This window comes from Bradyrhizobium centrolobii (assembly GCF_001641635.1).
Lineage (GTDB): Bacteria > Pseudomonadota > Alphaproteobacteria > Rhizobiales > Xanthobacteraceae > Bradyrhizobium > Bradyrhizobium centrolobii.
The window spans coordinates 1-56,236 of the sequence record NZ_LUUB01000129.1 but is presented as its reverse complement, the minus strand read 5'-3'; the positions used below and the strand labels follow the sequence as shown (position 1 = coordinate 56,236).

Annotated in this window: 50 protein-coding genes, 1 tRNA gene and 1 riboswitch; of the genes, 23 read left to right on the top strand and 28 right to left on the bottom strand. The window is 63.8% G+C overall.

Annotation, left to right across the window (positions count from 1 at the left end; genetic code table 11):
- Positions 1–43 precede the first annotated feature (43 nt).
- Genes AYJ54_RS45750 through AYJ54_RS45740 form a run of 3 tightly spaced genes read right to left on the bottom strand, consistent with a single transcriptional unit; the run spans position 44 to position 4,277 of the window.
- Positions 44–1,453 (bottom strand): adenylate/guanylate cyclase domain-containing protein, encoded by a 1,410-nt coding sequence (locus tag AYJ54_RS45750; protein ID WP_063709084.1) that lies wholly within the window; start codon positions 1,451–1,453, stop codon positions 44–46.
- A 50-nt stretch (positions 1,454–1,503) separates the two neighbouring features.
- On the bottom strand, positions 1,504–2,871 hold the full coding sequence (locus AYJ54_RS45745; protein WP_063709082.1) for a cytochrome P450: 1,368 nt from the start codon (positions 2,869–2,871) through the stop codon (positions 1,504–1,506).
- 35 nt (positions 2,872–2,906) lie between these two features.
- Entirely contained in the window at positions 2,907–4,277 is a 1,371-nt protein-coding gene (locus AYJ54_RS45740) for a hypothetical protein (RefSeq protein ID WP_063709152.1), read from the bottom strand.
- Positions 4,278–4,415: 138 nt separating this feature from the next.
- Between AYJ54_RS45740 and AYJ54_RS45735 the strand changes: the two genes are divergently transcribed.
- Positions 4,416–6,104: an MFS transporter gene (locus tag AYJ54_RS45735; protein WP_063709080.1), complete on the top strand. Its 1,689-nt coding sequence runs from the start codon at positions 4,416–4,418 to the stop codon at positions 6,102–6,104.
- 213 nt (positions 6,105–6,317) lie between these two features.
- Here the strand turns inward: AYJ54_RS45735 and AYJ54_RS45730 are convergent, their stop codons facing one another.
- Both AYJ54_RS45730 and AYJ54_RS45725 read right to left on the bottom strand, forming a co-directional pair.
- Positions 6,318–6,533 (bottom strand): hypothetical protein, encoded by a 216-nt coding sequence (locus AYJ54_RS45730; RefSeq protein WP_063709078.1) that lies wholly within the window; start codon positions 6,531–6,533, stop codon positions 6,318–6,320.
- Positions 6,534–6,700: 167 nt separating this feature from the next.
- The gene (locus AYJ54_RS45725; protein WP_063709076.1) at positions 6,701–6,997 is read right to left on the bottom strand and encodes a hypothetical protein; all 297 of its coding nucleotides are present in this window, start codon (positions 6,995–6,997) and stop codon (positions 6,701–6,703) included.
- A gap of 251 nt (positions 6,998–7,248) precedes the next feature.
- Here AYJ54_RS45725 and AYJ54_RS45720 point away from each other — a divergent pair, with 251 nt between their 5' ends.
- A complete protein-coding gene (locus tag AYJ54_RS45720; RefSeq protein WP_063709074.1) occupies positions 7,249–8,304 on the top strand; it encodes a polysaccharide deacetylase family protein in 1,056 nt (351 codons plus the stop codon).
- Positions 8,305–8,384: 80 nt separating this feature from the next.
- On the opposite strand, the gene AYJ54_RS45715 is transcribed toward AYJ54_RS45720, so the two are convergent.
- Positions 8,385–8,723, bottom strand: coding sequence for a hypothetical protein (locus tag AYJ54_RS45715; protein WP_063709072.1), 339 nt, complete (start codon positions 8,721–8,723; stop codon positions 8,385–8,387).
- Positions 8,724–9,125: 402 nt separating this feature from the next.
- On the opposite strand from AYJ54_RS45715, the gene AYJ54_RS51660 reads away from it, so the two are divergent.
- From AYJ54_RS51660 to AYJ54_RS45700, 3 genes are all read left to right on the top strand, one after another.
- The gene (locus tag AYJ54_RS51660; RefSeq protein WP_063709070.1) at positions 9,126–9,539 is read left to right on the top strand and encodes a hypothetical protein; all 414 of its coding nucleotides are present in this window, start codon (positions 9,126–9,128) and stop codon (positions 9,537–9,539) included.
- Positions 9,540–10,310: 771 nt separating this feature from the next.
- Positions 10,311–11,393, top strand: coding sequence for a dsDNA nuclease domain-containing protein (locus AYJ54_RS45705; protein ID WP_063709069.1), 1,083 nt, complete (start codon positions 10,311–10,313; stop codon positions 11,391–11,393).
- A gap of 62 nt (positions 11,394–11,455) precedes the next feature.
- A complete protein-coding gene (locus AYJ54_RS45700; RefSeq protein ID WP_063709067.1) occupies positions 11,456–13,132 on the top strand; it encodes a hypothetical protein in 1,677 nt (558 codons plus the stop codon).
- Positions 13,133–13,185: 53 nt separating this feature from the next.
- On the opposite strand, the gene AYJ54_RS45695 is transcribed toward AYJ54_RS45700, so the two are convergent.
- A complete protein-coding gene (locus tag AYJ54_RS45695; RefSeq protein ID WP_063709150.1) occupies positions 13,186–13,449 on the bottom strand; it encodes a helix-turn-helix domain-containing protein in 264 nt (87 codons plus the stop codon).
- 229 nt (positions 13,450–13,678) lie between these two features.
- Between AYJ54_RS45695 and AYJ54_RS51655 the strand changes: the two genes are divergently transcribed.
- Positions 13,679–13,978 (top strand): hypothetical protein, encoded by a 300-nt coding sequence (locus AYJ54_RS51655; protein ID WP_063709065.1) that lies wholly within the window; start codon positions 13,679–13,681, stop codon positions 13,976–13,978.
- Here AYJ54_RS51655 and AYJ54_RS54235 read toward each other — a convergent pair.
- The 4 genes from AYJ54_RS54235 to AYJ54_RS45670 form a co-directional block, all read right to left on the bottom strand.
- Entirely contained in the window at positions 13,873–14,508 is a 636-nt protein-coding gene (locus AYJ54_RS54235) for a M48 family metallopeptidase (protein ID WP_430641475.1), read from the bottom strand. The genes AYJ54_RS51655 and AYJ54_RS54235 overlap by 106 nt on opposite strands.
- Positions 14,509–14,612: 104 nt before the next feature.
- The gene (locus AYJ54_RS45680) at positions 14,613–17,657 is read right to left on the bottom strand and encodes a type I restriction endonuclease subunit R (RefSeq protein ID WP_063709062.1); all 3,045 of its coding nucleotides are present in this window, start codon (positions 17,655–17,657) and stop codon (positions 14,613–14,615) included.
- Entirely contained in the window at positions 17,654–18,850 is a 1,197-nt protein-coding gene (locus AYJ54_RS45675) for a restriction endonuclease subunit S (RefSeq protein WP_063709061.1), read from the bottom strand. Before AYJ54_RS45675 ends, AYJ54_RS45680 begins: the two co-directional genes overlap by 4 nt.
- Positions 18,840–20,339 carry an N-6 DNA methylase gene (locus AYJ54_RS45670; RefSeq protein ID WP_136624392.1) on the bottom strand — a complete coding sequence of 500 codons (1,500 nt, stop codon included), beginning with the start codon at positions 20,337–20,339 and terminating at the stop codon, positions 18,840–18,842. Before AYJ54_RS45670 ends, AYJ54_RS45675 begins: the two co-directional genes overlap by 11 nt.
- A gap of 466 nt (positions 20,340–20,805) precedes the next feature.
- Here AYJ54_RS45670 and AYJ54_RS51000 point away from each other — a divergent pair, with 466 nt between their 5' ends.
- Together AYJ54_RS51000 and AYJ54_RS45655 are read left to right on the top strand one after the other, a co-directional pair.
- Complete coding sequence (locus tag AYJ54_RS51000; RefSeq protein ID WP_161491956.1) at positions 20,806–20,964, top strand: hypothetical protein; 159 nt, start codon at positions 20,806–20,808, stop codon at positions 20,962–20,964.
- Positions 20,965–21,423: 459 nt separating this feature from the next.
- Positions 21,424–21,783: a hypothetical protein gene (locus AYJ54_RS45655; RefSeq protein ID WP_063709054.1), complete on the top strand. Its 360-nt coding sequence runs from the start codon at positions 21,424–21,426 to the stop codon at positions 21,781–21,783.
- 399 nt (positions 21,784–22,182) lie between these two features.
- Here the strand turns inward: AYJ54_RS45655 and AYJ54_RS45645 are convergent, their stop codons facing one another.
- The 11 genes from AYJ54_RS45645 to AYJ54_RS45595 all read right to left on the bottom strand — a co-directional run bounded on the left by AYJ54_RS45645 (position 22,183) and on the right by AYJ54_RS45595 (position 31,165).
- Positions 22,183–22,674: a hypothetical protein gene (locus AYJ54_RS45645; protein ID WP_063709050.1), complete on the bottom strand. Its 492-nt coding sequence runs from the start codon at positions 22,672–22,674 to the stop codon at positions 22,183–22,185.
- Positions 22,674–23,762 (bottom strand): DUF1376 domain-containing protein, encoded by a 1,089-nt coding sequence (locus AYJ54_RS45640; protein WP_201724343.1) that lies wholly within the window; start codon positions 23,760–23,762, stop codon positions 22,674–22,676. The genes AYJ54_RS45645 and AYJ54_RS45640 overlap by 1 nt, the downstream gene beginning before the upstream one ends.
- Entirely contained in the window at positions 23,759–24,061 is a 303-nt protein-coding gene (locus tag AYJ54_RS45635; RefSeq protein ID WP_063709046.1) for a helix-turn-helix domain-containing protein, read from the bottom strand. Before AYJ54_RS45635 ends, AYJ54_RS45640 begins: the two co-directional genes overlap by 4 nt.
- Complete coding sequence (locus tag AYJ54_RS45630; protein ID WP_063709045.1) at positions 24,061–24,255, bottom strand: hypothetical protein; 195 nt, start codon at positions 24,253–24,255, stop codon at positions 24,061–24,063. Before AYJ54_RS45630 ends, AYJ54_RS45635 begins: the two co-directional genes overlap by 1 nt.
- 96 nt (positions 24,256–24,351) lie before the next feature.
- Entirely contained in the window at positions 24,352–24,564 is a 213-nt protein-coding gene (locus tag AYJ54_RS45625; RefSeq protein WP_245329338.1) for a helix-turn-helix domain-containing protein, read from the bottom strand.
- A gap of 262 nt (positions 24,565–24,826) precedes the next feature.
- A complete protein-coding gene (locus AYJ54_RS45620) occupies positions 24,827–25,738 on the bottom strand; it encodes a hypothetical protein (protein WP_063709042.1) in 912 nt (303 codons plus the stop codon).
- 10 nt (positions 25,739–25,748) lie between these two features.
- On the bottom strand, positions 25,749–27,005 hold the full coding sequence (locus AYJ54_RS45615) for a tyrosine-type recombinase/integrase (protein ID WP_063709040.1): 1,257 nt from the start codon (positions 27,003–27,005) through the stop codon (positions 25,749–25,751).
- A 189-nt stretch (positions 27,006–27,194) separates the two neighbouring features.
- Positions 27,195–27,270 (bottom strand) — tRNA-Thr (locus AYJ54_RS45610).
- A 99-nt stretch (positions 27,271–27,369) separates the two neighbouring features.
- Positions 27,370–29,103 carry a heme biosynthesis protein HemY gene (locus AYJ54_RS45605; protein ID WP_063709036.1) on the bottom strand — a complete coding sequence of 578 codons (1,734 nt, stop codon included), beginning with the start codon at positions 29,101–29,103 and terminating at the stop codon, positions 27,370–27,372.
- A 36-nt stretch (positions 29,104–29,139) separates the two neighbouring features.
- Complete coding sequence (locus tag AYJ54_RS45600) at positions 29,140–30,357, bottom strand: COG4223 family protein (RefSeq protein ID WP_063709035.1); 1,218 nt, start codon at positions 30,355–30,357, stop codon at positions 29,140–29,142.
- A gap of 61 nt (positions 30,358–30,418) precedes the next feature.
- Positions 30,419–31,165 carry a uroporphyrinogen-III synthase gene (locus AYJ54_RS45595; protein WP_063709033.1) on the bottom strand — a complete coding sequence of 249 codons (747 nt, stop codon included), beginning with the start codon at positions 31,163–31,165 and terminating at the stop codon, positions 30,419–30,421.
- Between the two features lie 144 nt (positions 31,166–31,309).
- Between AYJ54_RS45595 and tsaD the strand changes: the two genes are divergently transcribed.
- From tsaD to AYJ54_RS45580, 3 genes are all read left to right on the top strand, one after another.
- On the top strand, positions 31,310–32,383 hold the full coding sequence (gene tsaD, locus AYJ54_RS45590) for a tRNA (adenosine(37)-N6)-threonylcarbamoyltransferase complex transferase subunit TsaD (protein ID WP_063709031.1): 1,074 nt from the start codon (positions 31,310–31,312) through the stop codon (positions 32,381–32,383).
- A 197-nt stretch (positions 32,384–32,580) separates the two neighbouring features.
- Complete coding sequence (locus AYJ54_RS45585; RefSeq protein WP_063709030.1) at positions 32,581–33,561, top strand: NAD(P)H-dependent glycerol-3-phosphate dehydrogenase; 981 nt, start codon at positions 32,581–32,583, stop codon at positions 33,559–33,561.
- A gap of 2 nt (positions 33,562–33,563) precedes the next feature.
- On the top strand, positions 33,564–33,977 hold the full coding sequence (locus tag AYJ54_RS45580; protein WP_063709028.1) for an EVE domain-containing protein: 414 nt from the start codon (positions 33,564–33,566) through the stop codon (positions 33,975–33,977).
- 26 nt (positions 33,978–34,003) lie between these two features.
- Here the strand turns inward: AYJ54_RS45580 and AYJ54_RS45575 are convergent, their stop codons facing one another.
- Positions 34,004–35,092, bottom strand: coding sequence for an adenylate/guanylate cyclase domain-containing protein (locus AYJ54_RS45575; RefSeq protein WP_063709026.1), 1,089 nt, complete (start codon positions 35,090–35,092; stop codon positions 34,004–34,006).
- A gap of 101 nt (positions 35,093–35,193) precedes the next feature.
- Between AYJ54_RS45575 and AYJ54_RS45570 the strand changes: the two genes are divergently transcribed.
- Positions 35,194–35,652 carry an SRPBCC family protein gene (locus AYJ54_RS45570; protein WP_063709025.1) on the top strand — a complete coding sequence of 153 codons (459 nt, stop codon included), beginning with the start codon at positions 35,194–35,196 and terminating at the stop codon, positions 35,650–35,652.
- A gap of 22 nt (positions 35,653–35,674) precedes the next feature.
- On the opposite strand, the gene AYJ54_RS45565 is transcribed toward AYJ54_RS45570, so the two are convergent.
- Positions 35,675–36,844, bottom strand: coding sequence for a DNA topoisomerase IB (locus AYJ54_RS45565; protein WP_063709023.1), 1,170 nt, complete (start codon positions 36,842–36,844; stop codon positions 35,675–35,677).
- Positions 36,845–37,246: 402 nt separating this feature from the next.
- Between AYJ54_RS45565 and acs the strand changes: the two genes are divergently transcribed.
- Both acs and AYJ54_RS45555 read left to right on the top strand, forming a co-directional pair.
- Positions 37,247–39,193 carry an acetate--CoA ligase gene (acs, locus tag AYJ54_RS45560; protein ID WP_063709148.1) on the top strand — a complete coding sequence of 649 codons (1,947 nt, stop codon included), beginning with the start codon at positions 37,247–37,249 and terminating at the stop codon, positions 39,191–39,193.
- Between the two features lie 436 nt (positions 39,194–39,629).
- The gene (locus AYJ54_RS45555) at positions 39,630–40,145 is read left to right on the top strand and encodes a L,D-transpeptidase (RefSeq protein ID WP_063709021.1); all 516 of its coding nucleotides are present in this window, start codon (positions 39,630–39,632) and stop codon (positions 40,143–40,145) included.
- Between the two features lie 52 nt (positions 40,146–40,197).
- Here the strand turns inward: AYJ54_RS45555 and AYJ54_RS45550 are convergent, their stop codons facing one another.
- On the bottom strand, positions 40,198–40,791 hold the full coding sequence (locus AYJ54_RS45550; protein WP_063709019.1) for a thermonuclease family protein: 594 nt from the start codon (positions 40,789–40,791) through the stop codon (positions 40,198–40,200).
- Between the two features lie 43 nt (positions 40,792–40,834).
- Positions 40,835–41,032, bottom strand: coding sequence for a DUF1674 domain-containing protein (locus AYJ54_RS45545; RefSeq protein WP_063709017.1), 198 nt, complete (start codon positions 41,030–41,032; stop codon positions 40,835–40,837).
- Between the two features lie 188 nt (positions 41,033–41,220).
- Here AYJ54_RS45545 and AYJ54_RS45540 point away from each other — a divergent pair, with 188 nt between their 5' ends.
- From AYJ54_RS45540 to purH, 3 genes are all read left to right on the top strand, one after another.
- Positions 41,221–42,567, top strand: coding sequence for an RsmB/NOP family class I SAM-dependent RNA methyltransferase (locus AYJ54_RS45540; protein ID WP_063709015.1), 1,347 nt, complete (start codon positions 41,221–41,223; stop codon positions 42,565–42,567).
- Between the two features lie 158 nt (positions 42,568–42,725).
- Positions 42,726–44,444: a heparinase II/III family protein gene (locus tag AYJ54_RS45535; protein ID WP_063709014.1), complete on the top strand. Its 1,719-nt coding sequence runs from the start codon at positions 42,726–42,728 to the stop codon at positions 44,442–44,444.
- A 58-nt stretch (positions 44,445–44,502) separates the two neighbouring features.
- A riboswitch (ZMP/ZTP riboswitch) is annotated at positions 44,503–44,584 on the top strand.
- A gap of 24 nt (positions 44,585–44,608) precedes the next feature.
- The gene (gene purH, locus AYJ54_RS45530) at positions 44,609–46,207 is read left to right on the top strand and encodes a bifunctional phosphoribosylaminoimidazolecarboxamide formyltransferase/IMP cyclohydrolase (protein ID WP_063709012.1); all 1,599 of its coding nucleotides are present in this window, start codon (positions 44,609–44,611) and stop codon (positions 46,205–46,207) included.
- A 277-nt stretch (positions 46,208–46,484) separates the two neighbouring features.
- Here purH and AYJ54_RS45525 read toward each other — a convergent pair whose 3' ends face one another.
- The gene (locus AYJ54_RS45525; protein ID WP_063709146.1) at positions 46,485–47,870 is read right to left on the bottom strand and encodes an MFS transporter; all 1,386 of its coding nucleotides are present in this window, start codon (positions 47,868–47,870) and stop codon (positions 46,485–46,487) included.
- 103 nt (positions 47,871–47,973) lie between these two features.
- Here AYJ54_RS45525 and ggt point away from each other — a divergent pair, with 103 nt between their 5' ends.
- Together ggt and AYJ54_RS45515 are read left to right on the top strand one after the other, a co-directional pair.
- Positions 47,974–49,722 (top strand): gamma-glutamyltransferase, encoded by a 1,749-nt coding sequence (ggt, locus tag AYJ54_RS45520; protein ID WP_063709010.1) that lies wholly within the window; start codon positions 47,974–47,976, stop codon positions 49,720–49,722.
- A 134-nt stretch (positions 49,723–49,856) separates the two neighbouring features.
- Complete coding sequence (locus AYJ54_RS45515) at positions 49,857–51,152, top strand: MFS transporter (RefSeq protein WP_063709144.1); 1,296 nt, start codon at positions 49,857–49,859, stop codon at positions 51,150–51,152.
- A 129-nt stretch (positions 51,153–51,281) separates the two neighbouring features.
- Here the strand turns inward: AYJ54_RS45515 and AYJ54_RS45510 are convergent, their stop codons facing one another.
- Positions 51,282–51,947, bottom strand: coding sequence for a glutathione S-transferase family protein (locus AYJ54_RS45510; protein ID WP_063709009.1), 666 nt, complete (start codon positions 51,945–51,947; stop codon positions 51,282–51,284).
- 160 nt (positions 51,948–52,107) lie between these two features.
- Here AYJ54_RS45510 and AYJ54_RS45505 point away from each other — a divergent pair, with 160 nt between their 5' ends.
- The 4 genes from AYJ54_RS45505 to panE all read left to right on the top strand — a co-directional run bounded on the left by AYJ54_RS45505 (position 52,108) and on the right by panE (position 55,961).
- On the top strand, positions 52,108–52,689 hold the full coding sequence (locus AYJ54_RS45505) for a DUF2239 family protein (protein WP_063709007.1): 582 nt from the start codon (positions 52,108–52,110) through the stop codon (positions 52,687–52,689).
- 77 nt (positions 52,690–52,766) lie between these two features.
- Entirely contained in the window at positions 52,767–54,116 is a 1,350-nt protein-coding gene (locus AYJ54_RS45500) for an MATE family efflux transporter (RefSeq protein ID WP_430641474.1), read from the top strand.
- Positions 54,117–54,211: 95 nt separating this feature from the next.
- On the top strand, positions 54,212–54,820 hold the full coding sequence (locus tag AYJ54_RS45495) for a 2-hydroxychromene-2-carboxylate isomerase (protein WP_063709004.1): 609 nt from the start codon (positions 54,212–54,214) through the stop codon (positions 54,818–54,820).
- Positions 54,821–55,037: 217 nt separating this feature from the next.
- On the top strand, positions 55,038–55,961 hold the full coding sequence (panE, locus tag AYJ54_RS45490; protein ID WP_063709142.1) for a 2-dehydropantoate 2-reductase: 924 nt from the start codon (positions 55,038–55,040) through the stop codon (positions 55,959–55,961).
- Positions 55,962–56,236: the final 275 nt, after the last annotated feature.

Genomic DNA, 56,236 nt, shown 5'->3' with positions numbered 1-56,236 from the left:
CTCCGTTCGCGATGACGTCGATCACGGCGGCTTCGTCCAAACCTCACGGTATCTCGTACACCACCATCTTGTCGGCGATGCCGCGCAGGGCCGCCTCTTTTTGGATCGGCTTGATCGCGCGTTGTTCGAGAATTTCGGCGACCGCCGGCGCATCCAGCACCGGGCCGGTGATGTGGATCTCCTGCGCGGTCGACAGGCTCTGCACGCGCGCGGCAATGTTGACGGTCTGGCCGAAATAGTCCTGCCGCTCGTTGAGCATCACCGCAAGGCACGGCCCCTCATGGATGCCGATCTTGACGATGAGATCGGCAGTGCCGCGCTGCTCGTTGAGCTTGTCCATGGCCGCACGCATCCGCAGGCCCGCGACGATCGCGTGCTCGGGGCGGACGAAGGTCGCCATCACAGCGTCGCCGATAGTCTTCACCACCGCGCCCTTCTCCGAGGCGATGATCTCCAGCAGCGCATGGAAATGCGCACGCACGAGATCGAAGGCGGCGAGATCGCCGACGCGCGCGTAGAGCGCGGTCGAGCCCTTCAGGTCGGTGAACAGGAACGTCAGCGAGGTGATCTGGAGCCGCTGGTCGATGTTGAGATTATCGGCCTTGAATACGTCACGGAAGGTCTGGTTCGACAGCATGCGCTTGGCCGTCAGGAACGGCTTGCGCTTGCCGATGAGGTGATGAAGCGCCTCGGCCGCGATGAACACCGACGGCAGCACGCGCACGCCGGCCTGGTTCTCCAGCGACAGCCGCAACGGACCCGGCCGCATCGTCGCGGTTCCCGTCGGCGCCCGCACCTTGTTGTACATGATGGCGAGCTGCTGGCGATCCTTGGTCGGCTCACCCTGGACGTCGATGAACTGGGCTGCGTGCGTCACCGGTTCGAAGATGATGATGAAATCGTTCGGCAGCTGCAGCGACATGATCGCCTTCTCGCCGGCCGGCAATTCGAGTGTATCCAGCGTCACCTCGTTGGCCAGCGTCGAAAACGATTCCTTGTTGAAGTCGACACCGGAGCTCCAGAACACCTGCTTGAAGTACTCCCAAACCGGGAGCGAGTCGGGATCATGCGCGGCGATCTTCCGCACACGCGGGTTCACCGTGAAGGACACTTCGACCTGATCGTCGACGGACGCCTTGTAGCCGCAGGCACAGAGCGCGCAGTGATAATCGTCCGGCTTGAGCGCCTTCAGCGTCGAATGCGCCCCCAGCACCCCGCCGCATCCCGGGCACAGCACGTTCCAGCCGAGATCGAACAGTCCGAGCCGAGCCGAATGCAGGAAGGCGGAGATCACGCGCTCTTCGTCGAGACCATGCTGCCGGGAGAAATCGAGGACATTGACGCGGTTGAGCTCATGATCCTCGCCGTGGTCGATGAGGTGCGCAATCGCATCGACCACCTTCGCATCAGCAGTCTGCTTCAGAACGGAAAACTGGGCCTGTATGTCGCTCATGGCGGGGCTCTATCTAGGGTGGATCACGCCATCGGCCAGACGAGCGCCTGTCACCGACGCGTGATGCGGAACATGGGCGAGTGATCCGGCTGGGTCGTGACGACGCCAAGCGGAATGACGGGATTTGTATCAGTCAGTTCGACACGGAACGCGCCGATGAGCCGGGCCAGGGCCAGCACGGATTCCGCCTGGGCGAAGGGCGCGCCGACGCAAACGCGCGGACCCGCGCCGAACGGCAGGTAGGCAAAGCGGTCGGGCGCTTCAGTCGACATGAACCGCTTGGGAATGAACGCGTTCGGCTGATCCCACAGCTTTTCGTGCCGGTGCAGCAGCCACGGCGCGATCATGATGATATCGCCCTTGCCGATCGGAACCCCGGCGGCATTGTCCTTGTCGCGCGCCGCACGCGCGATCAGGAAGGCCGGCGGATAGAGCCGCATGGTTTCTTCGATGACGGCGCGGGTGAACTTCTGGCGATCGATGTCGGCCATGCTGTCGAGATGTTCGCCACGGGTCTCGGAGGCGACCTCCTCCTGCGTCTCCGGATCGAGCGCGAGCAGATAGAGCGCCCAGAACAGCGCGGTTGCTGTCGTCTCGTGACCCGCAAGGATCATGGTCGCGACCTCGTCGACGAGCTGCGCGTCGGAAAAGCCCTTGCCGGTCTCGGGATCGCGCGCCTCGTCCATGAGATCGAAGAGATCACGGGGCGGGGCGCCGTCCTTCTTGCCCACCGCACGCCGCTCGGCGATCAGCATGGCGACGAATTCGGTCCAGCGCTTGCGGAAGCGGGCGCGGGCGAAATCCATCGGGCTTGGCCAGGACACGGGCAGCACCATGTCGAGGAAATACGCCCGTCCCAGCCGCTCGGCATACTCCATGACGAAATTGCGCAAGGCCGGACCATGCCGGTCCATGCCGAACGAGAACATCGTGCGTCCGGCGATTTCGAGCGTCATGCGCTGCATCACCTCGCGCAGGTCGACGGCCTCGCCCACGCGCCCATCCAGCTTCGCGAGGGTCTCGTCGAGCACCGTTGTCATGTGCGGGACGAGGTTCGCGGTGGCGCGTGGCGTAAACGCCGGCGCAAGGGTGCGGCGTTGAAACGTCCAGGAATGACCTTCCGCGATCAGAAGACCGTCACCGAGCACGGGACGCAGCATGCGGATGCCCGCCGGCGTGCGCGTGTAGTTCTCGTAATTGCTGAGCAGGACATGCCGGATCGCGTCCGGGCGGTTCAGGATGAAACTGTTGCGGAAGACAAAGCGCCCCGGGATGATCTCTTCCTCGTAGGCACGCTGCCCCCAGGTCGCGATCATGTTTCGCCGGATCACCGCGAGCTTACCAAGGAACGACATGTCGTCCGGGGCACGCGGTGGGGTTGGAGGGATGATAGGCCGACGCACGCTGGCGATGTTCATGGCTCTCTCCCCGCGTATCCCGCGTGGCTAAATAGCTAATAAGTCAGTTCGGCAATCGCAATCCTGTTCTCGGCGGCAGGCCAGGCCCGCGCCACAATCCGTTCTTCGCCGAACTGGGCCACGATGTTACGGCCGACGTCGGCGGCCGGAAGGCGCAGTATTGCTGCCGAATCCGTGGGCACGCCTGGCTTGACGTCGGCCGGCTCCTTGCCGTCGAGCAGCACCACGTCCCGCGGCAGGCCGAAATAACCACGCGGACGCGACATGATCACGACCGCGCCGGCGTCCTTGTCCGCCGGCCCGAGCGGGCGCGCGGCGCGCAAGTCGACGACGTCGGACGAGCGCGGGAAGGGCGAGCGATAGATATGCGTCGTCGGCGCATCCGGCGAAGTCAGAACAAATTCGAGCGACCAGGCAGGATCGACCTGCGCCGGCCCCCAGCGGCCGTCGGCGGCGGTCTTCGAGCTATGCACCGCATTGCCCATGCGCTCGCCAGTTTCGGGATCGACGCGGAAGATCTCGACGGTTGCGCCCGCCACCGGACGATTTGTCGGCACGCCGCCCGGCGTGCCCGTGACCAGGCCGCTCAGCCTGACCCTCTGCTCCGGCGCAATCGCGATGCGCGCGGGCTCGCGGCCGGCGATGAATTTGTAGATTTCGCGGAACGCGCGCGGATGAAACGCCACCTCGCGATGATCGAGCGCACCGAGTACGAGGTTGGTGGCGCCCTTCAGCTCCGGCCCCTCTGCGGTTATGCCGGTCGGCACACCGGGCTTGCCGATGAAGCGACCGTCGGGTTGTGCATACTTATCCATACCGTCGCTGCGCAGCGTGAGGAAAGCCGGGCCCGGCGTCACCTCGCTCTCGCCTTCGTTCAGGCCGCGCAAGAACGGCCCGCGACCATTGAACTCGCTCCCGGGCTGATCGTCGGTCGCGAACACGCCGTGATTGGGCGTGCCGCACAAAACGGCGTGGCTGACATCATCAGCGCCGCCTTTCTTGATGACATTGCGGATGGCGTAGCCGCCGCGCGAGCTGCCGACCAGCGCCACGCGAGCCGCACCTGCGCGACGCTTCAGTTCAGCGATGGCCGCGGCCAGCTCGCGGCGCTGGTCCTCAGTCGAGGAGCGGTTGGCCTGCTCGACCTTGTCGTCGCTTCGCGCGAGAGGATCCGTGAAATTGATCGCCAGCATACGCTCGCGCGCGACGCCGTTGGATTCCATCCGCCACATAGTCGTCATCCAGAGTGCGTCGTAGTCGCCATTGCCATGGACGAACAGGATCGGCGGCACTTCGGGGGCCGCCGCCAGCGGCTCGGTCTCGGCCGATGCGTCGATCCCGAAGCTCGCGGCCGCGAAGGGCAGGGCGCCGACGCCTTGCAGGATCGTCCGTCGTGACAGCTTCATCATGTTCCTCCCGGGCAACCCATGCCTTTGCACCGCTTATAGACGTCTAAGCACTGGACAGCGAAGGACTTTCGCGGGCATCACTGAGTCCAATTGGAATCGCTGAGGCCACTTCTGCCAGCGCAAATGGAAGGGGATATGACCGAGCAGCCGAAACGTCAGAGAATTGCCGCCGACGGCATCACCGCACCGCTGCGGTACACGGTATTCCGGCGTATCTGGCTCGCCAGCCTGCTCTCCAATCTCGGCCTCCTGATCCAGGGCGTGGGCGCCGCCTGGGCGATGACGCAGATGGCGGCCTCGGCCGACAAGGTGGCGCTGGTGCAGACCGCACTCATGCTGCCGATCATGCTGATCTCGATGCCGGCCGGCGCCATCGCCGACATGTATGACCGCCGCATCGTCACCCTGGTGTCGCTCTCGATCGCTCTGATCGGCGCGAGCGCGCTCACCATCCTGGCGGGGCTCAAGCTCATTACCCCGGAAACGCTGCTCGCCTTCTGCTTCGTCGTGGGCAGCGGCAATGCGCTGTTCGGCCCGGCCTGGCAGTCCTCGGTCAGCGAGCAGGTGCCGCCTGACGCGCTGCCCTCGGCAGTCGCGCTGAACGGCATCAGCTACAACATCGCGCGCAGCTTCGGTCCCGCGGTCGGCGGCGTCATCGTCGCCGCGGCCGGCGCGGTGGCCGCCTTTGCCTGCAACGCCATCCTCTATCTGCCTCTGCTGGTGGTGCTGCTGCTCTGGCGGCGCACCAACGAACCCTCGCGCCTGCCGCGGGAAAAGCTCAACCGAGCCATGGTCTCCGGCGTGCGCTACATCACCAATTCGCCGCCGATCAAGATCGTGCTGTTGCGCACGCTGGTGATGGGCCTGATCGGCGGCGCCGTGATGGCGCTGATGCCGCTGGTTGCGCGCGACCTCTTGCACGGCGGCGCCCAGACCTACGGCATCATGCTCGGCGCCTTCGGCATGGGCGCTGTCGTGGGGGCGCTCAACATCCATGAGCTGCGCAAGCGCATGAGCGGCGAGGCGGCGATCCGCGCCTGCACGATCTCGATGGCGTTCGCGATGGCCGCCCTTGCCGTGAGCAGCGAACCGGTATTGACCGCGGCCGCGCTGGTGCTGGCCGGCGCGGTCTGGATGGCCGCCGTGGCGCTCTTCAATATCGGCGTGCAGCTCTCGGCGCCGCGCTGGGTGGCCGGACGATCGCTCGCGGCGTTCCAGGCCTCGATTTCGGGCGGCATTGCAATCGGCGCCTGGGGCTGGGGTCACCTCACCGACTATGCCGGTGTCGAGGTCGCACTATTGGTCGCGGCCGGGTTGATGCTGATCTCGCCGCTGCTTGGAATTTGGCTGGCGATGCCGCGCGTCGGCGCGCGCAACGAGGACGCCGAGGTGCTGGCCGATCCGGAAGTGAAGCTGTCGCTCACCGGGCGCAGCGGGCCGCTGGTGGTCGAGATCGAATACCGCGTGTCGCAGGAGAACGCGCGTGCCTTCCATAATGTGATGCAGGACGTGCAGCTCTCCAGGCAGCGCAACGGCGCCTATGGCTGGTCGATCGCGCGCGACATCGCCGACCCCGAATTGTGGACCGAGCGCTATCACTGCCCGACCTGGTTCGACTATTTGCGCCAGCGCAACCGGTCGACCCAATCCGAACGCGCGCTGCACCAGAGCGCGATCGATTTCCACATCGGCCCCGAGCCGGTGCGGATCCGCCGCATGCTGGAGCGTCCGTTCGGCTCGGTGCGCTGGAAGGAAGAGACGCCGGACCGCGCGAGTGCCGAAGTGCTGCCAGTGGTCGCGACCGCGGCGGGAAGCAGCACGTAGTTTGATTTCCGCAGCCGTAGCCCGCATGAGCGATAGCGACATGCGGGGCCAGGAATCCCGGATATCGTTGCGCTCACCCGGGCTACGGGAGTTTTACGCTCGTCATTCCGGGGCGCGAAGCGCGAACCCGGAATCCATCGAGCCGCACACGCCTGGAGGAATGGATTCCGGGCTCGCGCCGAGCGGCGCGCCCCGGAATGACGAAAGAACGTCCTACTGCCCGTGGTCGGTCAGCACCTTGTCACAGGCCTTGCTGAGGCGCGTGCGATTCTGTTTCAGGCAGGCGAGCACGGCTGAATCGCCATTGTTCATCACGGCGCGGCAGTGACGCGTGACATCGCGCGCGCAGGCGTCGTGGCCGGGCTGCTGCTGCGCCGACGCGCCCGATGCGCACAGGATCAAGGGAATAATGAAAAGAAATCTGGTCATCGCGTAATGCCTCTAACCCGGAAACATGAGCGGGCGAAGCTAGAGCGGTGATCCCGACCCCGCAACGGCTTTGTTGATCAGCCGCGCTGGCGCTGCCGCGTGCTTAACGCCAGAGCACATCGCGAGGGAGCTGGAGGACGCAACGATCGATTCGCTTGCGTGCTCTCTTATTGATTGTCCTGGGCGTCGGCGACCTTGCGCGACGCACCGCCCTTGGCGAGATCCTTGTCCATCACCGCGTGGCAGCCGACGCTCAGATCAGAGCGGTGCTTGATCATGCAGGCGGTGATCTTCGGAATGTTGGGGATTTCAGGCGAGCACAGGCGGAAGGCATCGCCGGTGCACATCTGCTGCGCCTCGGCCGAGAAGGCGAAGCTCGAGCCGGTCGACAGGATGGAGGCGATGGCGGCGAAGCTCAGCGCCAGGCTGGCATCGCGGACCTTGGAGGAGAAGGACGTGGTCATTTGAGGCTCCCATTGGCGCCGCGTGAGGCGGCGCGTTGTTAACGGGAGCTACGATGCTCTCGCAAAGTCGTTTCCGATGTGATGACGGTCACGGGCCGGGCCCCGACTGTGACATCGGTCACTTTGGCGCAGTCCCCTGAAATTCCTCCGCAACCGCCGTCGTGTTGGTGTCACGTTAACTGTTCCTTCGCATTATCGGCTCGGCGCGGAGAAAATCCGCTGGTTTGGTTGCGTAATTGGAAAGAGTAGCGATGCGTAATGCGTTGGGCCTGATGGTGGCCAGTGTGATTGCGGCGGTCGTGATCGCCGCCGGAGGTTGGTTCTTCTATTCCTCGCGCGCCGAACAGGCCGCGCCCAAGACAATTGCCGCCCGTGCCGCCGATCCGTTGTCGGCACCGGCGAAACTTTCCGCCAAGGATGACGTCGAGACCACCGCGGCGCTGTCCGGCAAGCCGGCAGCGCCTGCAGCTGCGCCGGCGCCCGCTCCTGCACCGGCCTTCCCGGTTCAGCAGAAGTCGATCTGCGCCAATCCGAACGCCCTCGGCGTCGCCCGCGTGGTCGAAATCGACACCACCGGCGGCCCAGGCTTCGGCTTCGAGCACTTCAAGCAGTTCGACTTCCTGACCGACAAGGAGGTCGTGCTGACCTTCGACGACGGTCCGTGGCCGAACAACACGCCGGCCGTGCTGAAGGCGCTGGCTGATGAATGCACCAAGGGCCTGTTCTTCGCGGTCGGCAAGCACGCGACCTATCATCCGGAGATCCTGCGCCAGGTGCTGGCCCAGGGCCACACGGTCGGCTCGCACACCTGGTCGCACGTCAATCTCAACAGCAAGAAGATGACGGAGCAACAGGCCAAGGACGAGGTCGAGAAGGGCTTTAGCGCGGTGAAGTTCGCGCTCGGCACCAACCCGGCGCCGTTCTTCCGCTTCCCGCAGCTTCAGCACAATCCGGCGATCGTGAGCTATTTCGGCACCCGCAACGTCGCGATGTTCTCGACCGACCTCGACTCCTTCGATTTCCGCAAAGAGAGCACGCCGGACAAGATCGTCAGCAACGTGATGACCAGGCTCGACAAGCTCGGCAAGGGCATCATCCTGATGCACGACTTCCAGAAGCACACCGCCGAAGCGCTGCCGACGCTGCTCGCGCGCCTGAAGGCCGGCGGCTACAAAGTCGTGCAGATCAAGGCCAAGACGACGTTCCAGACGCTGCCGGAATATGACGAGGCGCTGCTTAGGGATCTGAAGGTGCCAACTTCGAGCGCGCGTCCGATCTCGACCGTGGTGCAGACGGTCTCGCAGTAAGTACCCATCAGCTCGTCGACTGAATGCGCATGGCCGGGCTTGCCCCGGCCATTTGCATTTTGGGAGAGGCGAGCGGCGGCCTACCAATAGATGCCGTGGCGGTGCAGCTCGCTGATGATACGCTCCTCGGTCCACCCGCGGCTGCGCTTGGGCTTGTCGGCCTTCGCCGTGGTCTTCGACGCGAGCTTGGCGGGGGCGCATGTGGTCGACGGTTCTGCCGCCGGGGCCGCAGCGGCGGGGGTGGTGGAGACGGCAGAGGGCCGGTCGACATATTTCGGCGTCTCTGCGGGCGCTGGCGCGGACGTCGGAGCGGATGCCGCGGGATTGTCGGCGGAAGCCAGCGTCAGGCTGCGCGAACCCGCAGCCTGCGCGGAGGCCGAGGCCAGAACCATGACGGCAACCAGAATGATCTTGCGCATGTGAAGTCTCCCCGTGTTTGTGTGAGGAGACACTAGGAGAGACCAGCGCGACGTTATGTGACAAAGGTCACATCTAGACTCTGCGGCCTTGCGCCGATGGCAACGATCTGGACGCGAAGCTGCGGCCGCATCATTGCAACAAGGTGGGACTGGGAAAGGCGCTGGTGCGCAAGAGGGCATCCCACTTAAGGCGCATCATCTTGATGTTGTTCGCGATTCCTTGCGCGATTTTCGAAACGGACCACGAAAAGCACCACGGAGTTATGGGGCTACTCGGTCCTGCGTTCCAATAAAGCGTTATCGAGATGGATCTCGACCGCGCGCCGCGAAGCGGCGGGGGTACGGTATTTCCGGGGATCTAACGAGACACCAGCACAGGCGCCGAGTTCATCGACGCGCTCGATGCCGGGTTATGGCGAGGTCGACCCCGAGATCAGGCCCGCTCTCGAACTGATGCGCCGGCAGGACATCGATACGCCTACCGCGATCGAGAGGTTCGCGCAGGCGCACATTTCGAAGTTTATGATACCTTTGGGTACGAGGTCGATGATGAGATTTACTCGCGAGCAGCATCAGACTATGGCGAAAATCTTGCGCGCGACGGCTCAGAAAGCCACGGGCACGAAGAAGCTGCGTCTGGCGAGTCTCGCGCAAACGGGCCGCCTGCTCGCGCAGATGGCGGGGACCGGCGGGATGACGCCGGAAGCACAGAGCCCGACGCCGGAGTCGGGCAGTCCGGCCGAAACTCCGCCCGTGCAGCTGGAGAAGGCCGCGCCGAAGATGCCGCCGAAGCCGAGCGACCCCTCAGCAAGCTAGCCCCGATCGATCGCCGCAAGGCGATCGAGGCGGCGAGCCAATCGTCGAGACCTTCGCCGTATTCAAGACGCGAGCGGTCGCCACCCGGTAACGGCTATCAGTCGACACTGCTCGAGGCGATCGAACCCAGTCTCCCGAGCAGATCCAGCAAATCATCTCGAATGCTGTAGCCAAGATCGACCTCTCACCGATCGAACTGCCCGCAAGGCCGCCGAAGCGACGACTTATAGCCCACCCCGCCGGAGCCAGAGAAGCTGGCCTGGGTAAAGCCCGGCCGACTCGTTCAGCGATGAACGTCCGGTGATGGGGGAGGTTACCAGCTACCCGTTGCCAATGATCTTGCCCATCTCCTCGACCGTCGAATCGGGTTTGGGGTCACCTACAGCCGGTTTGATTCCGTTACCAATGATCTTGCCCATTTCGGCTCCTCCGATCCTGAACCCCAGCGCCAATTAGTGAGCGAGAGAAATGGCAGGGTTCGATGACAGGTACGTGAGCCCGAAGAAGGGCAAATCGAGCACGCTCAGATCGAACTGCACCTCGGCAGGAGCCTTTCAGGCAGCGACGGAAATATCGGCACCATGGGGCCAGCGATCCCTTGAACCGCGGTCAGCAACATTCGCAGGCCAGCTCGGCCAGCATCGGCCTATCTCTGGATGCTGCCGATCCTCGCTGGAACCTAAATCCAGCGCGTCTACCAGTTCCGCCAGCGTCCTATTGGTTGCAGAAACCCCAGACCTAGCGTCTAATGAATACAGGTTGGGGAAACCTATGACAGCACTGACGACTGCGCTCGTCACGGCGAAGCCGCGCGAGAAAGCGGGATCACGGACTGGCTCGCGCTATGCCTTTCAGGCACACGTCTCGCTGGCCAAGATGCTTGAGCTTCGGAGGTCAGGTGCCGACTTCCGCGCCATATTCGACCATTTCGATGACCTTGCCATCCTGACCCCTTCGAAATGCCCGGATCAAGTCGAGTTCTTCCAGATCAAGGGGAAACAACAAGGAAGTTGGACGGCAGCGAGTCTCTGTAAGGTGGACGATGAGGTGCCGAGAACTATCGTCGGCAAAATGTATCACCATACGCAGACGATCGGAGCATCCGTGGCAGGATGCGTTTTTCTCACAAACGCATCGTTCGGCCTAACGCTGGCCGACGGAACGAAAACCGGAATTGATCACACCAAAATTTTCTACGCGAGCTTGGGATCCGAAGATAAGACTCGCTTTGCCGCCGCCCTCGAAAATGACTTTCCGTCGCCCCGTTCTCCGGCAGAAGATGAAGTATTCAGCTTCGAACGAACCATCGTTCCAGTCACCGGATACGATCTTGTTCTAAAAGGATTGTTGGTCGATGCGGTCGAAAACAAGGAAGGCGTAGTTGTTGCAGCCCTCTATCGGACGCTGATTCAAGACATCACTTCACGCGCGAACGACACGACCGTTTGCTTGAATCTGTCGGACGTCTTCACCCACAAATCGCTAGGTTGCGAGGAAATGGATCAAATACTGGCGGCCGCTGAGAAGCGCCGAGGAATACTTGATGTTTGGAAGACCGTTGATGAAGAGTTGAAGGACGCTGGCCGAACTCCGATGGAGCGCATTAAAGGCCAAACGGCAGTTGTCAACTATCTACGCGACCGCTCTATGCGTAAGCGTCAAGCCGAGACTCTGGCGCAGGAGGTGTACGGGGCGTCTCAACTAATCTCGGCGCGCGTCCGCACTTGTGATAATTTGCTCGCCGCTGCCGATCTGATCAGAACTAGCTTGCCCTCTTCGCTGGTCTCCCAATACGAACAACTAACCATCGAAGCGGCGATACTGGTCGAGCTGTACGAGAGCTTCAATGGATGAACAGCGGGATTTTGGATTGCGGCGATTGCTGCTGAATCTTGGGGGGAAGCGGCGTGCGCACAATGAAGTTCAAAAGAATTTCTCTTCTATCGCAAGACGAGAAACGGGCGTTCACGATGGAGTTCCACAACGAGGCGACAGTCGTGAAGGCGGGCAACGGATTCGGCAAGTCGGCTCTTCTGAAGAGCCTCTATGACACGTTCGGCGCTGAGCCGCACCGGATCGACCAAGCTTGGCGAAGTGCGAATGTCATTTCGGCGGTAGACTTCGAGGTTAATGGGCGGCCGCAAACCATTATGAAATTTGCGGGCATCTACACTGTCTTTGATGAGGGAGGCAACAAGACCCTTCAAACGTCATCCGTCACCCAAGGTTTGGCTCCGTTCTTGGCGGACTTGCTCGACTTCCGCTTGCTTATGATCGACAAGCGAGAGCAAGTTCTCATTCCACCTCCTGCGTATGCCTTTGCGCCCTTTTACATGGATCAGGACCGGAGTTGGACTTCTGCTTGGGAGCCCTTCCGCAACATGTACTTGCCTCGCTCGGCTGCCACTCTAGCGGACTACCATTCTGGCCTGAAGCCAAACGAATATTACGCAGCTCAAGCTGAAAGGGATCGCTTGGCGACAGTGCTGCGGGAAGCAGAGCTGCGGAGGGACGGCGTTGTTGCTGCGGTCGAGGAGTTGCGGACCGTCGAGCCGGACACCGACGTACATTTCAATATTGATGATTTTCAAGCTGAGACTGCTGAGCTGCTCGCCGAGAGCACACGATTGCTCGATGAGCAAAATTCCTACCGGGCAAAGCTTTCAGAGTTGATCGACGCTCGCGCACTTTGGATTACTCAGGCTGAGATTACTCGCGCCGCGCTCGGCGAAACAGATGAGGTGTTCAAGAGTGCCTTTGGCCATCCCATCGACGTCGAATGCCCGACGTGTGGCGAGCACTATACAAATGACATTGCAGCTCGTTTCAAGATCGCTGCCGACGCTGAGGCGTTGATTGCGGTGTTGAACCACGCTCGCCAAGAGCAGCAGAAGCTTGATAAGCGGATCGAAATAGCTCGGCATGACATCGAAGCAATCGACATTGCTGCCTCAAGCGTCCGGGCCGTATTGGCGACGCGAAAGAATGATCTTACGTTTGGAGCGATAGTTGCCGCAGAAGGGCGAAACGCCGCAACCCGTGTTCTGCGCGAGCGAGTTAAGGAGGTGGACGCCGAGATCGGCGGACTCAACTCAAAAATTGAAGAAATCGCCGCAACCATGCGCGGACTGCTGGACCGTAAGCGATCTCGGACAATCAAGGACTTATTCGCCAGCCACTTTGTGAGTTTCGCTCAACAACTGGATGTCCGGATTGGGGATTTGCCGTCCAATCCAATGGCGTCAACGTCTCACGCGCGCGGAAGCGAAGGCCCGAGAGGTCTCGCCGCCTACAATTACGCATTCCTATATACCACCCAGCAATATGGCTCGATGGTATTCTGTCCCATCGTGGTTGATGCGCCGAACCAACAGGGTCAAGACGCGCAACACTTGCCTGCTATCATCTCATTTCTGGTCAAGAAACGGCCAAAGGGTGCTCAGCTCATCCTCGGAGTTGAGGAGGCGGTAGGAATAACAGAGAACGATGCAGACATCGTTAGTGTGGGAGTACGTAAAAACCAGCTTCTGAATGAAGCTGAGTTCGAAGCAGTAAGCACACAGCTTCGCCCATATATTGCGCAAGCTCTATAAGCTCTGAAAGCGTCCTGCCGCTTTTTGGCAGCGCTTTCACGCATTGCCGCACATTATCGCGAGCGGCGAGAGCCCTCGGTGCTCTTGGTCAACAAGTCAATCACCGAGACCTTAAGGGCATTGGCCAACACTTCGAGCGTGCTCAATGTAACGTTACGTTCCCCGCGTTCGACTGAGCCGACATAGGTCCTATGGAGGCCACAGACATCAGCGAATGCTTCTTGAGATAAGCCCTTCGCACATCGCAGGCGGACGACATTGCGCGCCAAGATCTGCCTAAGCGCGGGACTCGGCTTACGAAGCTGCGTAGAGGACATGCCGTCATCCACAAGAAGAATGAGGAGCATGCCTGTGGAGATGATGCCTTTGAATCTACAGACTATGAGTAGCTAAATGATGCGCGACTCGAGTCTCGAAAAAGCGCTCTACGATGCCGCTCACGCGTGAATCTGTTTTCTGTTTCTGGCGCAATGCACTCGCGACCTGATCTACCGCGACATTGAGACCGTCGCGCACAATGCTGGGCTTCATCGAAAGGCTTACTGCATGCCCGCCGATACTTACAATTCAAACCTTGGATTGATCCTCCAGGGCACTGGCAACAACAACAATTGGGGCGCGGTCATCAACAACTCGATGATCCCAACCGATCGAGCGATCGCGGGCGTCGCGACGCGCGGCAACACCGGAGGCACGCTCGACCTATCATCGCCGCGTCCCGGAGTACGTCTCCATCAAAATCAGCGCAAGTTGGCCTTCCGAAGAAAATCAGCGTTGAGCGAAGACTGGTGCACCTCAAGCCATGCCTTGGGCTTCTCGTACGACGGCATGATCGATCGCAAATAGGACCAGAAAGCCCTTCCGTGCGAGCGATGTTTTAGATGGGCCAGCTCATGCGCAACGACGTATTCTAGGACCGACCTTGGTGCAAAGATCAGGAGCCAGCTTACTGTGAGGCTACCGGAAGGACCGCAGGATCCCCATCCGCCCCTCATGTCTGCAACTCGGATGGACCGAGGCCTGAGGTCGAATTTCGTCTGATATACAGACGCGATCTCACGAACGTCTCGACGAACACGCTGCTTGAGCCAAACTGCAATTTCAGTGGCGATCGCAGAGTCTGTTCGGACCCAAGATGGAACATCGACGACCAACCCGCGGCGGTAGCTGATTTCGATGTGTGGCCCATCATGGCGACGTACGGTCAGACGAACCATTCGCCCTCTGTACGGGACCTTGGAGCCGGTTGCGAAGCGAGAAACGACGGGACGGGTGGCCGCCCTAGCTTCAAGTTCACGCACGGCGTTAAACAACCACCGGCGTTTCCGCCTCAGAAAAGCATCAATCTCCTCTTCGTCGTCAGTCGCCAGGGCCATGACTTCTACGTGGCCCGGCATGACCGTAATTCGTCGTTCCGATGTGGCGGCGGATCGCCGAAGCTCGTAGGCGACCTCGGTCTGACCGATGCGCAGGACGCCCATCAGCTGGCCTCGGCGTAGGCCTGTACGGCGTAATTCTCGATCTCGTCCCTAACGGCATTGACATCTTTGAGATCGAGCGGACGCAGCAGCCTGCGAACCTCGCGGCGAAGCTCCCTCTTGTAGCCGTCCATGAAAAACCATGACGGCTGACTGGCCTGCGCCTTGGCATAGAGATCACCAACCTCAACAGCCACCGCCCGAAGCGGCGCATGTTCTGTCACCGGCGCATGCGGCTCCATGATCCGCAGGATGGCGAAGGCCCGTTCATCCATTCCCAATTCGTCATGAGCGCGCGCCTCGACCGCAATGCCGTCGGTCAAGTCTTCGAAGTCTCGAAGACCTTCGACGGCGGCGATTTGGCCTTCCTCAAACCGGCGAATGATCTCTAGCACCCGCTCGGAGAAACGGCCGTATTGAGCCGGGTTCTTGTCGACCAGTTCCCGGGTTACGCGCTTCAGTTCGGCGGCCTTCCGCACGAACGCCGCGTACAGCTCCTCCTCCGACCTCCCCTCGGTCTGGAAGTCGTCCGTAAAATCCGGGTCAGTGATATTGCGGAGACGAACGGTCGTGGTGAGGCCGGTGGCGCGTACGTGTTCCTCCAGCATGTCCCTGATCTTGCCGGAATAGCTCAGATGGTCGAGGCTCTCGTCCTTGGTGATGGCCTGTTGGGCCAATCGCAGGAAGGTTGCGGTCCACTTCATGTCCTCGGTGAAATCAAGGATCGCCGGATCAGGCGACAAATCGCCATACGACCGCACGAAGTGACGGCCCAGCCGCTGAAGCTCGAACCAGTCGTCCTCACGACCATCCGAGACCAGCTTCTCAACGGCGTACGCGGCGGCCCTTTCGGTCATTCCATCGAGGTCCATTAGGCGCTTCTGGCGCATGAACCGGGCATAGGTCTCGCGCAGATCGCGGCGCAGCAGGTCGAGATCGCGAAGGGCGTTCTGAACGTCGTCAGCACGATAGGACGACAGGGCGTCTTCGAGGTTTTGAGTGACGCCAATGTAGTCCACGAGCCGGCCGTGTGGCTTATCGACGGTCGTTCCGTCCGGCCTCTTGATCGAGCAGGTTCGGTTGGTACGCGCGATGGCCTGCAGCAATCCGTGTTCGCGCAGTGGCTTGTCCAGATACATGACATGCTCGTTTGGCGCGTCGAAGCCGGTCAACAGCTTATCGCAGACGATCAAAAAACTCGGTTCGTCCGTGCTCCCCTTGAACGCCTTTTTGGCGGCTTTTTCTCCGTCGTCATCGAGGTAATGGGCCTCCAGTTCGGCACGCAACACAGCGATGTCCGCGTCTTCGCTTGGCTTGTTGTCCTCTTGGCTCTTGGAAAAAACGCAAGCGATCATGCGATCGGCCTTCGTCGTTGCTTCCGCTTCGGGCATTCCGCCCTTGGTCAGGTCGGCTGCGATCACCTCGGCTAGGGCGGCGCGATAGAGTACGACCGACTCGCGGTCGATGGCGACAATCTGAGCCTTGAAGCCATCAGGGCGGCACGTCTGCTTGAAGTGCTCCCAGATGTCGCGGGCAATGAGGCGGATGCGCTCGGGGTGCTTGGCGATCAGGGCGAGGCTGACACCTCTCTGCTTTAGCATCTCGCGCTTCTCGTCGGACAGATCGACGAACCAGCGGTCGAACAGGATGTCGATCTCGGCCTCGTTGATCGACCACTCGGTCTTCCGGCCCTCGTAGAGGATCGGGACGGTGGCACCGTCGCGCACCGCGTCGTCGATGCCATATTTGTCGAGATAGGTTTCGCCCGGCTCGCTGAAGCGAGCGTAGGTGTCCTTGTCGGCCTTCTTGATCGGTGTGCCGGTGAAGCCGAAGTAGCGGGCATTAGGCAGGGTCGCCTGAAGGAAGGCGCCGAGGTCTTTCTCCTGCGTGCGGTGGCATTCGTCCACCAGCACGATCCAGTCCTCCGAGTTCGGGATCGGCTCCTTGGAGCCTTGGAACTTGAAGATAGTCGAGAGCAGTATTTGGCCCGAGCCGCCCCGCGCGACGGCCTCGCGTAGTTCGCCGACCGACAGTGCCTGCTTCGGATTGGGCAGACCGCAGGCGACGAAAGTTTTGGAAATCTGATCGTCCAGATCGATCCGGTCGGTCAGCACGAGGATGTTCGGGTTCTGGAGCGTCGATGCATCAAGCGTCAGATGGGTCTTCAGCTTCAAGGTGAGGAAGACCATTGTCAGGCTCTTGCCCGAGCCTTGGGTGTGCCAAATCAAGCCCTTCTTATTTCCTTCGGCGACGCGGTTCACCGCCTTATTGACTGCTCGAAACTGCTGATAGCGGCAGATCTTTTTGATCCGCCGCCCGCTGTCGGGATCCGTCTCGAAGAGGATGAAGTGGGCCAATAGGTCCAGCAGCCGGGAAGGCTCCAGCAGACACCACAGTTCTTTGTTTAGGTCATCTGTAAACTCGTCGTATGAGCGCGGCCACGGGTCGGACCAAGGGGCATAGAACTTCGACGGTGCGCCGGTCGCGCCATAAAGCGTCGCCATTCCGTCCGTCACTATGTTGAAGGCATTGGAATAGAATAAGCGCGGGATGTCCCGCTCATACTGCTTGATCTGCTCGAACGCCTGGCCGGATCGATCGGCCGCCTTCAGCGGGCATTTCGCCTCGATCACGACCACCGGGATGCCGTTCACGAACACTACAAGGTCGGCGATCCGCGACCGCTGAGCCTCAACCTTGAACTGGCGCACGATGTGGTAGCGGTTCCTATCGGGCCGCTTGAAGTCGATCAAATTGACCGGCCTGTCCTTGGCTTCGCCCTTTAGTCGCCGGGAATAGGATCCGCGCAGGCGACGCTGCCATTCCTCGTTATCCGACAGGATGTTGAGGTCGGTATAGATCGCCTCTGCGTCCTCGACGCTTAAGCTCTCGTTTACAATCTGGAGAGCCTCGATCAAAATCGGCTTCAGCACGACGCGGTTGGCCTCCTGCCGCATCAGCATTGCCGGCTCGGGATGAAGTGCGCAGTAGCCTATTGCTACCAGGGCATCGAGTGCGGGCTTCTCGGCGAGGCGGTATTCGCTCATACGGGCACGGGTACCTTGACGCGGCCCGAGAGGAGGTCACCTGAAAGGAGGCCACGAAGCTTAATCAAGGCACTGCTTTGGGCTCTTGACGCAACGACGTCCGCCCAGATGGAGTCGCAGACCGCACCAATTTCGCTTTGATTGGCGAGTGATGGCACGTTGAACCGAAGTTTTCTGAAGGTCGTCTGTTTGATCCCCTTTGCTGTCGAACCCGTGGCGTGACGCTCGATGAGCGTTTGAGCATAAGGTGAGAGAAGGAGCCACTTAAGGTAACTGGAAGTCAACCGAACAGGATCGGGCCGCAAGGTTAGAGTCCGCTGGCCAAGCGCGGCTCGATAGTTCGGGAAGTCAGCAACATTTCCGAGGGGGGCCTCGGTCGTAAACATCACATCGCCAACGGCGGGAATGCCGCGACGCATCCAAGACTCGTAGTCGTCCTCTGCGATGAACTCCCTCGGCTCAGGATCGAGGTAGCCAAACCGCACATTCTTTGCGGTCAGCAGCGGGACACCACTGGGCGCTTTGGGCGGTGGAACTCCCCTATAGTCGATAATGCGGGAAAGCAGGTCGTCGAGGGCCACGCCAGTGCCATCCTGCGGAACGGCGTTCGCGAACGCTTCTGCAAAATACGCCGACAGCGTTCGTTCGCCTTGTTCTGCTTTGCGTTCGACGACTGAGAGAAGCTCATCTACCGACCGCAACACCTCGGCGATCCGTCGCTGCTCTTCGAGCGGGGGGATCAGAACCTCGATCTCATCGAAAGCCGACTGCGGCACTCGCTGACGTCCCGACGTGCCTTCCATCAAGCCGATGGCTTGGTCACGAACTTCAGACCAACCGGCGAGACAGCGAACATACTCAGGCAGTGTCAGTCCATCGCGTCCCGCCATGACGATGAACTCGGTAGAGCCTTGCGCCACCTGACCACCATTGATCGACTGAACGAAGCCGAGCTTTCCATTCTCGGCGCAAGGGGTGATCCGAGCGAAGAGCGTGTCGCCAGACTGAAATTTGGAGCCGCCGCTACTGATCTCGCGGGTAGTCAGGACCGACACGTCCGCGCCGTTGAGCGGCAAACTCGCCATGTCAAGGAAAGGCACCTGCCCTTCTCTTGGGAGCTGGCGCTTTGGATTGATCGCGACGGCCTCGGAAAAGAGCATGGCGCGCCACCCCGCCTGCGCCTCACCCGACATAGCCGAGTCTCTTGAGGTGCCCAAACATCACCGCCTCGGCCTCGTCGCGCTTGGCTATCAGGTCTTGGAGCTTGGCCGCTTCGGCGGCGACATCCATGGCCTCGGCGTCCGCGCCGGTCTGGACGTAGCGGCTAATGTTTAAGTTGAAGCCGTTCGCCTCGATCTCATCGACGGACACCGCGCGTGCCAGCCTCTCGACTTCAGCGAAGCCGCGGAAGGCGTCGGCCAGCGTCCGCACATTGGCGTCGGTAAGGTGGTTCTGCGCCTTGCCTGGCGTGAAGGTTGCGTCGCCGTTTACGACTAGCACTTTTCTCTTCCGCGCGGCTGGCTTGGCCTTTCGGATGATTAGGACCGCCGCCGGGATGCCCGCGCCGTAGAAAAGGTTGGGAGCTAGTCCGATCACCGCCTCGATGATATCGGCCTTCAGCATGGCCTCGCGAATGCGACCTTCGGCGCCGCCTCGGAACAGCACGCCGTGCGGTACGACCACGCCCAGCATGCCGTCGTCTTTCAGCGAAGCGATCATGTGCTGGACGAAAGCAAGGTCGCCATAACCCCTTGGCGGCGCACCATAGACGTCACGGCCGAACGGATCGCCGTTGGTCCAGACCTCGTGACCCCAGACCTTCTGTGAGAAGGGCGGATTGGCCATCACCCGATCATAGGCCCCGATGCCGGGCGTGAACTCCTGTGCGCGCGGATCGTATCGTTTAGGGTCGAGGATAGTGTCGCCCTTGGCGATGAAAGCGTCGTCGATGTCGTGAAGGAACAGGTTGATCTGGGCGATGGCCCAAGTGTCTAGCTCCTTCTCCTGCCCATAGAGCGAAAGACTGCGGGGGTCTTGGCCTCTGTTCTTGAGGTGTTGAACCGCTTCCAGCAGCATGCCGCCAGAGCCGCACGTCGGATCGTAGATCGACATTCCCGGCTGGGGATCAAGGCACTCGACGATCAGCTTCACAAGCTGCCGGGGTGTGTAGAACTCACCGCCCTTCTTGCCCGCGCCCTCCGCGAACTGTTCGATCAGATACATGTAGGCGTCGCCCAGGATGTCGGGCGGCACGTCACTGTTCCTGAGCCGGTGCTTTTCGAAGTGGGCGAGCAATCTCTCCAGGCGCGCGTCAGGGAAGCGTTCCTGATTGGCGAAGTCCACATCGCCGAAAACGCCGCGCAGACGCAGGTTGGCGTCTTCGATGGCCGCGAAAGCATTGTTCAGATGCTGGCCAATTTGGGTCGCGTGCTTCCTGACTGCATTCCAGTGATGCGGCGGCGGGATATGGAAGCGATGCTCATCAGGATCGGCTGCCTCCTCCCGGTCACCGGTCTTGGCGAGTAGAACCTCGAACTCCTCGTCCCACACGTCGCACAGCCGACGATAAAATAGGAGCGCAAAGATGTAGTCCTTGAACTTCCCCGCATCGACATGGCCGCGCAGGATGTCCGCCGCCTGCCAAAGATGCCGTTCGAGCTCTTCGAGTGACATCCAACGCACTGATTTATCTAACATTTCCCCCGCCAACACACTTCTTTGCAGCCCAACCAGTCTCGGCATCGCTTATCATGTCTCGATCTCGCCGAGCATACGGGCAATTACGGTGCCGGCAAATGGCCTTGCCAGTCGCGCTGGTAAAGCCTGCCTTTTCGAGTTCTGTCGAGATGTCGCTCAGAGATCGGCGGCCGCCCTCGGGGCGCTTCCGCCTTAGTCGCTTGACCAGAGCTATCATCCGGCCCGCATTGTCTCTTTGATCGATCTCAGCGTAGCTCTTTCGCCCCTTAACCGGTCGCGCCTTTCGAGTCGTCCCAATAAATTGTGGGACACCGGCTGGGACGGTGAGACTGTTTAGCTCAGCCTGATTCGTGCGAAGCCGGCTCCGGGTCCATCACCTGGGGCCGGCATTAATCTCCCTCCAGTCTGGCCATCACATACCGTGGGCGAGCCCAAGGTCGACGTCAGGGCGATGACCAAGGATAGGCAGCACGGCAACAGGGGCGGGATTCCCCCTGGGCTGAAGCCGGTGCGCACGCGCATCATCATCGAGACGGAGCTCGCCCGTATGGCCGACGGCATCGGATCGACAACCTCAGTCCCGGTGATCCTCGGATCGGTCAGGGACTAACCGGCAATCAGTTTCACCACGCGGCGGAGGGCGTCGGACGGGGGCACAACTCTGCGGCATATGACGCCCGTGCGCGGCTAGGCGCGCGCAGATCGGCGGTGAACTGCGGGCATTACGGGGACACAAACGCCAACTATCTTCGTAAGATCGCAGTTTTCTCGCTTCACTTTTTACCACGAATGATCTCCTGCCCGCGCCGGATGAGCTTTCATGAGCAAAGCCCTACCACCGAGTGTTCGCTTGCGCGCGCCATCCGTGGCGTCCAACGGGCTGGCCTGTTCGTAGTTGGAGTGAAATCCGACGGCACCCTGATAATCAGCGACCGGCCGATCGACACTCGTTCCCTCGTCCAGCCGGACGCTAACGATGATCCCGACTCCAAATGGAAGGATTAGGCAGGATGAACGCTCAACGTATAGATCGCGTCCAGCGAGGCCATACGCCGGGGGAGTGGTCCTGATGCCCCTTCGCCAGCGTCTCGAGATCGAGCAAGTCGCCAACGCCCTCCACGTCACCGTCCGCTGGCTGCAGGAGTGGCTGCGGGCCCATCCGGTGGATGCCGCCGGCGAGCCCTATTGCACACCCGTGGGCAGGAAGCGGATATTCCACCCGTCCGACATCACGCGGATCGAGAAGGCTCTCAGGGAGGATATCAAACGCCGATATACCTCCGGCCGCTGCGCGCCGGCAAAACGCCGCATTTTGAAATCCGAGGCTCCTAGCCAGGAGTCCATGTGGAGACGAGCAGCCGAACTCCTAAACGATCCGTCACTTATAGAAGCAGGCAAGAACTGGCGGACCAAGCATCGAGACCCGTGAGCGCGGCCTAGCCATCATTTGGCTTCTTGCCAATACCACCCGCAACAGCGGCTTCAGAACGATCCCCTTGCCGCTTGCCGTCCGGCACAGGACGGTCGCAGGCACGCCACTGCAATCAGGCCCTGGCGAGAACGGAGTGGATCGGATGCTCAGAGCTATTTGTGTGACCGTAGCGACAGTCTTGCTGGCGCTAAGCCTGTGGGAGAGCATGCCCGCGTCGCTTGCCAGCGACGCGGGCTGGATCGGAAGACCGACCTATCTGCTCAGTTGCGCGGGTGGTTTCGGCGTCGTCGCGGCCCTTTTGCGCGCAAGCTAAATTCCTCGGGAGGCTGCGCCACCGCGAATTGTGCCCGATCATCACTCCGCCGACCTGCGGCAGCAGGGCCAACAGGATGAGCCTCAGCATGGCGAAGTCTTCGGGGGACGGCCGCAATGCGCCGCGGAAGCTCCAGCTGACCAGCCTGATGGCTCCGCCAGTTTAGGGATCCGCAGATTGCGGACAAACGCCATTTCGGACTGGAGTGCCTGGCGGCGCTCCGCGACCGCCGCTTCGCACTTCCGGCAGAACCTGCCCACGCCCCCCTTGCACTCCCCGTCGCGGACCGACATGGCGTCCAACAACGCCGCTTGCGCGGTCGTGACGGCCGGCGTGACGCGCGACGCACGCGCCAGCGTCACGTCGCCGATGTTGGCGGCTGCAAAGCCAACCCGAAGCTCCGGTGGGGTCAAATACTCGGAGAATGAAGGTTCGCCCTCGGCGGAGGTGGCCAGCTTCGCCTGCTGCCTTTTACGCTGCCGGTAGGCCTTGGCGCGCGCGGCCGCCGTTTTGTCCTTCCTTTCACGCGGGACCTGATGAAGAGAAATAACGGAGGCGGAAGTGTCCTCAGCCATTACGCCGACACCTTCCGCGATGGAATGCGCCGTTCCCCCTTCTCGTTGATGCCGTGCTTGCGCAGGATCTCAACCGGGCACTTGCAGGCCGGCGACATCGGATCAGGCCCATGCTCGCGCGGCCATCTGCCGGTCTTCCCGTAGAGCTCGGCGGCCTTGTCCCAATCTGCAGGGCCGGGCACAAAGCGATCACCGGACCCCGGCATGCGGTTCAACTGCGCGCGCGGGGCCGCCTGCTTGTCGCGGTGCTCCTTCCAGCGCTTGCAGAACAGCTGGAAGGTGGAATCCCAGTTGTTCGAGAACGTGCCGCGCTGGGCATTGAGCGCGTGAAAAGCGGGAAGCTCGGCCTGGAGATCGGCGTCGGTCATGCCGAAGGTGGATTTGACCTCCTCGCAAAGCTGATCGTTCGGCGTCCAATCCGAGGGCAGGGGCTTGCCGATGAGCGATCCGGTCGAGACTGGTTTCCCTTCGGGGACCTCGCCTGCTTTCGCGGAGAGAGTTTCCGACGGCGGAGCCGGCGGCTCGTCGGCAGTAGTGGGCGTAACTCTCTCACTGGATTCGGTAGTAGTTTTGGTCAGGTTAGGTCCGGTCAGGTCCCCCTCGTTACGAGCACCGCGACGTTTCTTGTTGTGATTATCCCCACGTTTCCCATTGCGATATTCGATACGATCATCGTTACGGGCATCGTCACGTTTACCGCCACGTCGCGCCTCGGTGGCTTTCAGTGTTCGCTCCCTTTGCTTCTTGCGGTGATCGTCAGCCTCGAGCGCCTTCTCGGCCACTACCGGGTGGTACAGGCGGCCATCGGAGCACTCGACGAAGCCATGCAGTGCATCGTCACGGACCTTGGCCCAGCTCTCGACATCGCGGCCGTAGCCGGCAAGCTTGGCCAGGATCCGCTCGTCGTTAGGTATCGAGGCGGCTGGCATCTGGTGCCAGGAGGCGCACCAGAGCAGCACAGCGGCCCGGAAGGCTTCACCGCTCGCCAGCACGGTAAGATCGCTGTCGCGCAGCCGGACGACATCGAGCGGCATCCAGGAAAAATCACGCAGGTCGCAGTCAGGAGGGGTCAACGGGTCCGGCTTCACGAGGCACCCCCTTTGGCGCGCCAGCACGTCGCGCTCATGCCGGACTTGTTGGCGCGGCGCTCCCCGGTCGGCTCGATCAGGTCGCTACGGCGCAGCTCCGACACGCGCGGGCGCACTGTCAGGATGTTCTCGTCCAGGGCAGCAGCAATTTCGTCGGCGCTGAACGCGCCTGGATGGCGCTTTGTCAGGAATCCAAGCACGCGGCCGCGCACGGTCTTGGCGTGGCTGGTGATCTCCTGGGCGGCATCTTCGCTGGTGCCGGCTGCCTTCCAACCCGGATTGTCAGGGTACGACGGCATTAGTGGGCCTCCTGCTCGAAGCCGGCGAGAGCCGCGATCGTGTCAGCGAGACCGGGAGCGACGTGGTATCGGCGCGCAATGAAGCGACCTCCTACCGTGATCGGGCTCGGACGGCCGACGCCGATGCGCGAATCGAGGAAGGGAGGATTGGGAACGGATTGCGCGTGGAAGGCGCCTTCGGTATTGGTTTTCATGTTGAGTGACCTTTGGCCCGTGTCCACTTGCAGGTGGCGCGGGCCTTCTCGTTCCGAGAAGGCTCCAGCGAGGGCGACGATTGAGGGTTTTGGGAGCTAGGCAGCCGCAGTGGGCAGCGAGCGCAGCCAAGCTTCGGCATCGCTCATGAGGATCAGGGTCTTGGCACCGGTCTTCACGATGCGGAGGCGGCCGGCGCGGACCTCGCGATAAGCAGACGTTTTGCCGAGACGCGACCAGGCGCAAAACTCGCGGAGAGTCATCGCGGCCGGAGGCGGTCCCTTTTGGTCGGGGACAGGGATAGTTCGCATGCAGCACTTCCTTTCGGACGGTGAAGGCCGCGCTCTATCGAGCGTGACTTGCTGCAAGCATCACGGGACGTGGGCGGACAGTCATTTGACAAGTGCGGACTGTCCGCATTTGACCGGAATTGGCCGACTTCTACTCGCTCGAGCCGCGGCGTTTCAGGCGGTCGAGCTCGGTTGCCTGTGCGTGGGGCACTGCTTCCCCACCAGTGGGCGATGCCTTCCGCTTCAGTGCCCCCCAGGACCGGAAGCCGGATCATCCTCAGTCTTACTTTAGCGCGCGACTGATCGTTTTCTCGCTAGGTCCGCGCTGACCTTTTTCACGAAACCAGTCGTCGATAGCTGCGTTGCGCTCTTTTGTACTCGCCGGCATGTCGCCGGTCGGCCAAAGCTCTCTCACCGCCTGGCGTATCTTCAGGTGGTACGCGGGCGCCGTTGGCTCGTCCGATATGGATGGAGCGTCATCGTCGGAATCTGCAACGTGGATGGAGCTATAGAGCGCGCCTTGGATGTCGCGCGCCACTCCATGCTCCCAGTCCAAGACGTCGAGAAACGGCCAAATATCTGACGGTAGTTCTTGGAAGTCGTCGTTGGTCGAAGGCCAGCGGGCAAATAGCTTCACCCGACGCACCTTGACCGCGCGATCGAATGCCAGGAGCATGAACCTTCGCCAAACGAGGCCCGTCGCAAAACGCACACCTTCTGACTGTCCAGCTCCTTCCGCTGCTTCGTCCACGCCGATCTTGGCGAAGCCTGCGTACGGTGCTTCGTAGTCGCTGGCTAAACCTGAGTTGTTCAACAGCGCTTCAAGTCGCGGATTGAGCTCCAGCGATTCATCCGGCTCCCGCAGGATCGCCCAAGGTGGGCCGCCATGGCATGCTGCTCCTCCACCCGACAGCGTGAAGGCGAACAGAAACCGCCCCCCTTCTCGATCGATTTCGACTTTGGAAGCATCGGCACTCTTTCGAAGAAGTTCGGTGAGATACTCAACCGTCGACAGCTCGGGCTCGTACGCGACCTTTGAGACTCCATCGCAATCATTGGACTGTTCGAATGCCTCGATCGAAAATAGATCAGCACCGGCTGACGGCTCACTCGTTGCGGAGGCTTTGGTGCCGGCAATTCCAAATCGAAAGACCGCGCGTCCCAACGGAATCCAGCCGTCCTGGGGATTCTGCATCACTCCCCCTTTATCCGGCAGAATTTGCGGATTTTTTAAACGGCAATACGCGACCGCCTTGCCGCAGCGTGTCCAGATATTCGGCCCACCACTGCATCATCTTCACGCGCTCGTCCCAGAAATCGCTCCGCTGGTAGGCTCGACGCACCGCGTTTGGCTCGATATGCGCAAGCGCCGCCTCAATGGCGTCGACGCTCCACTTGCCGCTCGCGTTGGCCAGCGTCGAAAACGTCGAGCGGAAGCCGTGCGCGGTCGCCTCTTCCTGGGAAAACCCGATGCGCCGTAAAGCGCCGTTCATCGTGTTCTCGCTGATCGGCCGCTTCACGCTACGCAGGCCCGGGAACACCAGCCCGGCGGCGCCGTGTCCCGTGATGGGATGCAGCCCTTTCAGGATAGCCACGGCTTGCGCCGGCAGCGGAATGCGATGCGGCCGGCGCATCTTCATTCGCTTGGCGGGAATTTCCCAAGCGCAATGATCGAGATCGAACTCCGTCCAGCTCGCATGCCGCAATTCGCCGGGGCGACAAGCGAGCAGCGCCATGAGTTGCAGCGCGGCCTTCGTTGTTCGTTGCCCCATAAAGCCCTCGATAGCCCTCAAGAGGCCCCCGAACTCCTCCGGATTGGTAATCGCGGGACGGTGTTGGGGTTTCGGTGACGCGATCGCGCCACGCAGGGCTTGTGTCGGATCGTTCTCGGCGCGCGCGGTGGCGATAGCGTAGCGGAACACCGAACCGATGACCGCTCGCAGGCGCTTGGCCGTCTCGAGTTTGTCCGCCGATTCGAGCGGTCGAAGAACACGCAGGATCTCGACGGCTGAAATATCGGAGATCGGTAGCGCCCCCAGATCAGCCTTGGCGAGACCCAGCAGCCATTCCAACTTGCCTGCGGTCGCATCGGCGACGCCTTCTCGCTTCTTCTTATCGAGCAATTCGTCCGCCACCACCGCGAACGTGTTGGCATGCGCCTCCGCCCGCGCGGCCTTCACCTGCCGCTTCCGAGTGGCTGGGTCCACACCGTCCCGCACGAGGCCTGCCGCCTCATCCCTGCGCTTCCTGGCTGCTTCCAGCGGCACACCAGCCGGATCCTTGCCGTAGGGCCCGATCGCCAGCCGCTTGCGCTTGCCATTGAACCGATAGGCGTAATTCCAGAGCTTCCCGCCTGTCGGCGTCAGCCACAGTTGCAGGCCGCTGCCATCAGAAAGAATTGCGAGCCGCTCGCCTGGCTTCGCGTTCTTGATGGCCTTATCCGTGAGTTTCCCGCCCGCCATGTCCCCCGCTCCCGAAGTGTGGTCTTTTCGGAATCGCTCGTCGAACCGAGCACCACCAAAAGAACCACAGTTTCTGCGGCTGTCAACGAACGGGGATGAACTGGCGCGAGCGGGATGCTGTGAAAGAGCATCGATTTCAATGTCTTGAGCATTGAAAACGAACGGTGGAGAACGGCTGCGGAAGAGTAGTGGTGCCGCAAGAGGGACTCGAACCCCCGACCCCGTCATTACGAATGACGTGCTCTACCAACTGAGCTATTGCGGCGGACCCTGCCGGGACCAAGCCAAGCCGGTCCCGATACGCGCGCTCCTGATATCGGGCATGGCCCGAATTGGCAAGGACAAGCCGGGGGCGAAATGGGGCTCACGCGCCCCAGCGGGACCAGAATCCGCGCCAGCCGCCGGCCTGGGCCTTGGGCGTGCCGATTTGTTCCGTAAATTCATCGCTGGGACCCTCGTCATCGATTCCGGGATCATCGGGGGCGCGGACGATCGGGATAACGGCCGGAATCGGCGTCGAGGCGGGCTTGCCGAGATCAGCGCGGGCCCGGAACACCGGCGTCGCCGCCGGCGGCTCTGATTCGGCCGGCTCAGGGACCGGTTTGGCCGGCTCGGCAGGCGTTGCCTCGGACGCCTTCTCAGGCGTCTTGACCTCGGGGGGAGAATTGTCCTGCGCGGCTGCGACGGGGGCGGCTGGAGCCGGTTCCACCGGGCTTACGCTGGCCGTCACCTTCTTCGGCGCCGGGGCGGCAAGCATGGCTTCCTCGAAGGCCGAGGACTCGATCATCGTACCCTTGTCGGAGGGCAGGCTCGCGACCGGCGTCTGCCACTGGAATGCGTCGAGCCGGCCGGTGACGGGGGAGACCGGGCGCCAGCGGTTGCTGACATAGCCATCCGCGGTCCAGGCCGGATCGTGGCGGGCGCGCACGGCGCGCAACGTCCAGGCGCGGGCACGGCCGCCATCGCCATGCTCGCTGCGCTCGATCTCGGCCATCAACAGCGCCACGCGCTGAGTCGGATCGTTGACGTAGGGTGCGAGCGCCTCGCGCGCGCGGGCGAATTCGGTCGCATCGATCGCGGTGCGCGCGATCGCGAGCTGGCCCTCGATATGGCCGGGCTTGTCGGCGGGCGTCTTTGCCGCGAGCGTCTCGACCCGCTGCAAACGCTGCCGCGCGGAATCGCCAAGCTTCACATGCGCATAGGCGTCGGCGAGATCGGGGTGCGGATTGGCAAGCCAGGCCGCCTCCACCAGCTTCATGGCGCGGCGCACCTGATGCGCCTCGCTCTCGAACTTCGCGGCGAGCACCGCGGCGGGCACCAGCGTCGGCGCGAGCTTGACCGCCTCCATCACGCTCTCGCGCGCGACGTCGCGGTCCATGGTTTCCAGCTCCAGTGCGCGCGCCGTGAGCAGCACGCCGCGCTGCCTGCGATAGGTCGCCTTGTCGATCAGGCCCGCGGACAGATTCGAATCAAGGATCGCGAGCGCGCCGCTCCAGTCGCTGCGCGCGCAGCGGAAGCCGAGCACCGCATGCGAGGCCCAGGTCGATGACGGCGACAGCTTGATCGCTTCCTCCGCGATCATCACGGCGCCGACCGCATCATCGGCGCGCTGCGCTTCGATGAACAGGCCGCGCAGGCCCAGCAGCCGCGTATCGTCGCGCTCGGCCATGGCGCGGAAGACGCGCTGCGCCTCGTCGCGATTGCCCTCGAGCTGAGCCGACTGCGCATGCAACAGAAGCGCAAGCGGATCGTTCGGTGCGTGTCGCCGCGCCGCCTCGGCCTGCCGGCGTGCGAGCGCCATGTCGCCGTGGCCGATCGCGAGCAGGCCTTGGGTGATGGCGTGGCGGCCGCGCGCGTGGCGCTTTTCATGGCGGCGCCGGCGAAGCCGCGCCGGCGTGCGCCAGATCGTCGTCAAAATGCTCCAGACGATCACGGTCGCGACCGCGACGACGCCCAGCCCAAGGGCGAACACCGGAATGGTGGTGGCGATGCGCAAGCCGCCCCAGGTCAGCGTGACGTCACCGGTCTGGTCGGCAACCCAGGCCGCGCCGGCGCCGGCGAGTGCGATCAGAACAAGAAAGAGCACGATGCGAAGCATGGCGATCCCTATTACGCGCGAAGTGTTGCGCGAACCTTATTGAGCAGGCTTGGCGAGATCCGCCATGGCATCGTCGGCGAATTTGCGGGACGCCGCGAGCGCGACATCGCGGGCATCGGCCTTGTCGAGCCAGGCTTGCGCCGGGGCGCGATCGGCCTCGGCCAGGGTCTTCAGCTCGCGCCGCGCCTCCACGAAATCGTTGCGCAGCGCCGCGGCCGTCACCCGCGCGACGATCGCGCCGCGGTCGTTGCCGACCCCGTCGGTGCGCTCGATGCGGACGAGTTTTGACGCACCCGCCTGGAGCCGCTCGACGATGCCGGTGCTGCTGGTCTGCACCTCCGCCGGCGGCGACAGCTTTGGCACGATGTTCAGGAGCTCGCGGCTCAGCGCGACCGGCGTCGGAATGCCTGACGATGCGAACACGTTCAGCGGCTTCAGCACGTCGGGATTGGTCGCGAACGATCGCGCCGCTGCTAGCTGCGCCTCATAGGGATCGCCGTGGCGAACGGCGACATCGAGCAGCGCGGCCGCTACGACATGGCGCAGCGGCTTGTCATCGGCAGTCTTCGCATCGGCAATCTTCTCGCCCTGCTGCGCCAGCTCGGCGCGCTCGGTCTTGATGCCGCGCTCGAGCTGGGCGATGCGCTCGTTGATGGCGGCAAGATCGGGGGACGCGGCCGCATCGCGCGGCGCGGACTTCACATCGTTCAATGCGCTGGCGACCTTGTCGGACTGTGCGCGCAGATTGGCGATGTCGCTGCGCAAAGCGCTTGCAGATTTATCCAGCGCGTCGATCCGCGCAGCCATCGCCGGATCTGCGGCCGGCTTGCCGACCTTGGTCTCGACGGCTGCGACACGCCCGCTCAGCGCATCGACCGTGGCGCTGGTGACCTGCGACGCCGCCGGCGGCGCCTGCACGGCGGGCCAGCCCAGCATCCAGCCGACCGCGATCACGATCGCCGCCGCCACTGCGCCGGAGAACGGTGCGATGACCCAAGGTGAAATCGGCGACGCTGCGGCCGCAGCCTGCGCCTCGGCGCGCTCTGGCTCGGGCTCCGGCTCCATCCTGATCTCCTCGGACCGAGCCTCCTCAGGCTGTGCCTGCTCGGGCGTCGGCTGAGCCTCCGGCTCGCCCGCCATCTCTTGCGGCTCGGTGGAGACTTCGGTCGCCTCGAGGTCGATGGTGGGCGGGGTGCGCTTGGCACGGCCGGATTCCGGGGCCAATCCTGCGTCTTCAGGCTTGTCGTCGGCCATCGTGACGGTTCCTCAAACTTGCGTGCCTCGGGACCGATTTCGTCGGATTCGGCCCGTCCTCTTACGCTAAACGGGTGCGCAAAGCACGCTCCAAGGTTTCAAATAAGGCATTTTCGTCCGGCGTGGCGGCCACCAGGACCTGCGACGCACCGGCCTCGCGCAACACGGCCGCGACATTCTCGGACAGGCAGCATTGCGGTATCGCCAGCGCCGAGATTTCGACACCTTCGTCCCGCGCCGCCTCCAGGAAGGCCCGGGCGCTGCGCCGGGAGTAGTGCAGCACCGCTCCTATGCCATTGGCGGCAAAGCCCTCGCAGACCTCGCGCGGCAGATGCTTGACCGGCGCCATGCGATAGGTGGTCTGCGTGACCACGTTGAACCCCTCCGCACCAAGCTCGCCGCCGAGATCGCGCGACAGGTCCGCGCCGGCCAGATAGAGCAGCGTGCTTTTCTTCTTCAGCACCTTGTCGCGCGCGGCCTGCATCACCCTGTCGCGCAAGGCCGCGGCATCGCCGCCGGCGACGATGACCTCGGCAAAGCCAGCGGCGCGCGCGGCGGCCGCGGTGTGCTCGCCGACTGCAAACAATGGCAGCCTCAAGAGATCGAGATCCTTCAAGAGCGGCGCGACGGCGCGGATCGCATTGGCCGAGGTGACGATGATGGCGCTGTAGTCGGCCTCGCTTTCGTCATGGAACGGCACCGGCTCGAACTTGAGCGCCGGCGCAAGCAGCACCACATGACCCCGCGCGCGCAGACTTTCCGCGGTCGCTTCATTGTCAGCATGCGGCCGTGTGACGAGAATGGACATGGCTTGTGTTCCCAGGCGCCTTGAGCTTTCAAGAGGACGGCTGCGCACGGCAATTGCGCTGGGCGACCCCGGAATGCTACCGGACGTACCAGAACTCTGCTTTACGGATGAGCGCAAGGGCGCAAATTGGATAACAATTCGCCAATGCTGGTACTGGGCATCGAAACCACCTGCGACGAGACCGCCGCGGCGGTGATCGAGCGCGCGCCCGACGGTCACGGTAGGATCCTGTCCAACATCGTTCGGTCGCAGGTCGAGGAGCATGCCCGCTTCGGCGGCGTGGTGCCGGAGATCGCCGCGCGCGCGCATGTCGACGTGCTCGACGGCCTCATCGACCGCGCCATGCACGAGGCCGGCATCGATTTCGCCCAACTCGACGGTGTCGCAGCGGCCGCAGGTCCGGGTTTGATTGGCGGGGTGATCGTCGGGCTCACCACCGCGAAGGCAATCGCGATGGTCCACGACACGCCGCTGGTCGCGGTGAATCATCTCGAGGCGCATGCGTTGACGCCGCGCCTCACCGACGGAATCGAATTTCCCTATTGCCTGTTCCTCGCCTCCGGCGGCCACACCCAGATCGTCGCAGTCATCGGCGTCGGGCAATATGTGCGGCTCGGCACCACCGTCGACGATGCGATCGGCGAAGCCTTCGACAAAGTCGCGAAGATGCTGGGCCTGCCCTATCCGGGCGGACCGCAGGTTGAACGCGCCGCGGCAGACGGCGATGTCGCACGCTTTGCCTTGCCCCGGCCGATGCAGGGACGCCCCGATGCGAATTTTTCCCTGTCGGGACTGAAAACGGCGGTGCGCAACGAGGCGAGCCGGATCACGCCGCTCACGCCGCAGGACATCAGCGATCTCTGCGCGAGCTTCCAGGCCGCCGTGCTGGACTCGACGGCGGACCGGTTGAGTGTCGGCCTAAAACTCTTCCGCGAGCAGTTCGGCGCGCCGCGCGCGCTCGTGGCGGCTGGGGGCGTTGCCGCCAATCAGGCGATCCGCGGCGCGCTGCATGACGTTGCCAAGGAAGCGAACACGCAGCTGATCATGCCGCCGCCTTCGCTCTGCACCGATAACGGCGCGATGATCGCCTGGGCCGGCGCCGAACGCCTCGCGCTCGGCATGACCGACACAATGGAAGCGCAGCCGCGGGCGCGCTGGCTGCTCGATGCCAATGCCACGGCACCGGCCGGCTTCACCAACACCCGCGCGGGATTTTAGCAGGTTCACATGCTGATCCGTGGCCATGAGCTCAACTTCACCTCGCCCCGCTTGCGGGGAGAGGTCGGATTGCATCGCAGATGCAATCCGGGTGAGGGGGAGCTTCCGCGAGTCCAACTCTCACCGCCCCTGCGGAGACTCCCCCTCACCCTAACCCTCTCCCCGCAAGCGGGGGGAGGGAGTGGAGAGAGTGTGCAATGACCGCATTCCAATCCGTCGCAGTAATCGGCGCGGGCGCCTGGGGCACGGCGCTTGCGACTGTGGCGGCACGCGCCGGGCGCGCGGTGACGCTCTGGGCGCGGAATGACGAGCATGCGGCGCGGATCACGTCGAGCCGCGAGAACCCGCGGCTACCCGGCGTGCGGCTTGTGCCGGAGATCGTGGTGACGAGCGAGCTCGCCGTGGCCACGCGCGCCGACATGCTGCTGATCGCAACCCCGGCGCAGCATCTTCGCGGGGCGGTCAACATGCTGGCCGCACATCTTGTCAAGCCGACGCCGATCGTCGCCTGCGCCAAGGGCATCGAGCACGGCACGCGCAAGTTCATGACGGACGTGATTGCGGAGGCCGCGCCTCACGCGCAGCCGGCGATCCTGTCGGGCCCGAGCTTTGCCGATGACGTCGCGCGCGGTCTGCCGACGGCGGTGACGCTGGCGGCGAAGGACGAGGCGCTGGCCAGCAATCTGGTGCAGGCGCTGGGCTCGCCGACATTCCGGCCCTATCACTCCACCGATGTCCGCGGCGTCGAGATCGGCGGCGCGGCCAAGAACGTGCTGGCGATCGCGGTCGGCATCGCGGTCGGGCGTAAGCTCGGTGCCTCGGCGCAAGCTGCGCTGACGACCCGCGGCTTTGCCGAGCTTGCCCGCTTCGGTCGCGCGCTCGGCGCACGCAGCGAGACGCTCACCGGTCTTTCCGGCCTCGGCGATCTGATCCTGACCTGTTCGAGCCTTCAGTCGCGCAATTTCGCGCTTGGCCTCGCGCTCGGACGCGGCGAGCAGCCGCCCGCCGGCAAGCTCGCCGAGGGCGAATTCACCGCGCCGGTGCTGATCGAGCTCGCATCTTCGCAAAGCATCGAGATGCCGGTATCAGAAGCCGTCGCGGCGATCCTGAGCGGCCGGAGCACGATCGATGCCGCGATATCGGGACTTTTGACACGCCCCTTCAAGGCAGAGGAATGAACATGGCGTACTGGCTGGTGAAATCCGAACCGTCGGTGTGGTCCTGGGACCAGCAGGTGGCCAAGGGCGCCAAGGGCGAGGCCTGGACCGGCGTGCGCAATTTCACCGCGCGCCAGAATCTCGTGAACATGAAGAAGGGCGACAAGGCGTTCTTCTATCATTCCAACGAGGGCAAGGAGATCGTCGGTATCGCGGAGATCATCAAGGAAGCCTATCCCGATCCGACCGACAAGACCGGCAAGTTCGTCTGTGTCGACATCAAGGCGGACAAGCCGCTGAAGACACCCGTGACGATGGCCGCGGTCAAGGCCGAGAAGAAGCTCGCCGACATGGCGCTGGTGAAATATTCGCGCCTGTCGGTGCAGCCGGTCACGGCGGACGAGTGGAAGCTCGTCTGCAAGATGGGCGGGGTCTAGTTATCTCGCCGGCGGGCTGAGGCCGCTCACGTCTCCGGCAGAGCAAACACCGCGCATGCTGAGGCAATGCCGCGAAGCGGATGCTCGCCGAGCGGGATGAGCGGAAGGTCAGTCTCCGCGGCGAGCGCGCCTGACACGAGCACGCTTCTGCCCAGCGGCTTGCACAATCCCTCCAGCCGGCTCACGAGATTGACGGCGGGCCCGATCGCGGTGAAGTCGAGACGATTGGCGGCGCCGATATTGCCCCACAGCATCTCGCCGAGATGCAACGCCAGACCGAACGACAGCGTCGGCAGGCCCTGACCGCGACGCTCCTCATTGAGATGCGCCATCCCCGCCCGTGTCGCGGATGCCGCCTTCAGAGCCGCATCGCATGCGCCACGACGGGCCTCGCCGGACACCGGGAAGATCGCGAGCATGCCGTCGCCGATGAATTTCAGCACCTCACCGCCGAAGGCATGAACCGCACCGGCAATGCGGTCGAACCAGGCATCGAGCGCCGCGATGACGACATTGGGGGGAGAGGTTTCGGAGAGCGCGGTGAAATCGCGCAGGTCCGCATAGAGCAGCGCCGCCTGAATGGTCTCGCCGACGTCGCGGCGCAGCGGCGCGGACAACACCCGCGCCGCGCTGCGACGACCGAGATAGGCCTCGAGCGACGCCGACAAGGTGGCTCGCGTTGCAAGCACCGCCAGCGGCGCCGCGGCAAAACGCGCGGCTTGCCGCAAATGATCGATCTCCGCGGGAGTGAACGGATGCGGCCCGATCCAGCCGAGCGAGGGTCCGCCCTCGGCGGAGCCGATCACGTCTTCGTGCACGATCCCTGCTGCGATGCCGCGCAGCCAACGGCCGCCGGCGTCGTCGCGCGCCTCGGACGCAAATGCGGCCGCGCCTGGCGCAAAGCCCAGGGCTTCGATGACTTCCCCGCTCTCGGCGCGCCAGAGCCAGGTCCGCCGGGCAATCAGTGGATGCGGAACGTCAAGCGTCAGGGTACCGCCCGCGAGCGGCAATCCGTCCGCGACAAGATGCGCGCCGAGCTCGGCAAGCAGCCGGTCGGCGCCCGCAGTCTCGGTCGCCGCATCGACAAGCCAGGCGAGCGTCGAGGACAATTGCATGGTACGATCATGGCTTCGACGCGCCGTCTTTGTCACGGCCTATCCTTGACGAGCCGCTTGGGCGCCGCCATCTGCCGAGATCAGCCTAGGGATAACAGCCGATGACTGAGCAGTTCATCCTTCGACGCGAGACCCACATTGCGGCACCGCGCGCCACGGTTTTCGCCTTCCTGACAGATCCTGACAAAATCCTGAGCTGGATGGGCACCGAGGTTGCCACCGAACCCCACCCGGGCGGGCTCTACCTCGTCAAGGGCGTCGGCGCGAGCGGCAACAATGCCCGCGGAACATTCCGTGAGGTCGTTCCGGTCCACCGTCTCGCCTATAGTTTCGGCTGGGACGAGGGCAAGGAAGTCCCACCGGGGTCGAGCTTGATCGAGATCGACCTGATCGAGCAGGACGGCGGCACCTTGCTGCGCATGACCCATAGTGGCCTGCCGAACGCGGAGCAGGTCGCGAGCCACGATAAGGGTTGGACGCACTACCTGGGGCGGCTGACCATGGCTGCCGCAGGGCAGGATCCCGGCCCCGATCCGCGCAAGCCGCAGGGCAAGATGTAGGGGGGCGTCGCGTGTCGCGCGGTTACACCGCTGCGGTCGCCACTACCTGCGCCAAAAGCTGCTCGCGCCTGGCCTGCGAGCGCTGGCCCTTCATGGTCGCGGCGAAACGCTCGAGGATGCCGTCCTCGAATGCGGTGACGATGGTGTCGTGGACGTAGCTCCGGCGGCAGATCGCCGGCGTGTTGGAGAGCTTGTCGGCCGCCGCACGGATCGCTTCCAAGACCTGCCTCTTGCGGCCGCGCTGGCTGGTCGCCGGCGTGATCCGCGACAAGGATTCAACGACCACCGCCGATGCCATCAGCGTGCGAAAATCCTTCAGCGAAATCTTGATGCCGGCGATCTCGCGCAGGAATGCATTCACCTGCGTCGTATTGACCGCGCGCACGATGCCGTAGGCGTCCCGATACTGGAACATGCGCTTGCCCGGGACGCTCCGCAGAATGCCGATGGCGCGCACCAGCTTGGCCGCGTCGCACTCCTTCCGCACCGCCTTGCCGCCCTTCGCCTTGAAGGTCAGCACGAAGCTGTCGTCTTCCAGCGTGACGTTGGACTTCAGCAGCGTGGTGGCGCCACGGGTGCCGTTGAGGCGGGCATAGGATTCATTGCCGGGACGGATCGCGGTGCGCGCGATCAGCTCGATCACGGCCGAGAGCGCGAATTCGCGCGTCGGCTCGTCGCCCGACAGGAACATCGAGACCTTGCGCCGGATCTTTGGCAGCGCGCCGACGAGCTTTTCCAGGCGATGCGCCTTGCGGTGCTCACGGACCTTTTCCCAATCGGCATGATAGCGGTACTGCAGCCGGCCCGCGGCATCGCGTCCCACCGCCTGAAGATGCGAGTTCGGGTCGGCCGAGTACCGCACCTCGCGATAGGCCGGCGGCACCGCCATGGCGTGCAGCCGGCGGATGGTGCGGGCGTCGCGGATATGCGCGCCGTTGGGGCGGACGAAGGAGTAGCCCTTGCCGCGCTTGATGCGGCGGATCGTCAGCTCGTTCTGGTCGCCGAGCCGCAATCCCAGTTCCTTGGCAAGCGCCTCCACCGAGGTCGCGCGCGCCGTATCGAAGGTTTTTTTCGGGCTGAGACGTCCAGGAGCGGGGGGTTTCGGCCACTGTCCGAGCGCTTTGGCCAGCGCAACGGCAGCAGGATCGGCTGAAGCGGGCTGCATCGTCCCGAAATTCCGCTGATCCATCATAGCCTTACGCCTTAACCCTGCCTGTTGTCGATCAATGCTGCTGTTCTGATCTTTGTTCCGACGGGCCTCGTTGGACCCGGGGAGGCCATTTAGGGTGTTCCGAACCGCATTGCGAGTCCCGAATCAGCGAGGAGCGGTTGCTAAATACCTCCAACGGCGCATAGGCCCCCTGCGCGGGCCGGTTCTGGTGATTTGGGTAAAGAGGCCGAAGGACTGGCGGCGACCTGTTTCGGTCCTGCGACAGTCAGGCCGACCCTCTTGATCCGCCGCATGGCCCTCCGCTCGCCGAAGGTCCAGCTTGTGCTCCTTGTCGGGCGCGGTTAGCCCGACGCATAATCGGTGCAACGATCAAGTCGGCTTGCCAGTCGCTTGTGTTCGGCGAGCCGCATGGTGGAGGAAAGCATGTCCGAGAAGATCTACGACGTACCTGCGGAGTGGGCGAAGCGCGCCTGGATCGATCAGGCCAAGTACAAGGAGATGTACGCCCGCTCGATCTCGGACCCGAACGCTTTCTGGGCCGAACAGGCCAAGCGCATCGACTGGATGAAGGCGCCGACCAAAATCGAGAACGTCTCGTTCGAGCCCGGCAACATCTCCATCAAATGGTTCGAGGACGGCGTCCTCAACGTCGCCTGGAACTGCATCGACCGCCATCTCGCCAAGCGCGCGAACCAGACCGCCATCATCTGGGAGGGCGACGATCCCTCGCAATCCCGGCATATCACCTACAAGGAGCTGCACGACGAGGTCTGCCGGATGGCCAACATCCTGCGCACCCGCAATGTCAAGAAGGGTGACCGAGTCACGATCTACCTGCCGATGATTCCGGAAGCGGCCTACGCGATGCTGGCCTGCGCGCGGATCGGCGCCATCCACTCCGTGGTGTTCGCGGGCTTCTCGCCGGATAGCCTCGCCCAGCGCATCAACGACTGCCAATCCAAGGTCATCATCACCGCGGACGAAGGCCTGCGCGGCGGCAAGAAGGTGCCGCTCAAGGCCAATGTCGACGCCGCGCTCGCCAAGGCCGACGGCGTCGACTGGGTCGTTGTCGTCAAGCACACCGGCGGCAAGGTCGACATGAACCCGTCGCGCGATCTCTGGTATCACGACGCCGCCAAGATGGTGACGACGGAGTGCCCGGCCGAGCACATGCACGCCGAGGACCCGCTGTTCATCCTCTATACGTCAGGCTCGACCGGCCAGCCCAAGGGCGTGCTGCACACGAGTGCCGGCTATCTCGTCTACGCCGCTATGACGCATCAATACGTCTTCGACTATCACGATGGCGACGTCTACTGGTGCACCGCCGACGTCGGCTGGGTCACCGGCCACAGCTACATTCTGTACGGGCCGCTGGCGAACGGCGCGACCACGTTGATGTTCGAAGGCGTGCCGAACTATCCAGACAATTCCAGGTTCTGGAACGTCATCGACAAGCACAAGGTCAACACCTTCTACACTGCGCCGACCGCGATCCGCGCCTTGATGCAAGGCGGCGACGAGCCCGTGAAGAAGACCTCGCGCGCCTCGCTTCGCCTGCTCGGCTCGGTCGGCGAACCCATCAATCCGGAAGCCTGGGAGTGGTATCACCGCGTCGTCGGCGACGACCGCTGCCCGATCGTCGACACCTGGTGGCAGACCGAGACCGGCGGCATTTTGATCACGCCGCTGCCGGGCGCGACCAAGCTGAAGCCCGGCTCGGCGACGCTGCCGTTCTTCGGCGTGGTGCCCGAGATCGTCGACGCCGACGGCAAGGTGCTGGAAGGCGAGACCACCGGCAACCTCTGCCTCACCCGTTCATGGCCGGGCATGATGCGCACGGTCTATGGCGATCACGCCCGTTTCGAGCAGACCTATTTCTCGACCTACAAGGGCAAGTATTTTACCGGCGACGGCTGCCGGCGCGATGCCGACGGCTATTACTGGATCACCGGCCGCGTCGACGACGTCATCAACGTCTCCGGCCATCGCATGGGCACCGCCGAGGTCGAGAGCGCGCTGGTGGCGCATGAGAAGGTCTCGGAGGCCGCCGTGGTCGGCTTCCCACACGACATCAAGGGCCAGGGCATCTACGCCTATGTCACCCTGATGGCCGGCGTCGAGCCGACCGAGGATCTGCGGAAAGAACTCGTCACCTGGGTGCGCAGGGAGATCGGGCCGATCGCCTCGCCCGACCAGATCCAGTTCGCCCCTAGCCTGCCAAAAACCCGCTCCGGCAAGATCATGCGCCGCATCCTGCGCAAGATCGCCGAGGACGAGCCGGGCAGCCTGGGGGACACCTCGACCCTGGCCGATCCCGCCGTCGTCGACGACCTCGTCAAGAACCGGCAGAACCGGAAGTCGGCGTAAGACGCGGTCTCGTGCCCCGGACGCAGCGCGGCGCTTCTCTGGCGATGCGAAGCATTGTCCGGTAGCGGTGCGCTGCAGCGCCGGGGCCCATTCCAGCATCATCAACCGTTGCAAGGTGGGTCCCGGCTCTGCGCCGCGTCCGGGACACCAGAGACCAACTGCATTTCGAGCTGCCCCCGAAATGGCAGCGGTCCACATCCCTCACGCACTTGTCAGAGCGCGTAGCGGCACGCCCGCGTCTTTCCCACCAAGTGTTGTTTTCAAGTCATTTACTTTATTTCGAACATTTCCTTTGTTCGCCCCGCTGACTGGCCTTCGGCGGCCGCGCGTGGAAACCATCCGGTTAACAGGCGCAGTTAAGAGTATGCGGGCGAGGCAGCGATTGCCGGTATTGCGTAAATTTTAGACGACCCGCTCGGGCCAAGGGGAAGCATTGATGTCGATGAGGATTGCGGTGGCGCTGGCTGCCACCTTCGGGGCAGGGGTCTTGATGTCGACGGCGGCGCAAGCGCGGCCGGAGGTGGTGGGACTGCATGCGGCCGAATATTCGCCGGGCACCATCGTGGTCCGGACGGGCGAGCGGCGGCTCTATCTCATCCTCGATGACGGTCACGCGATGCGCTACCCCGTGGGCGTGGGCAAATCCGGCAAGCAGTGGGCTGGCACCACGCGCATCGAGGGCAAGTACCGCAATCCGGCCTGGTCGCCGCCCCCCGAGGTGAAGCGCGACAAGCCGCAGCTTCCCGACGTGATTCCAGGCGGCTCGCCGCGCAATCCGATGGGCGTCGCGGCGATGACGCTGTCCGGCGGCGAATATGCGATCCACGGTACCAACGTGCCGGGCTCGGTCGGCGGTTTCGTCTCCTATGGCTGCATCCGCATGCTCAATGACGACATCACTGATCTCTACAGCCGCGTCTCGGTCGGCACGACGGTGGTCGTGACGCGCTGACTGCGGACGCTCGAGAGCAGGACAACAAAAGCCGCGTTCCGACGCGGCTTTTTCATTGCCAGAATCGCCACCCTCGCGCGCACCAGCCGTCGCGATGGCCGCCATTGTAGCTGCGTGCGTAGCCCCCCGTGAGCAGCGCGGCCGAGACGTTGGCGGTGCGTCTCGTCGCAACGTCGGCGAGGATGCGCCCGTATTTGTCGGGGCCGAGATTGTAGATCGTCACGCCGCCCTGGCCGAGCAGATCGCGCAGCGCGTCAGCGGCAGCTTCAGCCTTGTCCAGCTCTTCCTGACAGGATGCTTTCAGTTCAGGCGCATCGATGCCGCGCAGGCGAACCCGCGCGACGAGATTGCGTCCGTCGCGCTGATGCACGCGCGCGATGAAGGTGTCGCCGTCGATGGTGCGGATCACGTCGACCGACTGGCGAATGTCGGGATTGCCCGCCTGTTGCAGGATGATCTCGGCGTCGTGTGCCCGGTCATCGGCTGCATGCGGCACGGGCCACTTTGTCCCGTGCCGAAAGGTGAGCACCACCGCCGTCACGACAGCGACCACGAACAACCACGGCAACAGACCGGCGAACCGACGGCCGAATGGCGAACCGCTGTATGAGGGGCGATATGAGTTGCCTGGGTCGAAGCGTGACATCTGCGCACGCTATGGCTGAGTCGGCTGGCCCTGCAAGAGAGCCTCAAAAATCCGAGGCGATGCCCTTGCGCTCCCAGTCGCCATAGCGCGTGGGCTCGGGTCCCTTTGGTCCCTGCAATTCCTTTGGCGCCGCCTTCGCATGAGCCGCCGCGGCCCGACGGCGCTCTTCTGCCTCGGCGAGTGCGCGCTGGGCGGCCGGCGGCAACGGCTTTTGATCAGAGACGGGCGGCTGGTCACTCATCGTCTGGGTTCCTAGCGCAGGATCGGGACGTGCGCGACGTCCAATTACGCATTGCTGAAATGGTTGTGACGGACTGAAAACACCAGAGTCGATTCTTACATTTGGCATATTCGCGTGCCACAGATACGCCAATCAAGGCATGCGCCCATACCGGCGGAACTGCCGCTCGTTCAGAACCTTACCTCCGCATGCCATCTCAACGTTTCGCTCCTCCGCCCGAAGTGCCTGGTCTTGCGGCACGGCGGATCGCCGCCGACATCGTCGACGGAGTACTGCACAAGCACCGCACGCTCGATGATCAGCTCGACGGCGCCGGCGCCCATCCCGGACTGAAGACGCTCGCCGATCGCGATCGCGCGCTGATGCGGCGCCTGGTCGCGACGATCCTGCGCCGGCTCGGCACGCTCGGCCATGTGCTGTCGCGCCTGCTCGACAAAGGCATTCCGTCCGATGCGCCGCGCGCGCAGAGCGCACTGCTGATCGGCGCCGCTCAAATTCTCTGGATGGATGTGCCCGATCACGCCGCGGTCGATCTCTCGGTGCGGCTGGTCCAATCCGACCGGCGCGCGGCGCGCTATGCCGGCCTCGTCAACGCTGTGCTGCGCCGCTGTGCGCGCGAGGGCAAGGCGCTGGTGGACGAAGTCGCGACGCAATCGCTGGACCTGCCGCCCTGGCTGCTCGCACGCTGGAATGCACACTATGGCGAGGCCACCGCGCGTGACATGGCGCTCGCGCTCGGTCACGAGCCCTCGCTCGATCTCACCGTGAAGTCGGAAGCTGCGCAGTGGGCGAGCCGCCTGCATGGCGAGGTGCTCCCGACCGGAACGGTGCGCACGCTGCTGCATGGTTCGGTGACCATGCTGCCCGGCTTCGCCGAGGGACAATGGTGGGTGCAGGATGCGGCCGCCGCGCTGCCGGCCCGGCTGTTCGGCGATATCGCCGGCAAATCCATCGCCGATCTCTGCGCCGCCCCCGGCGGCAAGACCGCGCAACTGGCACGGGCCGGCGCGCATGTCACGGCGATCGACCGCTCGCCCGCCCGGGTGGCGCGCTTGCGCGAGAATCTGGGACGGCTGTCGCTCCAGGCCGAGACTGTCGTCGCCGACGCCGTGGAATGGGCCGGCCCCGCGGATGGCTTCGACGGCATCTTGATCGATGCGCCCTGCACCTCGACCGGCACGATCCGCCGCCACCCCGATGTGGCGTGGCTGCGGCAGGAGACGGACATCGCGGCGCTGACCGCGCTCCAGCAGCGACTGCTGCGCAAATCCGTCGCGCTGCTGAGGCCGGGCGGAATACTGGTCTACTGCACGTGTTCGCTGGAACCCGAAGAGGGCGAGCAGGCCATCGCGACACTGCTGAGCGCGGAGCCGGCGCTTCGGCGCGTGCCGATCGCAGCAGCGGAGGTCGCCGGCCTCAGCGAGATCATCACGCCCGAGGGTGACCTGCGCACCCTGCCGAGCCACCTGCCGAACCCTGATCCAAGGCTCGGAGGGCTCGACGGTTTCTTCGCAGCCCGGCTCGTTAAATCCTGATTTTGCACCGGATTTTGCTACCGCAACGCTGATTCGTACCCATTCAGGGTGGTGTCAGCCGGGCGATTTTGGGATTAATAAGGATTCGTCGGAATCCCTCTCCCCCTTCAAGGCAAGGCGTGTCGGTCGCTCAACGCAGACGTATCTCGACGCTGGTCATGAACCGCTTTGCGCGGAACATACTCGCGCGCGCGAGCGGCGGCTCCGTGGCCTTGTCGCGAGTCTGGCCGGGCCGCACCGACCGGCTGATCATCGCGCCCCACGATCTGCGCACGGCGGATGCGACCCGCGCTGCCGAGATCTACGCCGGGCGCTTCGTCTTCGCCGGCAAAATCGTCAACTGCCACGGCCGCTCGATCTTCGACCTCGAACCGCCGTCGGAGGACTGGGAGGTTGCGCTGCTGGGCTTCGGCTGGCTGCGGCACCTGCGCGCCGCCGACACCGCGCTGACGCGCGCGAATGCGCGCGCGCTGGTCGAGGACTGGATCTCCAATCCGGCCAACAAGCGCCGCCCCGTCGCCCGCCGCGCCGACGTGCTGGCACGGCGCGTTATCTCGCTCTTGTCGCAGGCGCCGCTGGTGCTCAACGACACCGACAACAAATTCTACCGCCGCTATCTGCGCGGGCTGGCGCGCGAGATCCGCTTTCTCCGCTACACCATGCTCGACATTCCGGACGGAGTGCCGAAGCTCCAGGTCCTGATAGCGCTGTGCTACGCGGCACTCTGTCTCGCCAACCAGGCGCGTCACATCCGCACTGCCTCGCGAAAGCTCTCCGACGAATTGCAACGTCAGATCCTGCCGGATGGCGGACACATCTCCCGCAACCCCGGTGCGTTGATCGAGCTCCTGATCGACCTGTTGCCGCTGCGGCAGACCTTTGCCGCGCGCAACATCGCGCCGCCGCCGGCGCTGCTGAATGCGATCGACCGCATGATGCCGATGCTGCGCTTCTTCCGGCACGGCGACGGCAATTTCGCCCTGTTCAACGGCATGAGCGCGACGCCCTCGGACCAGCTCGCCACGCTGCTCGCCTATGACGACACCCATGGCGCGCCGATGGCGAACATGCCGCATACCGGCTTCCAGCGCTTAGATGCCGGCCAGACCACGCTGATCATCGACACCGGCCCGCCGCCGCCGGCCAATGTCAGCCACGACGCCCATGCCGGCTGTTTGTCGTTCGAACTATCCTCGGGCATCAGCCGCATCGTCACCAATTGCGGGATGCCGACCACCGGCCGCGACAATTGGCGGCCGTTCGCGCGCGGCACCGCCGCACATTCGACGCTGACCTATCACGACACCTCGTCGTGCCATTTCGTCGAGATGGCGGCGATGAAGCGGCTGCTGCACGGCGCGCCCGTCGTGAGCGGCCCCGTCGAGGTCGAAAGCTATCGCGAGATCGTGCAGAACGGCACGCTGCTTACGACCTCCCATGACGGCTATCTCAGAAAGTTCGGCGTGATCCACCGCCGCGTGCTGATGGTCGCCGATGACGGCTCGCGGATCGACGGCGAGGACACACTCTCGCCGCCGCAGGGCGGACGCCTCAAGGGCGGCGACGCCGATTTCGCCTTGCGCTTCCACCTGCATCCCGCGGTGAAAGCGAGCCGGCTGTCGGATGCCCGCGGGGTCATGCTGGTGCTGCCGAACCGCGACGTCTGGACCTTCGAGGCGCTCGACGACAAGGTCGACCTCGAGGACAGCGTGTTCCTGGCCGGCAATGACGGCCCGCGCCGCACCGCGCAGATCGTGATCCGGCAGGATGCCCGCCAGGCGCCCTCGGTCCGCTGGAGCTTCGTCCGCTCCACCGCCTCGCCGGCGGTCACCAATGCCCGCCGCAACGCCCGGCGGGAGCCGGAACTCCCGCTGTAGAGGCGCGCGGGTCAGTCCGATCTGGTCGTTGTGAAGCGCGCCGAAAGCTGCTAACGAGCAGCGCTCGCGCGACTGGCGACCTTGGATGGAGCACCATCGGGAAGCGCGGGACATAGCTGCCGCGCGCCTGGGCATAGGTACTCCCTGAACAGAGGATCTTGCTCATGACTGAGACTGACCATCCCCGCCGTGTCACCCGCGCTCTGCTTTCCGTTTCCGACAAGACTGGCCTGATCGAGTTCGCCCAGGCGCTTGCCGCGCATGGTGTCGAGCTCGTCTCGACCGGCGGCACCGCCAAGGCGATCGCGAGCGCCGGCCTCAAGGTGAAAGACGTCTCCGAGCTGACCGGCTTTCCGGAGATGATGGACGGCCGCGTCAAGACGCTGCATCCGAAGGTGCATGGTGGCCTGCTCGCGATCCGCGACAACAAGGAACATGCAGAGGCGATGAAGGCGCACGGCATCGCGCCGATCGATCTGCTGGTCGTCAACCTCTATCCGTTCGAGGCGACCGTCGACAAAGGCGCCGGCTTCGAGGAGTGCATCGAGAACATCGACATCGGCGGTCCCGCGATGATCCGCGCCGCCGCGAAGAACCATGACGATGTCGCCGTCGTGGTCGAGGCGCAGGACTACAAAGCCGTGCTCGATGAACTCGCCGCCAACAAAGGCGCGACCACGCTGAAGCTGCGCCGGCGACTTGCCGCAAAGGCCTATGCACGCACCGCAGCTTATGATGCTGCGATCTCGAACTGGTTCAACCGGCAGCTCGAGATCGACGCGCCCGACTTCCGCGCCTTCGGCGGCAGGCTAATCCAGTCGCTGCGCTATGGCGAGAACCCACACCAGACCGCGGCGTTCTATGCGACGCCCGACAAGCGGCCGGGCGTGTCGACCGCGCGGCAGTTGCAGGGCAAGGAGCTCTCCTACAACAACATCAACGACACCGATGCGGCCTATGAATGCATCGGCGAGTTCGACGCCAAGCGCACCGCGGCCTGCGTCATCGTCAAGCATGCCAACCCCTGCGGCGTCGCAGAAGGCTCTGACCTCGTCAGCGCCTATCGCAAGGCGCTCGCCTGCGACTCCACCTCCGCCTTTGGCGGCATCATCGCGATGAACCGCGCTCTCGATGCCGATACCGCGCGCGAGATCACGAAGATCTTCACCGAGGTGATCATCGCGCCCGGTGCGAGCGAGGAAGCGATCGCGATCATCGGTGCACGCAAGAACCTGCGCCTGCTGCTGGCAGGCAGCCTGCCCGATCCGCGCGCGCCGGGCCTCACCGCCAAGACGGTCGCAGGCGGTCTTCTGGTGCAGAGCCGCGACAATGCAGTGGTCGACGACATGACATTCAAGGTCGTGACCAAGCGCGCGCCGACGGATGCGGAGATGCGCGACCTGAAATTCGCGTTCCGGGTGGCCAAGCACGTCAAGTCCAACACCATCATCTACGCCAAGGATCTCGCCACCGTCGGCATCGGCGCCGGCCAGATGAGCCGCGTGGATTCAGCGCGGATCGCGGCGCGCAAGGCGCAGGATGCGGCAAGCGAGCTGAAGCTCGCCGAGCCGCTTACCAAGGGCTCTGTCGTCGCCTCGGACGCGTTCTTCCCCTTCGCCGACGGCATGCTCGCCTGCATCGAAGCCGGCGCCACCGCCGTGGTGCAGCCCGGCGGCTCCATGCGCGACGACGAGGTGATCAAGGCCGCGGACGAGCACGGCATTGCGATGGTGTTCACGGGGACGCGGCACTTTAGGCACTAACTTTCCACGAGTGAGCGTAGCCCGGATGGAGCGTAGCGAAATCCGGGACCTTTCTCGCCAAGCACACCGTCGTCGTCCCGGCCTAGGGGCCGGCACCCATAACCCCAAGGGCGTAGTTTTGGCGAAGACTGGCGGTTTAAGTGGTCGTTCTGCGGTACCAAGACCGCCTACCACCGATAGATCACGCGGTATGGGTCCCGGCCTTCGCCGGGACGACGCGTGGAGTGCGCGCTGCAACCCGGATTGCGCTTCGCTCCATCCGGGCTACGAGCTGCGGCTAATCCCGTACCCGCATCAACAACCCCAATCCCGCAACAAAAAACGCCACCAGCACTGCCATGCCGGCCTTCTGGCTCGCGGTCGTAGCGGTCAGCACGCCGATCAGGAGCGGGCCGATGAAGGACGTCACCTTCCCGGTCAGCGCGAACAGTCCGAAATACTGCGCGATGCGATCCTTCGGCGCGAGATGGATGAGCAGCGTACGTGAAGCGGCCTGCAATGGCCCGCCCGCAGCGCCGATCAGGCAGCCCAGCACGAGATAGGCGCGCTCGGCCGCGCTTGAGAACAGGGCCGCGCCCGGCTCCGGCGGCGCGACCTTGACGAACAGGACACTGTCCTTGTCGACCAGAAGGATCGCCGCCACCGACAGCAACAGGATCAGCAGGCTGCCGGCGATCACACGCTTCGGTCCGAGGAAATCGTCGAGCTTGCCGCCGAGCCAGGCGCCGAACGTGCCGGCGATCGCCAGGATGATGCCGAAAGTGCCGATCTGGATCGTGTGCCAGCCGAACGTGCCGGCCGCATAGATGCCGCCGAAGGCGAACAGCGACACCAGCCCGTCGGTATAGATCATATTGGCAAGGAGAAACGCCGCGAGCGATTTCTGCTTCGGCAGTTCGCCGAGCGACCGCTTCAGCTCGGACAGGCCCTCGCGCAGCGCCTTGCGCACCGGGCGCTTGGCCGGATAATCCGGCGTGAACAGGAACATCGGCGTCACGAAGACGATGAACCACAACCCGGTCAGCGGTCCGGTGATGCGGTCGCCCTGATGCGAGGCAGGATCGAGCCCGAAAAGCGGCTGGAATCCGAGCAGCGTGCGTCCGGTCTCGGGATTGGCCGCGAGGAAGCCGAGCACGATGATCAGACTGACGATGCCGCCGACATAGCCGGTGGCCCAGCCGGTGCCGGAGAGCCGGCCGATCCGCTCGGGTGGCACCAGGGTGGGCATCATCGCATTGTTGAAGACGGTGGCGAACTCCGCGCCGACGCTGGCGAGCGCGACCGCGGTGAGCAGCGGCGAAATGATGGCGTGATCGCCGGGCTTGCCGATCCACAGCGCGCAGGATGCGACCACCAGGAGCGCGCCGAATCCGGCGATCCAGGGCTTTCTGCGGCCCGAGGCGTCCGCGATGGCACCGAGCACCGGCGACAGCAGCGCGATCGCCATGCCAGCTGCCGCCATCGCAAAGCCCCACAGCGATTGGCCCGTGGCGGGATCTGGCGCAACGTTGGTGGCGAAATAGGGCGCGAACACGAAGGTCGTGATCAGCGTGAAATAGGGCTGCGCGGCCCAATCGAAGAAGATCCAGCTGACGACGGCGGCGCGCGGCGGATAGGTCCGCTGCACGCCGGCCATGCGCGCATCCGAGGCGATCGTCGTCATCATCCAGTCCCCATCACGAACAGTTTTGCCTCTCTTAGCGCAATCCGTATAGCATTGCAGTGACCCGTTTGGATTGGCCCGAAGGCACGGCGGAAGTTTGATAATGTCGCTATTTTCGACGCGGCGGACATTCCTTGCATTCATCGCCGTTCTGGCGGTTGGTCTCGCATCGGCGGCGGCGCAGGACGCGCGGCGCGCCTACACGCCGCCTGCGCTCGATACGGTACACGCCGTCGCCGCCGAACACGGCATGGTGGTGGCGCAGGAGAAACTCTCCGCACAGGTCGGCGCGGAGGTCCTGCGGCGCGGCGGCAATGCCGTTGATGCCGCTGTCGCGACCAGCTTTGCCATGGCCGTGACCTACCCGCGCGCCGGCAATATCGGCGGCGGCGGCTTCATGCTGATCCATTCGGCCGAGCGCAACGAGGATATCGCGATCGATTATCGCGAGACCGCGCCGGCAGCGACTACGCCGCAAATCTTTCTCGGTCCCGACGGCAAGCCCGATGCCGCGAAGTCGCGCGATTCCGCTCTCGGCATCGGCGTTCCCGGCACCGTCGCAGGACTCGCGCTGGCGCTGGAGAAATATGGCTCCGGCCAGTTCACGCTGTCGCAGCTGCTCGAGCCCGCCATCGCGCTCGCACGCGACGGATTCGTCGTCGACGACGATATCGCCGACACGCTGCCGGCCTGGCACCGTCGGCTTGCCCGCTGGCCGTCCTCGGCCAGGATCTTTTCAAGGCCCGATGGCGCGCCGCTGCGCGGGGGCGATCGCCTCGTCCAGAGCGATCTTGCCGACACGCTGAAGATCGTCGCGGCGCAAGGCCCGCGCGGCTTCTATGAAGGTCCGGTCGCGGACAAGCTGGCCAAAGCTGTATCCGACGCCGGCGGCATCATGACATCAGCCGATCTCAAATCCTATCAAGCGATCATCCGCCAGCCGTTGCGCGGCACCTATCGCGGCTACGACATCGTCTCGATGCCGCTGCCGTCATCCGGCGGCGTTGTGCTGATCGAGACACTCAACATGCTCGAAGGCTTTCAGCTCGCAGAGCTGAAGCAAGGCTCGCCACAATCGCTGCATCTCCTAATCGAAGCCATGAAGCGCGCCTATGCCGACCGCGCCCGCTATCTCGGCGATCCCGCCTTCGTCAAGGCACCGATCGAGACGCTCATGGCAAAGGACTACGCCGCCAAGCTACGCGCCGGCATCTCGACCGATGAGGCCACGCCGTCGAGCAAACTCGTTTCGGCTGCCACCTCGCCGCGCGAAGGCAGCAACACCACGCATTTCTCCGTCGTCGACGGCCGCGGCAACGCCGTCAGCAACACCTATACGCTGAACTTCAGCTACGGCGTCGGCCTCGTCGCCGACGGCACCGGCGTTCTCCTCAACAACGAACTCGACGACTTCACCGCTGCGCCTGGCGCCTCGAACGCCTATGGCCTCGTCGGCTTTGAGCCCAATTTGCCCGAACCGGGCAAGCGGTCGCTGTCCTCGATGTCGCCGACCATCGTGCTCAAAGACGGCAAGCCGGTGCTGGTGACGGGTTCGCCCGGCGGCAGCCGCATCATCTCGACGGTGCTCCAGGTGATCGTGAACGTCCTCGACTACAAGATGGATGTGTCTGCTGCCGTTGCAGCACCGCGACTGCATCATCAATGGTTGCCGGACGAGGTGCGCGTCGAGCGCGGCTTTTCCGACGACGTGCTGTTCGAGCTGAAGGCGATGGGACACCTTGTTGTCGAACCGATGGGACAGACGTCGGCCAACTCGATCGCGGTGACGCCGAACGGGCCGCTCGGCGCTCCTGATCCGCGCACCCGCGGCGCGGAGGCAGCGGGACAATAATCCCGACGCTTTGTGCAGCGCAGACTAGACCTATTTGGCGGATGACATCGGCGTCCCCGCGCGGCAGTTTGCGGGTGCTGGCGCGCGTGCTACGCACGCGGCCAGCCAACGAACTGGCCTATCAGGAAACGCACATGACCACAGCCGATCCGACCGAGCGCATCGAACGCGCCGAGATCGAGGACACCAGCCTTCTCGCCTTCTACCGCGACATGAATCCGCCGGAGCGCCGGACGTTCTGGGCCTGCGCCGCGGGCTGGGCGCTCGACGGCATGGACTTCATGATCTATCCGCTGGTGATCGGTACCATCATCACACTGTGGAAGGTCGACCCCGGCTCGGCCGGCCTAGCCGGCACGGTGACGCTGCTGGCATCCGCCATCGGCGGCTGGCTCGGTGGTTATGTGTCCGACCATATCGGCCGGGTCAGGACGCTGCAGATCACCATCATCTGGTTCTCGTTCTTCTCGCTGGTGTGCGCCGTCGTGCAGAATTTCGACCAGCTCCTGATCGCGCGCGCCGTGCTGGGCCTCGGTTTCGGCGGCGAGTGGGCGGCAGGCGCGGTGCTGATGGGCGAAGCGATCCGGCCGCAATATCGCGGACGCGCAGTCGGCTCGGTGCAGTCGGGCTGGGCGGTCGGCTGGGGTCTGGCGGTGCTGTCGCAGGCGGTGTTGTTCTCGCTGATGCCGGCAGAGACGGCGTGGCGCTGGATGTTCGTGATCGGCGCGCTGCCGGCGCTCTTGGTGTTCTACATCCGCCGCTCCGTCACCGAGCCGGAGATCGCAGCCGCAGCGCGCGCCAAACAGGCCGCAAGCGGCGATCGCCCTGCGCTGTGGGAGATCTTTTCCGGCCGGATCCTCAAGACCACGATCCTGGCCTCGCTCATGGTGACGGGCTGCCAGGGCGGCTATTACGCCATCACCTTCTGGGTGCCGCAGTTCCTGACCAAGGAGCGGCATCTGTCGATCGTCGGCTCGACCGGCTACCTTTCGGCATTGATCATCGGATCCTTCATCGGCTATCTCGTCGGTGCCTGGCTCGCCGACCGGATCGGACGGCGCAACCTGTTCCTGATCTTTTCGCTCGGCGCCATCGCGGTGGTGCTGCTCTACACGCAGCTGCCGCTCACCAACGAGATCCTGTGGGTGCTCGGCTTCCCGCTCGGCTTCTTCGCCTCGGGCTATTTTTCAGGGATCGGCGCGTTCCTGACCGAACTCTATCCAACGCGGCTGCGCGGCTCGGGCCAGGGCTTTTGCTACAATTTCGGCCGCGGCATCGGCGCGCTGTTCCCATTCCTGGTCGGCGCGCTGTCGGCAACGACGTCGCTTGCCAATGCGATCGCGATCTTCGCAGTCGTGGCCTATGCGGTGTTCTTCATCGCGGCGTTCGCGCTGCCGGAAACGCGCGGGCGCGTGTTGCACGCCGATTAGTAACAGCCGTCATTGCGGGGCACGCGCAGCGTGAACCCGGAATCTCGCGCCACAATCTCGGGATTCTCTGGTGCGCAATTGCGCACCAGAGCTCGCCCTTCGGGCGCCCCGGAATGACAATATGGGGCCTTACCGTCCCACCTGGTACGGCCCGCCCTTTTCCAAAGCGCGCTGATACGCAGGACGCGCGTGGATGCGTTCGAGGAACGCCATCGCCTTGGGATGCCCCGTCTCCAGCCCACCGCGCGCTTGCGCAGCTTCCAGCGGAAAGCTCATCTGGATGTCGGCTGCGGTGAACTCGTTGCCGGCGAACCACTCGCTTTTTCCGAGCTCGCCTTCCCAATAGTCCATGTGCTGCTTGAGCTGCGGATTGACCAGCACGGTCAGCGCTTGATTCGAGACCTTGCGCACCAAGGGGCGCAGCAAGGCGGGCGCGCGCTTCGGCATCAGCGTGAACAAGAGCTTCAGCAGCAGCGGCTGCATCGCGGATCCCTCCGCATAGTGCAGCCAATAGGTATAGCGCAGCCGCTCCGGCGTGTTCGGCGGCGGGATCAGCCGGCCGTTGCCGTAGGTCCCGGTGAGATAGTCGATGATCGCGCCGGACTCGGCGATGGTGTTGCCGTTGTCGGTGATAACGGGCGACTTGCCGAGCGGATGGATGGCGCGGAGCTCCTTCGGCGCGCGCATGTCGGGCTGGCGCTGATAGCGCACGATCTCATACGGCACGCCCAACTCTTCGAGCAGCCACAGCACGCGCTGCGAACGTGAATTGTTGAGGTGATGAACGGTCAGCATCGCATGGTCCCCGGCTTGGCGTGATCCCTTGGCCGCGTTCGTGCCAGCCCGGGAACACAATGTCGAGCGATCGCGGCAGAATTTTTTACCCGGGTATATTGACGCAAGCAATTTACCCGGGTATTAAAAGCTAGAATCGAACAATTTGGCAATGATTCCAATGCAAGGGACCTTCACAGCTTTCATGGGCCAGCGCCGGCTGGCCTCAGGCCCGGCCGGAGACGTCGCGCTCGCCGTCAAGCGTGCGGTGCCAGGGCCGGACGAGCCGATCGTCATTTTCGATGACGGCACCGGGCGCACCATCGATTTCGACCTGCGCGGCGAGGATCGCGAGGTGCTGGCGCGGCTGGAGAAGCTCTTGCCGCCTGTCCCGGCCGAGGAGACGCCGCCGAGCGAGCCGCGCGGCCGCGGCCGGCCGAAGCTCGGCGTGGTCGCGCGCGAGGTCACGCTACTGCCGCGGCATTGGGAATGGCTCAACGCGCAACCGGGCGGCGCCTCGGTCGCGCTCCGAAAACTCGTCGACGAGACGCGGCGGGCGAGCGGTGACAAGGACCGCGAGCGGCAGGCGCGCGATGCGGCCTACCACTTCATGTCGACGATGGCGGGCAACTTCGCGCGTTTCGAGGAGGCCTCGCGGGCGCTGTTCGCGGATGACCGGCGACGCTTCACCGGACTGATCGCGGACTGGCCTGCCGACATCCGCGACCACATCGTCAAGCTCGCCTACCGCGACCGCGCCTGAGCGATCAACAAACGACCTTCCATCGCCGCCACGAATCGTGGCGGCGATCGTGTCACGTCATGCATAAGAGGCCATCCGTGTCGGCTGCTCCTGGCTTGCGCAAAACATTTGTCACCTTCCTCGCACCGATGATGCTGAGCAACATCCTGCAATCGATGTTCGGCACCATCAACAGCGCCTATCTCGGCCAGATGATCGGGGTCGACGCGCTCGCTGCGGCGTCCGTGTTCTTTCCGGTCATGTTCTTCTTCATCTCCTTCGTGATGGGCCTCAGCTCCGGCGCAACCGTGCTGATCGGGCAGGCCTGGGGCGGCGGCAAGCCGGACAAGGTGCGGGCCGTGGCGGGAACCACCTTCACGGTTGCGATGCTTCTTGCGCTTGTGATCGCGATTGCCGGCGCGCTCTTCAGCCGTCCGCTCGTGATCATGCTCGCGACGCCCGCCGGCATCGTCGAGGAGGCCGCGTCCTATGCGCGGGTCATGATGGTGGCGATGCCTCTGACTTTCGCCTTCGTTCTCGTCACGTCGATGCTGCGCGGCGTCGGCGATACGGTGACGCCGCTGGTTGCGCTCGCGATCTCGACCGCAATCGGTCTCGTGGTCACGCCGACGCTGATCCACGGCTGGTTCGGGCTGCCGCAACTCGGTGTCGCCAGCGCGGCCTGGGCTTCCGTGGTTTCCAGCGCCCTGACGCTGACATGGCTGCACATCCATCTTGCCCGCCGCAAGCACCCGCTCGCGATCGACGCCGCGGCCCTGCGCGCGATGCGCCCTGATGCCGCGCTTCTCGGCACGATCTTGCGATTGGGCATCCCGGCCGCACTCGGAATGGTCGTGATGTCGATCGCCGAACTCGTCCTGCTCGGCCTGGTCAATGGTTTTGGCGCGGATGCCACGGCGGCGTATGGCGCCGTCAACCAGGTGTTCAGCTACACCCAGTTTCCGGCGCTTTCGATCGCGATCTCGGTCTCAATCCTGAGTGCGCAGGCGATCGGCCGCGGCCAGGCGGCTCAGATCGGCCGCATCGTCCGGACCGGGCTGGAGATGAACGTGCTGCTGACGGGCGGGCTGGTCGCGCTCGGCTATTTGTTCTCGCGCGCGCTGATGAGCTTCTTCATCGCCGATGCCGACGTGCTTGAGCTTTCGCAGCGCCTGCTGCACATCGTGTTGTGGAGTTCGATTCTGTTCGGCATGTCGACCGTGTTTTCCGGCGCGATGCGTGCCAGCGGCACCGTCTGGCTTCCGCTCCTGATCTCCAGCTTCGCGATCGCCGCGATCGAGGTTCCCAGCGCGTTCATCCTGAGCCGGCACATTGGCCTCGACGGCGTATGGGTCGCCTATCCGATCACGTTCGGCGCCATGCTTATATTGCAGATGAGCTACTACACGCTGGTGTGGCGGAAGCGCCGGATCGAGCGTCTGATCTGACGCGGATCGCTACAATATTATGACCATCATTAAATGGTGGACCTGTGGCGCGGCCTGCGCCACAATGCCGAAAAGACCCGTCAGGGAGGACGATTTTGACCCGCACAGCCCCGCAATTCCTGTTCGATTTCGGCAGCCCGAACGCCTATCTCAGCCATGAGGCGATTCCGGCGATCGAGCAGCGGATCAGCGTGAAATTCGAGTATGTGCCGATCCTGCTCGGCGGCATCTTCAAGGCGACCAACAACAAATCGCCGGCCGAGACGCTCGCAGGCGTCAAGAACAAGCGCGAATTCCAGGCCGTCGAGACCGAGCGCTTCATCAAGCGCTTCCAGGTCCAGCCCTACGTCATGAACCCCTTCTTCCCCGTCAACACGCTGAACCTGATGCGCGCGGCGATCGCGGCCCAGCTCGAGGGCGTGTTCGAAACATATGTCGAGGCCGCCTTCCACCACATGTGGCGCGAGCCGAAGAAGATGGACGATCCCGAGGTCGCCATGAAGGCCCTCGCATCCTCCGGCCTCGATGCGCAAAAGCTGCTCGCCCGCGCGCAGGAGCCCGAGGTCAAGGCCAAGCTGATCAAGAACACCGAGCAGGCCGTGGCGCGCGGCGCGTTCGGCTCGCCCACTTTCTTCGTCGGCAACGAGATGTTCTTCGGCAAGGAGCAGCTGCGCGAGGTCGAGGAAATGGTGTCGGGAAAGTGACCCCGGCATCGCCGATAAACCTCGCAATCTCCTCAACGTCATCCTGGCCTAGTGCGCATTGCGCAACGAGCCAGAACCCATAACCACAAAACGTCGTTGCTGCGGTAGACTAGGGCCTTAACCTGTTCGACAATAGGCAGTCGGGGTAATGGGTCCCGGCTTTTCGCCAGGACGACGCCGAACAAGCAGCAACAAGAGCAACAACAAGGAAGATCCCATGCGTATCCTCGTGGTAGGCGCCGGCGCCATCGGCGGCTATTTTGGTGGCAGGCTGTTGCAAGCCGGCCGCGACGTCACCTTCCTGGTCCGGCCACGGCGCGCCAGCGAGCTTGCCAGCGCCGGCCTCGTCATCAAGAGCCCGAATGGCGACGTGACGCTGAAGGACCCGCCGCGGGTCGAGGCGGACAAGCTCAAGGACAAGTTCGACGTGGTGCTCTTGAGCTGCAAGGCGTTCGACCTCGACGACGCCATCAAATCGTTTGCGGCGGCGGTCGGCCCGAATACTGCGATCATCCCGATGCTCAACGGCATGAAGCATCTCGACATCCTTGACCAGAAGTTCGGCGCCGAGCGCGTGCTCGGCGGGCTCTGCGCCATCGCCGCAACGCTGAACGAGAAGCGCGAGGTGGTGCAGCTCCAGCCGATGCAGTCGATCAATTACGGCGAGCGCGACGGCAAGCTGTCGGATCGCGTCAAGGCGATCGACGAGGCCTTCAAGAGCGGCATCAGTGGTGCCACCGCCAGCCAGAACATCATGCAGGACATGTGGGAGAAGTGGGTATTCCTCTCTTCGCTCGCCGCTTCCACCAGCCTGATGCGCACCTCCGTCGGCAATATCCTCGCCGCTCCCGGCGGCAAGGATTTTCTGCTCGGCATGCTGGATGAGACCAGCGCGATTGCCACGGCCTCAGGCTACGCCCCGGGCGGCCCGTTCTTCGAGCGCGTGAAGGGCAACCTGACGACCGAAGGCTCGCCGATGACGGCCTCGATGTTCCGCGACATCAAGGCAGGCCTGCCCGTCGAGGCAGATCACGTGATCGGCGACCTCATCGCGCGCGGCGATGCGGCGAAAGTGCCGGTGCCGAAGCTACGCATCGCCTACACGCATCTGAAGGCGTATGAGAAGCAGCGGGTGGGGTAGCTAGCAGTAACCCCACGCACCGCCGTCGTCCCGGCGAAAGCCGGGACCCATATGTGGACGGCCCCCGTGGCACAAGAGCTTTGTGAGGTTTGGTCGGATCGCTTGCGTCCATATGTCCGGCCTGTTGGTGCGGCGTGTTGGGCCGCTGGCCAAGATGGTTTCCGCGACGCGAGTTCCAATCAACCCTGCGACCTCGTTCGGCCAATGGGTCCCACGGATTTGCTCGCATCTCGGGTCGATCGATCGCACCATCTCCTCTGCTCTTGCAGCTCCGG

What these genes read in the sequence shown, in the direction of transcription:
- AYJ54_RS54235 (WP_430641475.1), bottom strand. Translation starts at nt 14,508, where the DNA reads ATGGCCCTGGCGACTGACGACGAAGAGGAGATTGATGCTTTTCTGAGG.
- AYJ54_RS45735 (WP_063709080.1), top strand. Translation starts at nt 4,416, where the DNA reads ATGACCGAGCAGCCGAAACGTCAGAGAATTGCCGCCGACGGCATCACC.
- AYJ54_RS45720 (WP_063709074.1), top strand. Translation starts at nt 7,249, where the DNA reads ATGCGTAATGCGTTGGGCCTGATGGTGGCCAGTGTGATTGCGGCGGTC.
- AYJ54_RS45580 (WP_063709028.1), top strand. Translation starts at nt 33,564, where the DNA reads ATGGCGTACTGGCTGGTGAAATCCGAACCGTCGGTGTGGTCCTGGGAC.
- AYJ54_RS45730 (WP_063709078.1), bottom strand. Translation starts at nt 6,533, where the DNA reads ATGACCAGATTTCTTTTCATTATTCCCTTGATCCTGTGCGCATCGGGC.
- AYJ54_RS45570 (WP_063709025.1), top strand. Translation starts at nt 35,194, where the DNA reads ATGACTGAGCAGTTCATCCTTCGACGCGAGACCCACATTGCGGCACCG.
- AYJ54_RS45695 (WP_063709150.1), bottom strand. Translation starts at nt 13,449, where the DNA reads ATGTCCTCTACGCAGCTTCGTAAGCCGAGTCCCGCGCTTAGGCAGATC.
- AYJ54_RS45740 (WP_063709152.1), bottom strand. Translation starts at nt 4,277, where the DNA reads ATGAAGCTGTCACGACGGACGATCCTGCAAGGCGTCGGCGCCCTGCCC.
- AYJ54_RS45680 (WP_063709062.1), bottom strand. Translation starts at nt 17,657, where the DNA reads ATGAGCGAATACCGCCTCGCCGAGAAGCCCGCACTCGATGCCCTGGTA.
- AYJ54_RS51660 (WP_063709070.1), top strand. Translation starts at nt 9,126, where the DNA reads ATGCCGGGTTATGGCGAGGTCGACCCCGAGATCAGGCCCGCTCTCGAA.
- AYJ54_RS45750 (WP_063709084.1), bottom strand. Translation starts at nt 1,453, where the DNA reads ATGAGCGACATACAGGCCCAGTTTTCCGTTCTGAAGCAGACTGCTGAT.
- AYJ54_RS45515 (WP_063709144.1), top strand. Translation starts at nt 49,857, where the DNA reads ATGACCACAGCCGATCCGACCGAGCGCATCGAACGCGCCGAGATCGAG.
- AYJ54_RS45595 (WP_063709033.1), bottom strand. Translation starts at nt 31,165, where the DNA reads ATGTCCATTCTCGTCACACGGCCGCATGCTGACAATGAAGCGACCGCG.
- AYJ54_RS45605 (WP_063709036.1), bottom strand. Translation starts at nt 29,103, where the DNA reads ATGCTTCGCATCGTGCTCTTTCTTGTTCTGATCGCACTCGCCGGCGCC.
- AYJ54_RS51655 (WP_063709065.1), top strand. Translation starts at nt 13,679, where the DNA reads ATGCCCGCCGATACTTACAATTCAAACCTTGGATTGATCCTCCAGGGC.
- AYJ54_RS45615 (WP_063709040.1), bottom strand. Translation starts at nt 27,005, where the DNA reads ATGGCGGGCGGGAAACTCACGGATAAGGCCATCAAGAACGCGAAGCCA.
- AYJ54_RS45700 (WP_063709067.1), top strand. Translation starts at nt 11,456, where the DNA reads ATGAAGTTCAAAAGAATTTCTCTTCTATCGCAAGACGAGAAACGGGCG.
- AYJ54_RS45505 (WP_063709007.1), top strand. Translation starts at nt 52,108, where the DNA reads ATGCAAGGGACCTTCACAGCTTTCATGGGCCAGCGCCGGCTGGCCTCA.
- AYJ54_RS45510 (WP_063709009.1), bottom strand. Translation starts at nt 51,947, where the DNA reads ATGCTGACCGTTCATCACCTCAACAATTCACGTTCGCAGCGCGTGCTG.
- AYJ54_RS45535 (WP_063709014.1), top strand. Translation starts at nt 42,726, where the DNA reads ATGAACCGCTTTGCGCGGAACATACTCGCGCGCGCGAGCGGCGGCTCC.
- AYJ54_RS45675 (WP_063709061.1), bottom strand. Translation starts at nt 18,850, where the DNA reads ATGTCGGGTGAGGCGCAGGCGGGGTGGCGCGCCATGCTCTTTTCCGAG.
- AYJ54_RS45545 (WP_063709017.1), bottom strand. Translation starts at nt 41,032, where the DNA reads ATGAGTGACCAGCCGCCCGTCTCTGATCAAAAGCCGTTGCCGCCGGCC.
- AYJ54_RS45630 (WP_063709045.1), bottom strand. Translation starts at nt 24,255, where the DNA reads ATGAAAACCAATACCGAAGGCGCCTTCCACGCGCAATCCGTTCCCAAT.
- AYJ54_RS45705 (WP_063709069.1), top strand. Translation starts at nt 10,311, where the DNA reads ATGACAGCACTGACGACTGCGCTCGTCACGGCGAAGCCGCGCGAGAAA.
- AYJ54_RS45655 (WP_063709054.1), top strand. Translation starts at nt 21,424, where the DNA reads ATGCCCCTTCGCCAGCGTCTCGAGATCGAGCAAGTCGCCAACGCCCTC.
- acs (WP_063709148.1), top strand. Translation starts at nt 37,247, where the DNA reads ATGTCCGAGAAGATCTACGACGTACCTGCGGAGTGGGCGAAGCGCGCC.
- AYJ54_RS45550 (WP_063709019.1), bottom strand. Translation starts at nt 40,791, where the DNA reads ATGTCACGCTTCGACCCAGGCAACTCATATCGCCCCTCATACAGCGGT.
- panE (WP_063709142.1), top strand. Translation starts at nt 55,038, where the DNA reads ATGCGTATCCTCGTGGTAGGCGCCGGCGCCATCGGCGGCTATTTTGGT.
- AYJ54_RS45635 (WP_063709046.1), bottom strand. Translation starts at nt 24,061, where the DNA reads ATGCCGTCGTACCCTGACAATCCGGGTTGGAAGGCAGCCGGCACCAGC.
- AYJ54_RS45725 (WP_063709076.1), bottom strand. Translation starts at nt 6,997, where the DNA reads ATGACCACGTCCTTCTCCTCCAAGGTCCGCGATGCCAGCCTGGCGCTG.
- AYJ54_RS45715 (WP_063709072.1), bottom strand. Translation starts at nt 8,723, where the DNA reads ATGCGCAAGATCATTCTGGTTGCCGTCATGGTTCTGGCCTCGGCCTCC.
- AYJ54_RS45625 (WP_245329338.1), bottom strand. Translation starts at nt 24,564, where the DNA reads ATGCGAACTATCCCTGTCCCCGACCAAAAGGGACCGCCTCCGGCCGCG.
- AYJ54_RS45575 (WP_063709026.1), bottom strand. Translation starts at nt 35,092, where the DNA reads ATGCAATTGTCCTCGACGCTCGCCTGGCTTGTCGATGCGGCGACCGAG.
- AYJ54_RS45540 (WP_063709015.1), top strand. Translation starts at nt 41,221, where the DNA reads ATGCCATCTCAACGTTTCGCTCCTCCGCCCGAAGTGCCTGGTCTTGCG.
- AYJ54_RS45645 (WP_063709050.1), bottom strand. Translation starts at nt 22,674, where the DNA reads ATGGCTGAGGACACTTCCGCCTCCGTTATTTCTCTTCATCAGGTCCCG.
- ggt (WP_063709010.1), top strand. Translation starts at nt 47,974, where the DNA reads ATGTCGCTATTTTCGACGCGGCGGACATTCCTTGCATTCATCGCCGTT.
- AYJ54_RS45620 (WP_063709042.1), bottom strand. Translation starts at nt 25,738, where the DNA reads ATGCAGAATCCCCAGGACGGCTGGATTCCGTTGGGACGCGCGGTCTTT.
- AYJ54_RS45600 (WP_063709035.1), bottom strand. Translation starts at nt 30,357, where the DNA reads ATGGCCGACGACAAGCCTGAAGACGCAGGATTGGCCCCGGAATCCGGC.
- AYJ54_RS45555 (WP_063709021.1), top strand. Translation starts at nt 39,630, where the DNA reads ATGTCGATGAGGATTGCGGTGGCGCTGGCTGCCACCTTCGGGGCAGGG.
- tsaD (WP_063709031.1), top strand. Translation starts at nt 31,310, where the DNA reads ATGCTGGTACTGGGCATCGAAACCACCTGCGACGAGACCGCCGCGGCG.
- AYJ54_RS51000 (WP_161491956.1), top strand. Translation starts at nt 20,806, where the DNA reads ATGACCAAGGATAGGCAGCACGGCAACAGGGGCGGGATTCCCCCTGGG.
- AYJ54_RS45525 (WP_063709146.1), bottom strand. Translation starts at nt 47,870, where the DNA reads ATGACGACGATCGCCTCGGATGCGCGCATGGCCGGCGTGCAGCGGACC.
- purH (WP_063709012.1), top strand. Translation starts at nt 44,609, where the DNA reads ATGACTGAGACTGACCATCCCCGCCGTGTCACCCGCGCTCTGCTTTCC.
- AYJ54_RS45585 (WP_063709030.1), top strand. Translation starts at nt 32,581, where the DNA reads ATGACCGCATTCCAATCCGTCGCAGTAATCGGCGCGGGCGCCTGGGGC.
- AYJ54_RS45745 (WP_063709082.1), bottom strand. Translation starts at nt 2,871, where the DNA reads ATGAACATCGCCAGCGTGCGTCGGCCTATCATCCCTCCAACCCCACCG.
- AYJ54_RS45565 (WP_063709023.1), bottom strand. Translation starts at nt 36,844, where the DNA reads ATGATGGATCAGCGGAATTTCGGGACGATGCAGCCCGCTTCAGCCGAT.